A 44,167-nucleotide genomic window follows, 5' to 3' on the forward strand; every position below is an offset into this window, starting at 1 on the left:
ACACCGTGGGCTCGAACGAGTTCTACATGGGTTACGCCACCAGCCGCCAGACCGCGCTGTGTCTGGATGCCGGCCACTTCCACCCGACCGAGGTGATCTCCGACAAAATCTCCGCCGCCATGCTCTACGTGCCGCGCCTGCTGCTGCACGTCAGCCGTCCGGTACGCTGGGACAGCGATCACGTGGTGCTGCTGGATGACGAAACCCAGGCGATTGCCAGCGAAATCATCCGTCACGACCTCTTTGACCGCGTACACATCGGCCTCGACTTCTTCGATGCCTCCATCAACCGCATCGCAGCGTGGGTTATCGGCACCCGCAACATGAAGAAAGCCCTGCTGCGCGCGCTGCTGGAGCCTGTCGCCGCGCTGAAACAGCTGGAGGCTAACGGCGACTACACCGCCCGTCTGGCGCTGCTGGAAGAGCAGAAATCCCTGCCGTGGCAGGCGGTGTGGGAGATGTACTGTCAGCGTAACGACGCCCCGGCGGGCAGCCAGTGGCTGGACAACGTGCGGGCATACGAGAAAGACGTGTTGAGTCAGCGCGGGTAATTTTGCCCTCACCCTAACCCTCTCCCACAGGGAGAGGGAACTTTTACCCCCTCTCCCTGTGGGAGAGGGCCGGGGTGAGGGTTCAACCTCACCGCGATAACTGGAAAATGAAGACTATGCAGACCATCACCACTTCCTGGTTCGTCCAGGGCATGATCAAAGCCACCTCCGACGCCTGGCTGAAAGGCTGGGACGAGCGCAACGGCGGCAACCTGACGCTGCGCCTGGACGACGCGGATATTGAACCGTTCGCGGCCGATTTCCACCAGAAGCCGCGCTATATCGCGCTGAGCCAGCCGATGCCGCTGCTCGCCAACACGCCGTTTATCGTCACCGGTTCCGGCAAGTTCTTCCGTAACGTCCAGCTCGACCCGGAGGCCAACCTCGGCGTGGTGAAAGTGGACAGCGACGGCGCGGGCTACCACATTCTGTGGGGCCTGACCGACGAGGCGGTGCCCACCTCCGAACTGCCGGCGCACTTCCTCTCCCACTGCGAGCGCATCAGGGCAACGAACGGCAAAGACCGCGTGATCATGCACTGCCACGCCACCAACCTGATCGCCCTGACCTACGTGCTGGAAAACAGCGCCGACTTCATCACCCGCAAGCTGTGGGAAGGCAGTACCGAGTGTCTGGTGGTGTTCCCGGACGGCGTGGGCATTCTGCCGTGGATGGTGCCGGGTACCGACGAAATCGGCCAGGCAACCGCCGTTGATATGCAAAAACATGCTCTGGTGCTGTGGCCGTTCCACGGCGTGTTCGGCAGCGGCCCAACGCTGGATGAAACCTTTGGCCTGATCGACACCGCCGAGAAATCAGCGGAAGTGCTGGTGAAGGTGTACTCCATGGGCGGCATGAAGCAGACCATTTCCCGGGAAGAACTCATCGCCCTCGGCAAGCGCTTTGGCGTTAGCCCGCTGCAATCCGCGCTGGATTTGTACGCATAACGCCTTCGCAGGACAAACGTTGATCGTTAAGGAGAATTATCATGAGCTTTATGTTGGCACTTCCAAAAATCAGCCTTCACGGCGCGGGCGCAATCGGCGATATGGTTAACCTGGTTGCGAACAAGCAGTGGGGAAAAGCGCTGATTGTCACCGACGGCCAGCTGGTGAAGCTGGGCCTGCTCGACAGCCTGTTTACCGCGCTGGACGCCCATCAGATGTCGTATCACCTGTTCGATGAGGTGTTCCCGAACCCGACGGAAGCGCTGGTGCAGAAAGGCTATGCGGCATACCGGGACGCGGAGTGTGATTACGTGATTGCCTTCGGCGGCGGCAGCCCGATTGATACCGCCAAGGCGATCAAAATCCTCACCGCCAACCCCGGCCCGTCAACCGATTATTCCGGCGTCGGCAAGGTGAAAAATGCGGGCGTGCCGCTGGTGGCAATTAATACCACCGCAGGCACGGCGGCGGAGATGACCAGCAATGCAGTGATCGTCAACTCCGCGCGGCAGGTGAAAGAGGTGATTATCGACCCGAACATCATCCCGGACATCGCCGTAGACGATGCCAGCGTGATGCTCGATATTCCCGCCTCCGTGACCGCCGCAACCGGTATGGATGCCCTGACCCATGCCATTGAAGCCTACGTATCCGTTGGCGCGCACCCGCTCACCGACGCCAACGCGCTGGAAGCAATTCGCCTGATCAACCTGTGGCTGCCGGAAGCGGTCGAAGACGGTCATAACCTTGAGGCGCGCGAGCAGATGGCGTTTGGTCAGTATCTGGCGGGCATGGCGTTTAACAGTGCAGGTCTCGGCCTTGTGCATGCCCTGGCGCACCAGCCGGGCGCGACGCACAACCTGCCGCACGGCGTGTGCAACGCCATCCTGCTGCCGATCGTTGAAAGCTTTAACCGCCCGAACGCAATTGCGCGTTTTGCCCGCGTGGCGCAGGCGATGGGCGTCGATACCCGCGGCATGAGCGATGAAGCCGCCAGCATGTCCGCCATTCAGGCGATTCGCGACCTGAGCGCTCGCGTCGGCATCCCTGCGGGCTTTAGCCAGCTCGGCGTGACCAAAGCCGATATTGAAGGCTGGCTGGATAAAGCGCTCGCCGATCCGTGTGCGCCATGCAATCCGCGCGCCGCCAGCCGTGATGAGGTCCGCGAGCTGTACCTGGAGGCACTATGATCCGCAAAGCCTTTATGATGCAGGTCAACCCGGACGCGCACGAGGAGTACGCGCGTCGACACAATCCGATCTGGCCGGAGCTGGAAAAGGTGTTGAAAGACCACGGCGCACACCACTACGCCATTTATCTCGATAGGGCCCGCAGCCTGCTGTTTGCGACTGTAGAGATTGAATCGGAGGAGCGCTGGAGCGCGGTAGCCAATACCGACGTCTGCCAGCGCTGGTGGAAACATATGGGCGACGTCATGCCGTCGAACCCGGATAACAGCCCGGTGAGTACCGAGCTGAAAGAAGTCTTTTACCTGGACTGATGTGTTAACGCTGCTGCCCCCGCGGCGGCGGCGATCTCCTGCCTGCTGCTCAGCGTAAACGCCGACACCACCGTAATCGCCAGCACGAAACAGCCCAGCATCAGATACGTCTCCTGGAAGCCGATCCGGTCATACATATTCCCGGCAAAAGCGGAAAGGAAAATGGCCGCCGACTGCTTGGCGAACTGGAAGCCGATCAGATAGATAGTCGCTGACAGTCGGGTATCAAACACCCCGGTGATGTACTTAAATGCGCCCACCAGCAGGAACGGGACTTCCAGCGCGTGCAGCATCTTGAGGGCAATCACCTCCACGGCGGTGGTGGCGAACGATGAGCCGATAATGCGCGTCGCCATAATCACCCCGGCGATCAGCAGCGTGTTCTTCGCGCCGATGCGGTTAATGATCCACGGCGAGCAAAACATAATGATGGCGTTACAGATTTCCCCCGCAGTCGTTGCGAAACCAAAGGCGCGGGTCCCTTCCTGCGGTGTGGCGAAGAAGGTTTTAAAGAAGGTGGCAAACTGCTGGTCGAAAACGTCATACACGCAGGCCACGCCAATTACATAGAGGATAAACATCCACATTCTGCGCTGGCGGAACAGGTTGAACACGGTTTTGGCGGTGATTTGCGGCTGGTTCGCGCCCAGGGCATCCATGACCTGCGCCGTCTGGTTGGGCTTTGGCTTCGCCACCACCAGCAGCAGCATCAGCAGCAATGCCGCTCCCGATCCCATCCAGAAAACGTACGACGGATCGATGCCGAACAGGATGCCGCCCGTTGAGGCGCACAAGCCCCAGCCGAGGCAGCCAAACATCCGCGCCTTGCCGTACTCAAAGAAGCTGTTGCGGCTCACGCGCTCAATGTAGGCCTCAATCGCCCCCGATCCGGCCGAGAAGACAAAACCGATATACAGCCCGCCGCTCAGCGCGCCCAGCCAGATATTGGCTTTCAGCAGCGGCGCGAAGACGTACAGGAAGAACGGCGCGAACAGAAACAGCAGCACCGCGATGATCCACAGAAGGTGTTTTTTCAGCCCCAGCTTGTCCGAAATTACGCCCAGCACTGGCTGGAAGGCGATAGCCGACAGCGAGATGCAGGAGAAGACAATCCCGGTGTGGGTTTTATTCAGGCCGATGATGTCCGACAGCCAAATCGGCAGGAACGGAAAGCAGGTGGCCATGATGAAGAAGTAGAGAAAGAAGAACAGTCCAAAGATCCAGAAGTTAGGGTTGTCTTTGTGGGTACAGGTTGTTGTGTTCATTATTTTTATCCTCAACGGAGGGCCGGTTCCCCGGCCCGTCACCCTTACACGCGTTCGACGCCAATCAGAATGGCGGTTTCCGGTTCCAGAATCGGCAGCGCAATGCCCGCCTGCATCAGCCACTCGCCGCTCACCGTTTGCGGCGTTTCCATCCACACCGGCAGCTTGCGCATGGTGTGCCCTCCCTCGCCCGTAATCTGAATATTCGGGTGATCGAGCAGCGTGACGCGGTACCGCGCGCTGGCCTCCAGCCCCGCCATGCGCAGCGGCATCATCAGGCTGTAGTCCGGCATCGCGAGCTGGCTGACCATAAACAGCCCCTGCGCCTTATCTTCGCTAACAATACCCTGCGCCAGCGTGGTGGCGTCCGGCATATCAATTCGCCACTGGGTGCCGTGGTGAATGACCTCCCGCCACTGCTTGTGCAGCGCGGCGTAATGGCGATAGCCTTCGCGCTCCCGTGCGTCCACGGTGAGCGGATCCAGCTCCAGCCCCATATGGCCAAACAGAGCCGTCAGCCCGCGAAACTGGATGCTATGCTGGCGGAAGGTGGCGTGGCATTGATGATGACCGATATGCGCGCCCATCACCTCCGGCGGGAAGAAGTAGCTCATGCCGCGCTGGATGGTGCTGCGCTCCAGCGCGTCGTTGTTGTCGGACGCCCAGAAGCGGTGGCTGCGGGTCAGTACCTCATAATCAATGCGACCGCCGCCGGAGGAGCAGGATTCAAACTCAATATGCGGGAAGCGCTCGCCCAGCACGTCCAGCAGGCGGTAAAACTGACGGGTCTGGGCGTCGGCGGCGGCTTTACCGTTGTGTCCAGGCTGCACCAGCTCGCGGTTCATGTCCCACTTTACGTAGTCGACCGCATGCTCGCCCAGCAGCCAGCTCATGCGCTCTACCAGGTAATCAAAGGCCTCCGGGATGCTGAGATTGAGCACCAGCTGGTGTCGTCCGGTCGCCCGGGGATAGCCCGGCAGCGCCAGTACCCAGTCAGGATGCGCACGGTACAAATCTGAATCCGGGTTGATCATCTCCGGCTCAACCCAGATGCCAAACTCCATGCCGAGCCGTTTGACGTGGTCGATCACCGGCGTCAGGCCGTTCGGGTATTTTTTCTCGTCCAGATACCAGTCGCCCAGCGCGGCATGGTCGTCGTTACGGCCTTTGAACCAGCCGTCATCAATGATGAAACGCTCCACGCCCAGCGCGGCAGCCTCGTCGGCCATGCGCTTAATGTAGTCCGGATCGTGGTTGAAGTAGATCCCTTCCCAGGTATTGAGGTGCACCGGGCGCGGTTTGTTTTCCGGGAAGCGGATGACGTTGTTGCGCAGGTAGCGATGAAACGGCTGGCTCATGCCGTTCAGGCCCCGCGTGGAGTAGCTGGCGTACAGGCGCGGCGTCCAGAGCGTATCGCCCTCCTCAACCGCCATTTCACCCGGCAGGTAGAGCGCTTCGGCCTGAAGATAGCGACGACCGTCGGTTTTCGCTTCCGCGCGCAGGCGGTGATTACCGCTCCAGCCCAGATGCACGCCCCAGACGTCGCCCTGCATTTCGCTGAACGACGGCGTACCGGCAATCAGCGCCGGGAAGTGCTCGTGGGAGGTTTTACCCCGACGGTTTTCAATCACGAAGCTGTCGTGTTCAAGCTTTACGCGGTGCGGCTGAAACTCTCTGATCCAGCGTCCGTGGAAGGCCATCACCTCCTGCGCGCGCTCGGCCACCGGCAGCGTGACGGCGAAACGGTCCACCTGCCAGGGGATCGCTTTCAGGTTCGTTAAACCGTGACGAACCACCAGCACGCCGCTGGCATCCAGCACCAGCTCGCTGGTCAGGCGCAAGCCCGCATGCTCATCTTCGGCGGTAATGGTCAGGGTGTTTACGTCCTGATGCACCTGCGTGGTTTTGAACACCGGGGAACCGTCCAGCCCCTGGCGATGACCCTCAATGCCAGGCGAACCAAACAGACCATGCCCCAGCTCGGCCATCAGCGTGACCGGGGAGTCGACGTCAAGCCTGCCGTTGGCAACAGGACGTGCGAGCATAGCAACATCCTGAGGCGAAAAGTGCTGAAGGTGAGGCCCCCAGTAGAGAATTTCGGCGAACGGATGGGTTTTGATCACCACGTCTACCGTCGTGGTTTCGAGTCGTAAAACGGGATCTTGCATCAGACATCTCCTGTCATCGGGATGATCTGAGTGTTGATCCGAAACGTTTCGGATACAAACCAAAACGTTTCGGTTCTGTGATCGGGTTTAAAATTTTGCGGTATTTAGGCCGTCTGGCCCGGAGAGAATTCAGGCTGCCAGAGCACCTGAAGCTGTTCAATATCGTCGCCGTTAATCAGCTGACGCACCATATCGGCAATCTGTTTCCCGACGCCCTGACGGGTGGATTGGATCACCGACGCCACCTCAATATCAACGATGCTGTCCTGCGGCAGGCCGTCATAGACCACCAGCGAGACGGCGTTGTCGCCGGATAAACGCCCCAGCTGCGCCAGCGCCATCGCCGCGCCGTCACCGTGGGTGTTGCAGTCGGTGATGATGGCCGTTGGCGGCTGCGGCAGGGCAAGCAGTTCTTTCGTGGTGGCATACCCGACGCGGCGCGAAGGCGGCATGGCGCGCAGCCATTCGCTGGAAAGCCCGGCTTCCCGCAGGGCGTCGAGATAACCCTGACGGCGCTGGGTGATAAATGCCTGATTGTTGCTTTCGCCAAGTAGCGCGATACGCTTATGGCCTTTCTCGATCAGCCAGCGGGTCGCCTGCCAGGTACCGGCATAGTTGTCGAAGTCAAACCACGCATACGGCTGCGGGAGGTGGCTGCGCCCAAGCGCCAGGAAAGGAAAACCGGCGGCCTGAAGCTGCACAAGACGCGGATCGTGATCCAGCGTGTGCGCCACGATCAGCGCGTCGACGCGTCGGCTTTGTACCATGCGCATATAGCTGTGCTTATCCGCCAGATCGTCGTCGGCGATGAGCAATAAGTCGATCTCATGTCGCGCCAGTTCATGGCTAATTTCGCCGACCATGTCCATAAATACGCTGTTATTGAGTGGAACAGGATGTACGGGAAACACCAGCCCGACGGCGTCAATTTTGCCCATCTTCAGGCGGCGGGCGAAGGTGTTCGGTCGGTAACCACGGCGCTGAGCCTCAGCTTCCACGCGTGCGCGCGTCTCGGCGGAGACGTCGTCATATCCGTTGAGGGCGCGGCTGACGGTGGTGACTGACAGCCCCAGTTCTTTAGCAATGGCTTTAAGCGACATGAGTTTCCGTATCTCTGTTAATTTTGTTCCGCCACTAGCAGCGCGTGCGTATCCGGCTCCAGCGCCTTAAAGATATGCGGCAGATCGGCGGGATAACAGATGTAATCTCCCGGGCCGAGTTCTTCCGCCGCGTCGATCAGGCCGACTAACGCGCGCCCCTGCGTCACAATAATATGTTCAACGGACCCCGGCGGATGCGGCTGGGAAATGCGGTCTGCGCCCGGCTGGGTAAGCAGGAGGTATACGTCGCGTCGCGCGCCAGGCGGACATGCCGCCAGCAGTATCGCCTCGTAGTTGGCCTGTCCGGCAACGACCTTCGTACCTTCACCACGACGGATCACCTGAGTGGTAGGCTGCTGTGGTTCAAGCAGGCGGGCAAAAGGAATATCCAGCGCCACGCAAAGCGACCACAGCGTTTCGAGGCTAGGGTTACCGTTGCCTGACTCTAGCTGAGAAAGCGTGGATTTTGCGATCCCGGCACGGCGAGCGATTTCCGCCAGTGAAAGCCCGGTTCGCAGGCGTTCTCGCACCAGGCTTTTGGCGATTACGCTGATTGGCTGCGTCATAAAACGGCCTCTTTGTTCTTTAAATCGAACGAATCGTTCATCTTGAAAAACACTTCTGTTGCGTTCATTATAATGGATACCCGTTCGATATGGCTAAAAATGTATGAAGCATCATCTCTCTTGCCTGAAAGGCGACACCATAAAAGCAATCATCCTGGTCTGCCTCGCGGTCGGCGTGGTCGGGATGTCATACGGCTCCCTGGCGATGGCCTACGGTTTCCCGGTCTGGGTACCGTTTTTACTCTCCATCACCGTACTCGCGGGCGCGTCAGAGTTTATGTTTATTGGCATCGTGGCAAGCGGCGGTAACCCGCTGGCGGCCGCAGCCGCGGGGTTGCTGGTCAACGCGCGGCACGTGCCGTTTGGCGTGACGGTGCGTGAGCTGGTCGGCAAACGCGGCCTGAGCCTGTTGGGCTGCCACATCATGAATGACGAAAGCGTGGTGTTTGGCCTGTCGCAGAAAACGCCCGAACAGCGCAAAGCGGCGTACTGGCTATGTGGTTTAGGCGTGGCGATTGTCTGGCCGCTGGGGGCCCTGCTGGGCGCCATGGTCGGCAAGCTGCTGCCGGACCCGGAAACCATTGGCCTGGATGCGGTATTCCCGGCCATATTGCTGGCGCTGGTGGTTCCCGCGTTTAAAAACCGTACCACGCTGATCCGCGCCTGCAGCGGCGCCGCGCTGTCACTGGCCGCCGTGCCGTTTGCCCCGGTGGGATTACCGGTGCTGCTCTCCTTACTGGGTCTCGCTGCGAGGAAAAAATAATGGGAAATATGACGTTTTTTATTCTCGGCATCGCCATTTTGTCTGCGGGAACGTATCTGATGCGTCTTGGCGGGGCGAAACTGGGCAGCAGGCTGGCATTGTCAGAGCGTTCACAGGCGCTGCTGTCAGATGCGGCAACGGTATTGCTGTTTTCCGTGGCGCTGGCGACCACGTTTTATGAAGGTGACCACTTTGCCGGCATGGCGCGCGTGCTGGGCGTGGCGTTTGCGGTATTTCTGGCCTGGCGAAAGATGCCGTTAATTGTGGTGATCGTGGCGGCGGCAGTGGTAACCGCGCTCCTGCGCGTGGCGGGCATAAACTAAAAAAGCGCCCCGGGGGCGCTCTTTCGACGGTGTGACAGCTTATTTAGTCAGTTCAGCAGTCATGTGTACGCGGTTACCTGAGAACGCCTGGGTAATTTTGTAAGATGATGCGCCAGCATCCTGAGCCTGAGCCGCGATTTTAGCTTCTGCGCCATCAATGGTAGAGGCGGTAGCGGTCACGGTCTGTGCAGCGAAAGAACCGAAAGAAGTAGCCAGAGCGATTACAGCGACAAAAGTTTTGATGCTTTTCATGATATAAACCCTTTCATTAAGTTGTTTAGGTAAGGCACCGTGCCTTGATGAGATAAATACTAGGCCTCATCTCGAACAACTAAAAGCGGAAGGATTTGCTATTATCATTCAAAATTATTGATTAACAATTAATCGCTGCGGATGGGTATAAATCGTCGCCCTTCCCGGCTTGCAGAAGCCCACCAGCGTCAGGTTGCAGCGTTCCGCCACCTCCACCGCCAGCGTGGTCGCCGCCGACACCGCGAACAGAATTTCCACACCGCANCGTCAGGTTGCAGCGTTCCGCCACCTCCACCGCCAGCGTGGTCGCCGCCGACACCGCGAACAGAATTTCCACACCGCACATCGCCGATTTTTGCACCATCTCATAGCTGGCGCGGCTGGAAACGAGTGCCGCCCCCTGCATCCAGACAGCACTTTCACGCGCACGGCGACCGAGCAGCTTGTCCAGCGCCACGTGGCGGCCCACGTCCTCGTGGCCCCCGGCAATATCGCCCGACGGCAACACCCATGCCGCCGCATGCGTGCAGCCGCTCAGCTGGCCGATGGGCTGTACATCGTTCAGGTGCTCGAGCGCATGGTCGAGGTGAGCCAGATTAAAGGTCTGAGTAAACGGCAGTGGCGCAACGGGTTTGCCAATATCATTGAGCTGCTCAACGCCACACACGCCGCAGCCGGTACGCCCGGCCAGCGCGCGGCGGCGCTCTTTCAGCCCCATAAAGCGGCGGCTGGAGAGTTCGATTTGCACTTCAAGGCCGTTGCAAGCCTGCACCACGTCCATGCCGTAGATCTCCTGCGGATGGTCAATGATGCCTTCCGAGAGGGAAAAACCGATGGCGAACAGCTCGAGATCTTTCGGCGAGGCCATCATCACCACATGGGAGATACCGTTGTAAACGAGCGCAACGGGCACCTCTTCCGCCAGAAAATCCGGCGTGGCATGGGTAATGTGGGGCGGTCTGTGTACCGACAGTTCCACAATGCCCGCAGGCAGGGGGGACGAGTGGGGAGCACGGTTTTGTTTAGACACAGCGGTATTCCTGAACAACCACGGAGGTGAGCCTGCTATTGCATCACAAACAACAGGGCTTACGCATAGTATGGATCAACTTTTCAGCATCAAGTTTACCTACTCACTTGTGAGAGGTACAACAAAACGCATGCTACACCCCTTTAACATGCGGGGTTAATAATGTGATTAATATCACACTTTATAGTCAACAGGGTGATAATACGTTCACTTTGTATTAACGCCATTAGAACAGCTGTACCGACATTGTGGTATTCTGATGATATCCCTCGTGGAATTGAGGGATTAACGCAAATTTTTCTCCTTTGCGGTCAATTCTCAACCGCGAAGTTAAAACTACATATGTAAGCAATGTCGAAACAAGGAGTGACCCATGCAGGTCAGCAGAAGGCAGTTCTTTAAGATCTGCGCTGGCGGTATGGCAGGCACCACGGCAGCGGCACTGGGCTTTGCGCCCGGCGTAGCGCTGGCGGAAACGCGGCAGTATAAACTGCTGCGCACCCGTGAAACCCGTAATACCTGTACGTACTGCTCTGTCGGTTGCGGGCTGTTGATGTATAGCCTCGGCGACGGTGCTAAAAACGCCAAAGCGTCTATTTTCCATATCGAAGGCGACCCGGATCATCCGGTCAACCGCGGCGCATTGTGCCCGAAAGGGGCCGGTCTGGTGGACTTTATCCACTCCGAAAGCCGCCTCAAGTTCCCTGAATATCGCGCGCCTGGCTCCGATAAATGGCAGCAAATCAGCTGGGAAGAGGCGTTTGACCGCATCGCAAAACACATTAAAGAAGACCGCGATGCCAACTTTGTTGAGAAGAACGCCGACGGCGTCACGGTCAACCGCTGGCTCTCCACCGGGATGCTGTGTGCCTCTGCTTCCAGCAACGAAACCGGTTATTTAACCCAGAAATTTACGCGCGCACTCGGTATGCTCGCGGTCGACAACCAGGCGCGTGTCTGACACGGACCAACGGTAGCAAGTCTTGCTCCAACATTTGGTCGCGGTGCGATGACCAACCACTGGGTCGACATCAAGAACGCCAACCTCATTGTGGTGATGGGCGGTAACGCCGCTGAAGCGCACCCTGTCGGGTTCCGCTGGGCGATGGAAGCCAAAATCCACAACGGTGCGAAACTGATTGTGATCGATCCCCGCTTTACGCGAACTGCGTCAGTGGCGGATTTCTACACCCCTATTCGTTCAGGTACTGACATCACTTTCCTGTCAGGCGTATTGCTGTACCTGATGACCAATGAAAAATATAACCGCGAATACACCGAAGCCTATACCAACGCCAGCCTGATCGTGCGTGAGGATTACCACTTCGAAGATGGCCTGTTCAGCGGTTACGACGCCGAAAAACGCAAATACGACAAAACCAGCTGGAACTACGAGCTGGATGAGAAAGGCTTTGCGAAGCGCGATACCACCCTGCAACACCCGCGCTGCGTGTGGAACCTGCTGAAAGAGCACGTTTCCCGCTATACGCCGGAAGTGGTTGAGAATATCTGCGGTACGCCGAAGGCAGACTTCCTGAAGGTGTGCGAGCTGATCGCCGAAACCAGCGCGAAAGATAAAACCGCGTCGTTCCTCTACGCCCTCGGCTGGACGCAGCACTCCATCGGCGCGCAGAACATCCGTACCATGGCGATGGTTCAGCTCCTGCTCGGCAACATGGGAATGGCAGGCGGCGGCGTCAACGCCCTGCGCGGTCACTCCAACATTCAGGGTCTGACCGACCTCGGCCTGCTGTCTCAAAGCCTGCCGGGTTACATGAACCTGCCAAGCGAGAAACAGACCGATCTGCAAACCTACCTGACGGCCAGCACGCCTAAACCGCTGCTCGAAGGCCAGGTAAACTACTGGGGCAACTATCCGAAGTTCTTCGTCTCGATGATGAAAGCCTTCTTCGGCGACAAAGCGACGGCTGAAAACAGCTGGGGCTTTGACTGGCTGCCGAAGTGGGACAAAGGTTACGACGTTCTGCAGTATTTCGAGATGATGCACCAGGGCAAAGTGAACGGCTATCTGTGCCAGGGCTTTAACCCGGTTGCCTCGTTCCCGAACAAGAACAAGGTTGTTGAGTCTCTGTCGAAGCTGAAGTTCCTGGTGACGATTGACCCGCTCAATACCGAGACCTCAACCTTCTGGCAGAACCACGGTGAATCGAACGACGTCGATCCGTCGAAGATTCAGACCGAAGTGTTCCGTCTGCCGTCGACCTGCTTCGCGGAAGAGAACGGTTCTATCGTCAACTCCGGACGCTGGCTGCAGTGGCACTGGAAAGGCGCGGACGCCCCGGGCATCGCCATGAACGACGGCGAGATCCTGGCCGGTATCTTCTTACGCCTGCGTAAGATGTATGCGGAAGAAGGCGGCGCGAACCCGGAACCGGTGCTTAATATGAGCTGGAACTACTCGACGCCGGAAAACCCAGCGCCGGAAGAAGTGGCGATGGAGAGCAACGGTAAGGCGCTGGCGGACGTTATCGACCCGGCCACCGGTACCGTGCTGGCGAAGAAAGGCGATCAGCTCAGCACCTTCGCGCACCTGCGCGATGACGGTACCACGTCAAGCGGCTGCTGGATCTTCGCCGGTAGCTGGACGCCAAAAGGCAACCAGATGGCCAACCGCGACAACGCAGACCCGTCGGGCCTTGGCAATACGCTGGGCTGGGCATGGGCGTGGCCGCTCAACCGCCGTATCCTCTATAACCGCGCATCCGCTGACCCGCAGGGCAACCCGTGGGATCCGAAGCGTCAGCTTCTGAAGTGGGACGGCGCGAAATGGGGCGGCGTGGATATTCCGGACTACAGCACTGCCGCACCGGGCAGCGACGTTGGGCCGTTTATCATGCAGCCTGAAGGGATGGGGCGTCTGTTTGCTATCGATAAGATGGCGGAAGGTCCGTTCCCGGAACACTACGAGCCGTTTGAGACGCCGCTGGGTACCAACCCGCTGCACCCGAACGTGGTCTCTAACCCGGCAGCCCGTATCTTCAAGGGCGATTTCGAAGCGCTGGGTAAAAAGGACAAGTTCCCGTACGTGGGCACCACCTACCGTCTGACCGAGCACTTCCACTACTGGACCAAGCACGCGCTGCTTAACGCCATCGCGCAGCCGGAACAGTTTGTGGAGATCGGCGAGAAGCTGGCGGGCAAGCTCGGCATTGCCCATGGCGATACCGTGAAGGTCTCCTCTAACCGCGGCTATATCAAGGCCAAGGCGGTGGTGACCAAGCGTATCCGCACGCTGAACGTTCACGGTCAGCAGGTGGATACCATCGGTATTCCGATCCACTGGGGCTATGAGGGCGTGGCGAAGAAAGGGTTCATTGCGAACACCCTGACGCCGTTCGTCGGCGATGCGAACACGCAGACGCCGGAGTTTAAGGCCTTCCTCGTGAACGTGGAAAAGGTGTAACGGAGACGACTTATGGCTTATCAATCTCAAGACATTATCCGTCGTTCCGCGACAAACGGTTTCACGCCCGCGCCTCAGGCGCGGGACCACCAGCAGGAAGTGGCGAAGCTTATCGACGTCACCACCTGTATCGGCTGTAAAGCCTGTCAGGTGGCGTGCTCGGAGTGGAACGACCTGCGTGACGAAGTCGGTCACAACGTCGGGGTGTACGACAACCCGGCGGACCTGACCGCCAAGTCCTGGACGGTGATGCGTTTCTCGGAAGTTGAGCAGAACGACAAACTGGAATGGCTTATCCGCAAAGACGGCTGTATGCACTGTGCGGATCCGGGCTGTCTGAAGGCATGTCCGTCAGAAGGGGCTATCATTCAGTATGCCAACGGTATCGTCGACTTCCAGTCCGAACAGTGCATCGGCTGCGGCTACTGCATCGCGGGCTGTCCGTTCGACGTACCGCGCCTGAACCCGGAAGACAACCGCGTCTACAAATGCACGCTGTGCGTTGACCGCGTCACCGTCGGCCAGGAGCCAGCGTGCGTGAAGACCTGCCCAACCGGCGCAATCCACTTTGGCTCCAAAGAGGATATGAAAACGCTGGCGGCAGAGCGCGTGGGCGAGCTGAAAACCCGCGGTTACGACAACGCGGGCCTGTACGATCCGGCCGGAGTTGGCGGTACGCACGTCATGTACGTGCTGCACCACGCCGACAAGCCGAACCTGTATCACGGCCTGCCGGAGAACCCGGAAATCAGCGCCACCGTGAAGTTCTGGAAAGGCATCTGGAAACCGCTGGCAGCGGTCGGTTTTGCTGCCACCTTCGCAGCGAGCATCTTCCACTACGTCGGCGTTGGTCCGAACCGCGCGGAAGAGGAAGACGACAACCTGCATGAAGAGAAAGACGAGGTGCGCAAATGAGAAAACGTGACACCATCGTGCGCTACACCGCGCCGGAACGCATCAACCACTGGGTCACCGCCTTCTGCTTCATGCTGGCGGCGATAAGCGGGCTGGGGTTCTTCTTCCCGTCCTTCAACTGGCTGATGCAGGTACTGGGTACGCCGCAGCTGGCGCGCATCCTTCACCCGTTCGTGGGTGTGGTGATGTTTGCCTCGTTTATCATCATGTTTTTCCGCTACTGGCACCATAACCTAATCAATCGGGATGATATCTTTTGGGCGAAGAATATTCGTAAGATCGTCGTCAACGAGGAAGTGGGTGATACCGGGCGTTATAACTTCGGCCAGAAATGCGTATTCTGGGCGGCGATTATCTTCCTGGTCCTGTTGCTGGTGAGCGGCGTGATCATCTGGCGTCCGTACTTTGCGCCTGCTTTCTCAATCCCGGTGATCCGATTTGCGCTGATGCTGCATTCATTTGCCGCAGTGGCGTTAATTGTGGTTATCATGGTGCATATCTACGCCGCCCTTTGGGTGAAAGGCACCATTACCGCGATGGTGGAAGGATGGGTAACCAGTACGTGGGCGAAGAAACATCACCCGCGCTGGTACCGTGAAGTCCGCCAGAAACAGGAAAAGTCATCTGAATGAGTATTCGCATAATCCCGCAAGATGAGCTGGGGTCGAGCGAGAAACGCACGGCGGATTATATTCCGCCGTTGTTATTCCCCAGACTCAAGAACCTCTACAACCGCCGCGCAGAGCGTCTGCGCGAGCTGGCAGAGAACAACCCGCTGGGTGATTTTCTGCGCTTTGCCGCGCTGGTTGCCCACGCGCAGGAAGTGGTGCTGTACGACCACCCGCTGCAAATGGATCTAACCGCGCGCATCAAAGAAGCCAACGCGCAGGGCAAGCCACCGCTGGACATTCACGTCCTGCCGCGCGACAAGCACTGGCAAAAGCTGCTGCATTCGCTGATTGCCGAGCTGAAGCCGGAGATGAGCGGCACCGCGCTGGCGGTCATTGAGAATCTGGAAAAAGCCTCTGATCTGGAGCTGGAAGAGATGGCGAGCGCGCTGTTTGCCTCCGACTTCGCTCTGGTGAGCAGCGATAAAGCGCCATTTATCTGGGCTGCGCTGTCGCTCTACTGGGCGCAAATGGCAAGCCTGATCCCCGGTAAAGCGCGCGCCGAATACGGCGAGGCGCGCCAGTTCTGCCCGGTCTGCGGCTCCATGCCGGTATCGAGCATGGTGCAAATCGGCACCACTCAGGGGCTGCGCTACCTGCACTGCAACCTGTGTGAAACCGAGTGGCACGTGGTGCGCATCAAGTGCAGCAACTGCGAGCAGACCCGCGATCTGAACTACTGGTCGCTGGAAAATGAAGAAGCGGCGGTGAAAGCCGAAAGCTGCGGCGACTGCGGCACTTACCTGAAGATTCTTTATCAGGAAAAAGACCCGAAAGTCGAAGCCGTGGCCGACGATCTCGCCTCGCTGATTCTGGATGCGAAGATGGAGCAGGAGGGCTTTGCCCGCAGCTCGATCAACCCGTTCCTGTTCCCGGGCGAAGGGGAGTAATTCCCTCTGACAGTGCCGGGCGGCGTAAGCTTGCCCGGCCTATAGTTGGTAAGGTGAAACGACTCCAGTAATGCCCGAAAAGTCTTTCGTGTTTCGAGAAATCAACGGACAATTTCTGCTCTGAGCTGTGGCCAGAATGATAGCATCAGGCAGTTTCATTCCATGCTTCTCGCGCAGAATTACACTTCTTTCAGCGATATCTCGGGTGATATCAATAATCTCAAATACGCCCATCACTGTCGCAGTTTTCGCTTCGTGACCATGTTTGCGGGCCCCCACCATGACTTCCATCCATGTGATCAGACTAATGGCTCGATGAGAAGCTGTGCGATCAATTGCATCCGCAGCCTCAACGCGATTATTAAAAAGATCGATGAGTATATTGGTATCGAACACTGCCATGTGCTCCATGATTACCACTCCTCACGCAGCTTGCGTTCATACTCAAGCCCATCTTCCTGCTGGTTTCCCCACAAGCCAAGCGCATCGCGGATAACCGATGAACTCTGCTGGTCGAGATATTGCTCAATGGCTTCCCGAAGCAATTCGGCACGAGGACGGTTACGCAGCTGCTTCAGATTATCCAGTCGTTGAATTACGTCATCAGACAAATCGATCAGAATTCTGCCCATATCAAGATCCGCGGAAAGACTTATATATCACCTTAGTATATCACTATTGTCTATTTTCAAGGCAACATACGCTTTCATTCAGAAGGGTTAAAGCCCGTAGCTATAGTTTTCCTGCTATTTGCGAAGCGCTTTCCAGATTTTTAGTCCTCGACAATTTTCTTATTTTCTTTTGAATCAAACTAGGTTATAAAGCTGTATATCCATACAGTTAAAGGGAGTTTTCATGGCACTGGAACAGGGTATTGCGCAGCTGGTTCAGGGATTTATCGCTGCAGGCCGGCCTTCGTCACGTCGACAGACCATTGATGTACGACGAGCAGGGTACATTGCCAGCACGGGGCTTGCCGGGAAGACAGAAACGCGCGTTCAGGTAGAAGCGCTAGTGCTTGAGGGCCTTACCATTCGGGTATTTTCACCTCTTAATGCCCCTGAAATATTGCCTGCTGCCATCTACTATCACGGCGGATGCTTTATCAGCGGCGGCTTTGATACCCATGACAACCAACTCCGTCAGTTAGCCTGCTACGGCAATTGCCGGGTGATCGCGGTTCAGTACAGGTTGGCGCCGGAGCATACCTTCCCCGCCGCACATGACGATGCTGAAAGAGGTGCAGATCTGGTCTGGAAGTATGCGGACAAATTAGGCGTGGATAAGAACCGGCTCACCCTCTGTGGAGACAGCGCAGGAGGGCATCTGGCGCTGGTAACGGCGCTGAGGCTTAAGGTTAAAGGGCTGTGGCAACCTGTACAGCTTATTCTTATCTATCCCATGCTCGACGCCACCGCCAGTTTTGAAAGCTATGCTCTCAATGGCACGGATTATATTATCACCCGCGATACCCTGCTCAGCGGGTATGAAATGTATCTTGCAGAGACTGACCGCCAGCATCCGGAAGCCAGCCCGCTGTGGCGCGATGATTTTTACGGGCTTCCGCCAGTGCATATCATTACAGCAGAGTACGATCCGCTGTGCGATGAGGGAGAAATGTTGTATCAGCATCTGACTGAGCAGGGTGTGAAGTGTACCGCTCAGCGCTGGCTGGGCGTCATCCATGGCTTCTTTCAGCTTGGCGGCGTCAGCCAGTCAGCGCGAGACGTTATGCGGGATATCGCCGGGCGGATTAACCACGCCCGAGGAGAGTGAACAGAAGATTACTCCTCCTCGTTCCCACCCTCTTCATACGCGCCGAAGGGCTTCGCTGGAAGAACAATGTAGGTGCCTTCAAACACCGCACCCGGTGTTTTATCGCCAAACAGTTCAACCTGCATTTGTACGCGGGCTTTGCGGCCGCGCGCCAGGCGGTCCAGATCGCCGCCCAGTGACCCCAGATCGGCCACGGCGCTCGGCTTGCCGCTTATCGGTGCGCTATAGCGGATGTGAGCATCAGCAAGAATAATGGTGCCGCCCAGATGGCGCTCGCGAAGCATCAGCCAGATGAGCCCCCAGCCGGTGAGCGTCGCGAGGGAAAACAGACTTCCGGCAAACAGAGTGTGGTGCGGGTTTTGATTGCCGGTTTCCGGCATGGTGGTAATAAATTTTTGTCCGGTGTACTGCTGAATGCGCACGCCCATTTTTTCGCTGAGCGGAATGTGCTGATACCAGGCCTGCTGCAGCTGTCCACACCAGTCGGCGCGATGAAGAATATCATCCAGCGTGGCGATGGGTTTGATCATCAAAAAATGACGAATCGGCGTGGTTTGTGGGGTCGTGATTTCCCCCTGATTCACAAAGCCGAGCTTGGCGAAAAAATCTACGGCATCTTCGCGGGCGCTACAGGTAACGCGCTTAACGCCTTCCTGACGGGCGACGGACTCAAGGGTCATCGCCATTAGCGTTCCCAGACCTTTGTCCTGAACGGAGGGATGAACCGCCATAAAGCGAATCGACGCTTCGTTATCGGCGTTGATATACAAGCGCCCGACGGCGACGAGGTTACCCTCTTCGTCCATCACCATCTGATGGTGGGCCATCGCATCCCAGGCGTCGCGTTCCGATCCTTTTGGCTGATGCAGTGGCTTGCGCAGCATTTCCCAGCGGAACTGGTAATAAGCGTCTAACTCTTCTTCCGTTTGCGGTACTCGAAGGTGATACATAGCTGTACTCTCTCTTGTTACCCGCGGCCACGCCGCCAGTTGGCTCATACCTGGAGCCAGAATGTGACGGGGCCATCGTTCACCAGCGAAACCTGCATATCTGCAGCGAATCGTCCGGTTTGCGTATTCATTTCCTGCTGGCGACAACGCTCAACAAAGTACTCGTAAAGTGCTTCTGCACGATCCGGCGCGGCACCTTTGGAGAAGCTCGGGCGCATGCCGCGCTCGGTATCCGCAGCCAGCGTAAACTGGGAAACCACCAGCACGCTGCCGCCCGCCTGCTGGACGTTCAGGTTCATCTTGCCTTCCGCATCGCTGAAAATACGGTAGCCCAGCACTCGCTCACACAAGCGGTTGGCTTTTTGTTCGTCGTCATCCTTTTCGACACCTAACAACACCAAAAGTCCTGGGCCAATTTCACCCGTCACCTCTCCCTCCACGGTGACGCTGGCACGGGTTACGCGCTGTATCAATGCAATCATGGTTGGTCTGCTTCTAATTGTTTTTCAGCTTCTGCTGCTTTTTTAAGTTCGCGGTACACACCGAGAGTGACAGTTATTTCGGCACCAAGCAAGACGATACACCAGGTCCAGTAGACCCAGACAAACAAAATGGGGATCACCGCCAGCACGCCGTAAATCAGCTGATAGGACGGAAACATGGTGATGTAGAGGGCAAATCCTTTTTTACCGAGCTCAAAAAGCAACGCCGCCACCAGCGCTCCCACAACCGCATCGCGGTTAGGTACGCGCGTGGTCGGCACGACGCTATAGAGCAGCCAGAAAGAAAGCCACGACAGGATCAGCGGAAAGATGCGAAGCGCATTATCAATTACGCCGTTTAAATCACTCGCCCAGCGCAAGGAGAGAAGATACGAACTGATCGCCAGGCTCGCCCCGGCCAGCAGCGGCCCCAGCGTAAGAATCATCCAGTACACGGCAAAGGAATAGACCTTTGGCCGCGCTTTTTTACTCCGCCAGATAGTGTTCAGCGCATTATCAATGGCGTACATCAACAGCAGCGCGGTAACGATAAGACCGCACGCCCCCACTGCCGTCATCTTGCTGGAATTGGCAACAAACTGCTCAATGTAGTTCTGGATGACATCCCCGGTTGCAGGGATGAAATTCGCGAAGACAAAATGACGAAGCTGCAGGCTGACGTCCGCAAACATCGGAAAGGCGGAAAACAGGGCAAAGATGACCGCCACCAGCGGCACTAATGAGAGCAACGACACGTAGGCGAGGTTACCCGCCAGCGTGGTCATGTTGTCCTCATCAATACGGTGCCAGAGCAGTTTCAGCCAGGCCCTCAGGGGGCGAGTATGATGCGTGGCTTTTTGATGAACGGTTTTTAGCATAGCTGCTTCGCAAAGTAGTTTGGTATCGTCTCTTTTCCGGTCACCAGAATTGACGTTATACCCAACTGGTTAGCCCCCTCTATATTATCGGCGTTGTCGTCAAAAAAGACCGCATCGGCCGCGGTGAATCCTTCCGACTGGAGAACAGCCTGATAAATTCGCGCTTCAGGCTTACGCATCCCCATCTCTTGCGAAAGATAGATCTTATCGGCCGCCGCCTTAACTTCAGGGTATTCCTCAGGCCAGAACGTGGTGTGCAGACGGTTGGTATTTGACAGCACAACGACCCGATGGCCCTGCTTGCGGAGCTTATGCATGATGTCGATCGCTTCAGGCCGGATGGCGACAAATACTGCCTGCCAGCCGTGAGAAAACTGCTCGTAGCTTAACGGTAGGTCCATCTCCTGGCAGAAACGTTCAGCGAATTCTTCATCACCGATCTCGCCGCGTTCATGCTGATGGAAGGTCTCGCCCATCGCGAAATTCTGCTTCAGTGTCGCCAGCGGAACGCGGCTAAAGTCGCTCCATGCACCCAGCACGCGATTAAAATCGATATCGACGATTACGTTTCCTAAATCAAAGATATAAAGCATGTTTATCTCCTGCTCGCCGTGGAGAGATAACTGTAGCGGGAATAAAGAGATTTGACTATGCGTGCTGTCTAAGGTGTGCGATCGATTTCTACGGCGCGCTTTTACGACAGTAAAGTGAAGGGACGTTTGACGCGGCAAAAAGCCAGGCCCCCCGATACTCATCGATCATCAGGCTCAGCTCTCTTCCCGGCGTGCGATAAAAACCCGGCAGCGTGGCGTTGATATCAGCCTCATCCGCATTATCGGCGAAGGTTTTAACAATACGATCGTTATTTAATACGCGCGCGTTCTGATGATAGCTGTAGTGAAAATAGATGGTCCGGTTAACTTCAGAAACCGTCTGACCAAATAATTTACCGTTAATGACGGTGGATCCCTCCCGATGCTGCATCCGCCAGGAAACCGTACCCACAAATCGGTTTTTACCAATCGTCCATTCCACATCCCCCGTACAGCGTATCGGCGAACTCGAGAAATGCGAATACGCTAACCAGCCGCTGGTGATAGCGGCCCCCAGAAACGCCGCCAGAAAAATAATACGGTTCCGGAATGTCTTCATTGCTCATGCGCCCAAAAATAATGCGTGGTACATAATGCTGCCGCATCCCGTCGCGCATCGTTATTACAGACAAACGCAGCGATTCGCTCCGTTTTACTATAGCCGATCAGAAAAACGTATCTTTTTTCGGCGCACAGACCGGGATGATTTTTTAACAGGCGCAAGTAATGATCCTGAACAGGTTCATTAGGTGCATAAAAAAGCTGGCAGGCGTTGTTCGTACTGCCCGTTGAAAGTGGCAAGTAGTAGCTAAACGGCATGTTCTGGTAATGCTTATATAATATCCCCCCGTTGATAAGCGCGATGAGCAAAAACACAGCGGTGGTTATTATCAACCAGACCGGCATCTGCATCGCGGTATCATCAGCTATTTCCGCCTCGTTATTAACCATCATGGGCTCAGCGGTTGGGGTAAATACTTCAACCTGGGTGGCTTCGGAAAGCGTAAGTCCGCGGCGAGAAATCGTTTTTACCGTATCGCGCGGCAACCCCACCTCAGCAAGCGCGTTGCGTAATGTCAAAATGGCCTGGTAAAAGGTATTCGGTGTTGTGACGTCATTGCGCTCCCCCCATCCCACCACCATTAACTTATTTTGCGAAATTATTTTTCCAGGATGGGTGATGAGATAAAGAAAACAGAGATTGGCAGGAAGCTGCAATTGTATCGTTCGCCCGGTAATATGATTTACCAGGGTTTTGTTTTCTGGGTCATACTCGACCAACTTGTTAATGAGATACAATTTTCCTTTCCTCAGAAATAACAATACATAACTCTATACACCAAAAACATATACGTATATTTAACAACAGTATAGGTCAGATGGATTAGGACGCGATACCGCCCCATCTAAGATTAAAAACAACACATTATTTTTCAATTGGTTACAAGGCACTTTTCTTAGGTTTACCTCATCTAAAACGACATAATGAGATTTCATTACACTTCGCCAGCCCAAATAATTATATTGAGCTGCAACCAGAGAAAAGACTGACGTTGCGGCAGACTGAGGAAAGGAATCTTTAGCTATTAGTGCTATTTCGTGTACCTCCTTCCTGGATTTTTTTTGCCGAATAATCTTAAAGGAGTGACAAATATTCCTGGAGCACTTCTGCCAGGTGATATTTTTTCGCTATGACGACGGACTGACTGAATAGATAAGGCCAGGAATTTATTTCCCTGATACTCTTTTTCATAAACAAGACAGGATAACTGGATATGTTTCAAGATTGACACATTTGAACGGCAATGAAATATTGGCAATGAAAAAAGACAGGAGTGGACTGGATGATAACATCGTCGAAAACAGTTGCCCGCTGTATAAGCTGTGAATTGTCCTGTCAGTTATTTCCAGATAACGCAGTACGATCACAATATTGTGGTAATGCCTCGTTCGCATTTTGGCCGGTTGGTAATCATTTCCTGCAGATTGCAGTTGTAAATAAAATATTACGCAGGAACAAGAATCACCTGTCACGAGGGTTTATTTTTGTAGACTTTTCGATGTACAACCTGCGCGTACTGGCCGATCCGCAATGGATTGAACGTCTGGCGATAACTAACATGAACATCGTTATAATCTCGGACCGTAAACTAGAGGCATTGGCTAATTACTTACTCACTCACCACAGTGAAATAAAGGGAGTTATTTATTCAGACGATAATGACGTTATATTGCAGGATAAAATCAACCACCTTTTCTCCGGAAGACGGGTAAATAGCAGACGTGGAAGTAAGTTGAATGCTGTCGAATTTACTTTGCTTAACAGGTTTTTATCAGGAGCATGCCTCCAGGAGATTATAAAAACAGACAGCATTGATGTTAAAAAAATTTATGTTCATAAAATACGACTTGAGAGGAAGTTAGGTACCAGCATTCATAAAATTCTCGTTTCTATTTTGTAATTTCAACCTCTTAGCATACCCACGATTAATCGCGTGGAGGATGTTCTACGCCTGAAAGAAAGGGGGCAGTCATGCCATATTTAATGAAACACTCACCTGTCGCAGTTGCGATTTCACTGGCGTTATCGTCAGCGTTATTTACCGCGCATGCAGCGGTAATAGATTTTGCTAATTTACCTGCCTCCGGAGCAGTAACGGATTTGCCTGCAGAAATACAGGCGCTAATTCCTGCAACGGCAAACGCGAACTTTAGCAAAAATACCGGCGATCCTAACTATGTCTACCAGTACAGCCCGGGTAATATCCCAATCTACGGAGATGGGATCACCCTCGAAGGACCGGGGGCGGAAGCCTTTGAGCATTCAGTCACCGTTATTCAGAACTCCACGTCCGGCAGCCCGGGGGTAATATTTGGTGACGATCTGACTATTCGCACCCAGTCAAAAGTGGCTGCCAATAATGGTAAAGACGTCGACGGCATTCGTACCCATGGTATGAACACGCCGGACAACCCGGTGTTTATTATTACCGGAGACCGCACCCACATTTACGTTAATGGCCAAAGCGGTGACGGCATCAATGCCGGGTACAGCTCCTTCAGCCAGGGCTCTCTTGGCTCCGCCAATATTTATGTGGGTGACGATCTCTATATCGAAACCACCGGCAGTACCGGTCGCGGCATTAGCGCCTATGCATTGAATGATGCTTCAAAGGCCAAAAATAACGTTATCGTCGGCGATCGTGCGCATATTGTGACGCGTGGTACCTACGCAGAGGGGATTCGTACCAACCAGAGCGGCTCATATGTCCGTCTGGGGGATGAGGCCACCATCGAAACGTACGGCACATCGGCCTACGGCCTGTATGCGGGCTCTGCATCCAAAATTGAGCTGGGAAAAAAAGCGGCGATTACCACCGACGCGGCCAGCGCCTCCGGGGTTTATTCTACCGGCTCGTCAACCATCACCCTTGATGAAGGCGCGACCATCACCACCAACGGTGCCAGCGCGCATGGCGTCTATGCGTACACAGGCGCGGTGAATATTGGGGATAACGTCACCATTGCGGTCAACAGCAGCGAGAAAACCAGCAGCTCCGCGCAAGCGCCGCACGGGATGTATGCCTGGTCACGCGGCGTGATAACGCTCGGGGGTGGCGCAACCATTACCACCGCAGGCCAGCGCGACAGCGGTAGCTACGCCCTGAACGCCAGCAACGGTGGCGTGATTGATGCCTCCGCGGGCGGAAAATTCACCCTCAACGGTGACATCCTCTCCGCTGGCGGCGTCGCGGCAACCAGCACTGCCGCAGCGCAAAACAGCGCGATCGCGCTCACCATGCAGGACAACTCTCTCTGGAACGGGGCGTCTTACATTGAGAGCAACGCCAACGGTACCGGGACTATCGCGCTTACGATGAATGATGCCGTGTGGAATATGCGCGACAGCTCCACGCTGACCAGCCTGACGCTGAATGCGGGCGGTACGATTAATTTCCAGCATGCTGAGGATGCGGCGTGGCAAACCCTGACCATCAGTGACGATTTTATCGGCAACGGCGGCAAGCTGGTTTTCAATACCGTGCTGTTTGACGACACATCGGAAACGGACAAACTGATCGTTGAAGGCAACACCTCCGGTCATACCGGGGTGGAAGTGAACAACATTGGCGGTACTGGCGCACAAACCATTGAAGGGATTGAAATCGTCAGCGTTGGCGGCAACTCTGACGGGACGTTTGAGAAGGCCAGCCGTATCGTGGCGGGGGGTTATGACTATAACGTTGTGCAAAAAGGTAAAAACTGGTTTCTGACCAGCCTGGTTGAGCCCGTTGCCCCGCCGGTCGACCCGGTAGACCCACCTGTTGACCCTGTGGACCCGCCCGTCGACCCGGTGATTCCGCCGCAGGAACCGGTCCCCCCTGCTGCACCACCGAAAAGCGAGCATCAGTATCGCCCTGAATTTGGTAGCTATCAGGCGAACAGCTATGCGGCAAATACGCTGTTTATGACCCGCCTGCACGACCGTCTGGGTGAAACGCAGTACACCGACCTGCTCACCGGCGAGCAAAAAGTAACGAGCCTGTGGATGCGTAACGTCGGCGGCCATACGCGTTTCAGAGACGGCAGCAGCCAGTTAAAAACGACCGCCAACCGCTACGTGCTGCAGCTGGGTGGTGATGTCGCCCAGTGGAGCACCGACGGCCTGGATCGCTGGCATCTTGGCCTGATGGCGGGCTACGGCAACAGCCAGAGCCGGAGTGCTTCCAGTCTAACCGGATACCACTCGCGTGGCGAAGTGAATGGCTATAGCGTCGGTCTGTACGGTACCTGGTACGCAAACGACGCGGATAAAAGTGGAACCTACGTTGATAGCTGGATGCTGTATAACTGGTTCGACAATAAGGTGATGGGGCAGGATCAGGCGACTGAGAATTATCGCTCCAGCGGCGTAACCGCCTCTGTAGAAGCTGGCTATAGCGTTAAGATGGGCGAAAGCGGCCGCAACAGCTACTGGATCCAGCCGAAAGCGCAGGCCGTTTGGATGGACGTGAAGGCTGATGACCATCGCGAACGCAACGGCACGCGGGTGAAAGACGAGACTCAGGGGAATCTGATGACACGTCTCGGCGTGAAGGCCTATATCAGCGGACATAACGCGATTGACGACGGTAAATCCCGTACCTTCCAGCCGTTTATCGAGGCGAACTGGATCCACAATACCCAGACCACGCGCATCCGCATGGATGACGTCAGCAATGAACTGCGCGGTGCTCGCAATATCGGCGAGTTAAAGACGGGCGTAGAGGGGCAGATTACGCCGCAGCTTAGCGTTTGGGGCAATGTGGCTCAGCAGATAGGCGACAAAGGCTACAGCGATACCCAGGGGATGCTGGGGGTGAAATACAGCTTCAAATAACAATAAAAAAGCCGCTGAGAGATCAGCGGCTTTTTAGTTGCCGGGTGGCGCTCACGCTTACCCGGCCTACGGATTGACCGTATTACTCTTCTTTCGCACCGCGCATAGCACGTTTACGATCGTTCTCGGTCAGGTGACGTTTACGGATACGAATTGACTGTGGAGTCACTTCTACCAGTTCGTCATCATCGATGAATTCCAGAGCCTGCTCCAGAGTCATCTTGATCGGTGGAACCAGAACCGTTGCTTCGTCAGTACCGGACGCACGCATGTTGGTCAGTTTCTTACCGGTCAGGCAGTTTACGGTCAGGTCGTTAGAACGACTGTGAATACCGATGATCTGGCCTTCGTAAACTTCAGCACCGTGACCCAGGAACAGCTTGCCGCGATCCTGCAGACCGAACAGCGCAAACGCAACCGCTTTACCCTGACCGTTGGAGATCAGCACGCCGTTGTTACGCTGGCCCACTTCGCCCGGACGAACGTCGTCGTAGTGGCTGAAGGTGGAGTACAGCAGACCGGTACCGGAGGTCATGGTCATGAACTCTGAACGGAAGCCGATCAGACCACGGCTTGGGATCACGTAGTCGAGACGTACGCGGCCTTTGCCATCTGGATTCATGTTTTTCAGGTCGCCTTTACGCTCACCCAGAGCCTGCATCACAGAACCCTGGTGCTGCTCTTCAACGTCCAGCGTTACGTTTTCGAACGGCTCTTGTTTACGGCCGTCGATTTCGCGGAAGATTACTTTCGGACGGGAAACCGCCATTTCGAAACCTTCACGACGCATGTTTTCGATCAGAACAGACAGGTGCAGCTCACCACGACCAGAAACGCGGAATGCATCAGCATCCTGGGTTTCTTCAACGCGCAGCGCAACGTTGTGCACCAGCTCTTTGTTCAGGCGGTCAAGGATCTGACGAGAGGTAACGAATTTACCTTCTTTACCACAGAACGGAGAGGTGTTGACGTTGAAGAACATGGATACGGTTGGTTCATCAACGGACAGGGCTGGCAGCGCTTCGACGTTCTGCGGATCGCAGATGGTGTCGGAGATGTTCAGTTCACCCAGACCGGTGATAGCGATGATGTCGCCCGCTTCCGCAACGTCACTCTCGATACGCTCAAGACCCAGGTGAGTCAGTACTTTACCGACTTTACCGTTACGGGTTTTGCCTTCGCTATCGATGATAGTAACCTGCTGGTTAGGCTTCACTTTACCGCGCTTGATACGACCAATGCCGATTACGCCAACGTAGTTGTTGTAGTCGAGCTGAGAGATCTGCATCTGCAGGGTGCCGTCGAGATCGACATTTGGTGCAGGAACACGGTCAACAATCGCCTGATACAGCGGGGTCATGTCTTCAGCCATGTCTTCGTGGTCCAGACCTGCGATACCGTTCAGCGCAGAGGCGTAAACGATAGGGAAGTCCAGCTGCTCGTCGGTCGCGTCGAGGTTAACGAACAGGTCGAAGACCTGGTCAACAACCCAGTCAGGACGCGCGCCAGGGCGGTCAACTTTGTTGATAACAACGATTGGCTTCAGACCATGGGCAAAAGCTTTTTTGGTCACGAAGCGCGTCTGTGGCATTGGGCCATCCATTGCGTCAACGACCAGCAGAACGGAGTCTACCATGGACATTACACGTTCAACTTCACCACCGAAGTCGGCGTGCCCTGGGGTATCAACGATGTTGATACGGTAGTCATTCCATTTAATCGCGGTGTTTTTCGCGAGGATGGTAATCCCACGCTCTTTCTCCAAATCGTTGGAGTCCATCACGCGTTCTTGGGTTTCGGCACGCGCATCAAACGTACCGGATTGCTGCAGCAGCTTGTCGACCAGGGTAGTTTTACCATGGTCAACGTGCGCGATGATGGCGATGTTACGCAAATTTTCGATCACAACTTTGCCTCAGGCATTTAGAAATAGCGCGTTATTGTACACGGATTAATCGCACTACAAAACAGGATCACAAACATCCCCCGCAAACAAGTATTGCAGAGATGCTTTGTGATCGCTTTCACGGAGCGGTAAAAGGGCACCTTAACGTAAATTGCACCAATATGGTGCTCAATGTTCACATTGAAGCACTATACTGGTGCAACAAATCCATTGTGGTGCAGCCCTTTTGCACTATGGTGCGCATGATAACGCCTTTTTGGGGTGATTTAAAAGTTGGCACAGATTTCGCTTTATAAAAAATACATGGCACCAGCCAGTACAAACAGAAATTGAAGACCTCGTTACCACGACGACAATGACCAATCTGGAGAGTTAAGTATGTCCGCTGAACACGTTTTGACGATGCTGAACGAACATGAAGTGAAGTTTGTTGATCTGCGCTTCACCGATACCAAAGGTAAAGAACAGCACGTCACAATCCCTGCTCATCAGGTGAACGCCGAATTCTTTGAAGAAGGCAAAATGTTTGACGGCTCCTCCATTGGTGGCTGGAAAGGCATTAACGAATCCGACATGGTTCTGATGCCAGACGCGACCACTGCGGTCATTGATCCGTTCTTCGAAGAACCAACCCTGATCATCCGTTGCGACATCCTCGAGCCAGGCACGCTGCAGGGCTACGACCGCGACCCACGTTCTATCGCGAAACGCGCTGAAGAGTACCTGCGTTCTACCGGCATCGCAGACACCGTTCTGTTCGGGCCAGAGCCAGAATTCTTCCTGTTCGATGACATCCGTTTCGGTGCCTCTATTTCTGGCTCCCACGTGGCTATCGACGACATCGAAGGTGCATGGAACTCCTCCACCAAATACGAAGGCGGTAACAAAGGTCACCGTCCTGGCGTGAAAGGCGGTTACTTCCCGGTTCCTCCGGTCGACTCTGCACAGGACATTCGTTCCACTATGTGTCTGGTGATGGAAGAGATGGGCCTGGTTGTTGAAGCTCACCACCACGAAGTGGCGACTGCTGGTCAGAACGAAGTGGCAACCCGCTTCAACACCATGACCAAAAAAGCGGACGAAATTCAGATCTACAAATACGTTGTGCACAACGTTGCGCACCGTTTCGGTAAAACCGCGACCTTCATGCCAAAACCAATGTTTGGCGATAACGGTTCCGGTATGCACTGCCACATGTCTCTGTCCAAGAACGGTACCAACCTGTTCTCTGGCGACAAATATGCCGGTCTGTCCGAGCAGGCGCTGTATTACATCGGTGGTGTTATCAAACACGCTAAAGCGATCAACGCCCTGGCGAACCCAACCACGAACTCCTACAAGCGTCTGGTCCCGGGCTACGAAGCGCCAGTGATGCTGGCCTACTCTGCACGTAACCGTTCTGCTTCTATCCGTATCCCGGTGGTGGCTTCTCCTAAAGCACGTCGTATCGAAGTTCGCTTCCCGGACCCAGCGGCTAACCCATACCTGTGCTTCGCAGCACTGCTGATGGCCGGTCTGGACGGTATCAAGAACAAGATCCACCCGGGCGAAGCGATGGACAAAAACCTGTACGACCTGCCGCCAGAAGAAGCGAAAGAGATCCCACAGGTTGCTGGCTCTCTGGAAGAAGCCCTGCAGGCGCTGGACGCAGACCGCGAGTTCCTGACTGCAGGTGGCGTATTCACTGACGACGCTATCGATGCTTACATCGCCCTGCGTATGGAAGAGAACGACCGCGTGCGTATGACGCCACACCCGGTAGAGTTCGAGCTGTACTACAGCGTTTAATTAAAGTTGTTTTACCCGGCGTGATAAGCGCCGGGGGTAGTTGCCGTGGAAACTTTTAGCCCATCTCCGGATGGGCTTTTTTCTCCACCAACAACCTGATCTCACGCGCTTTTTACGCCGAAAACGCTATACTGCACTAAATTAGTGCAAACGACTCCAGGAGACTGCTGAATGGCAACTGGCACGCTGCCCGATGCTGGGCAGATCCTCAATTCTTTGATTAACAGCATATTGCTGGTCGATGACGAGCTGGCCGTTCATTACGCCAACCCGGCCGCGCAGCAGCTGCTCGCCCAAAGCGCACGTAAACTGTTCGGCACCCCGCTTCCTGAACTCCTGAGCTATTTTTCACTGAATATTGGCCTGATGCAGGAAAGTTTGCAGGCCGGCCAGGGGTTTACCGATAACGAAGTGACGCTGGTGATCGACGGGCGCTCGCACATTCTGTCGCTAACCGCGCAACGTCTTCCCGAAGGCCTGATCCTGCTGGAAATGGCGCCGATGGATAATCAGCGTCGACTGAGCCAGGAGCAGCTTCAGCACGCGCAGCAGATTGCCGCCCGTGACCTGGTGCGCGGTCTGGCGCATGAAATCAAAAACCCGCTGGGTGGATTACGCGGCGCGGCGCAGCTTCTGACCAAGGCGCTGCCCGATCCCGCGCTGGCGGAGTACACCAACGTCATCATTGAGCAGGCGGACCGTCTGCGGAATCTGGTAGACCGTCTTCTCGGTCCGCAGCAGCCGGGAATGCACGTTACTGAAAGCATCCATAAAGTGGCTGAGCGGGTGGTGAAGCTCGTCTCAATGGAGCTGCCGGAGAACGTCACGCTGGTACGTGATTACGATCCAAGCCTGCCGGAACTGGCCCATGACCCGGACCAGATTGAGCAGGTCCTGTTGAATATTGTGCGTAATGCCCTGCAGGCGCTTGGGCCTGAAGGCGGCGAGATTATTTTACGCACCCGCACCGCCTTCCAGCTCACGTTACACGGCGTGCGCTACCGGCTGGCGGCCCGAATCGACGTTGAGGATAACGGGCCCGGCATTCCATCGCATTTGCAGGACACCCTGTTCTACCCGATGGTAAGCGGTCGCGAAGGCGGAACCGGCCTGGGCTTATCCATTGCCCGCAGTTTGATCGATCAACACTCCGGGAAAATTGAATTTACCAGTTGGCCGGGACATACCGAGTTTTCAGTTTTCCTGCCGATTAAAAAATAAAGGTGACGTTTATGCAACGAGGGATAGTCTGGGTAGTCGATGACGATAGCTCCATCCGTTGGGTGCTTGAACGCGCGCTCACTGGGGCAGGATTAAGCTGCACGACGTTTGAGAGCGGCAGCGAAGTGCTCGACGCACTCACCACCAAAACGCCAGATGTTCTGCTTTCGGATATTCGTATGCCGGGCATGGACGGGCTGGCGCTGTTAAAGCAGATCAAACAACGCCACCCTATGCTTCCGGTCATCATAATGACTGCGCACTCCGATCTGGATGCCGCAGTGAGCGCCTATCAGCAAGGGGCGTTTGATTACCTGCCCAAACCCTTTGATATCGACGAAGCGGTGGCGCTGGTTGAGCGCGCGATTAGCCATTATCAGGAGCAGCAACAGCCGCGCCACGCACCCGATTTTGGGCCAACGACAGATATCATCGGTGAAGCGCCGGCGATGCAGGACGTGTTTCGCATTATCGGTCGTTTGTCCCGCTCGTCCATCAGCGTATTGATTAACGGTGAGTCGGGAACCGGTAAAGAACTTGTGGCGCATGCATTGCACCGCCACAGCCCGCGGGCAAAAGCGCCGTTCATCGCCCTGAATATGGCGGCGATCCCGAAGGATTTGATTGAGTCCGAACTGTTCGGCCATGAAAAAGGGGCATTTACCGGCGCCAATACCATTCGCCAGGGGCGGTTTGAACAGGCTGACGGCGGTACGCTGTTCCTGGATGAAATTGGCGATATGCCGCTGGATGTCCAGACCCGCCTGCTGCGCGTGCTGGCCGACGGGCAGTTTTATCGCGTGGGAGGCTATGCGCCGGTAAAGGTGGACGTGCGCATTATCGCCGCGACCCACCAGAATCTGGAGCAACGCGTGCAGGAAGGAAAGTTCCGTGAGGATTTATTCCACCGTCTGAACGTCATTCGCGTTCATCTGCCGCCGCTGCGAGAACGTCGGGAAGATATTCCCCGCCTGGCGCGTCATTTCCTGCAGGTAGCCGCTCGTGAGCTGGGCGTGGAAGCCAAGCAGCTTCACCCGGAAACCGATGCCGCTCTGACGCGTCTGGCGTGGCCGGGCAACGTACGCCAGCTGGAAAACACCTGCCGCTGGTTAACCGTGATGGCCGCCGGGCAGGAAGTGCTGATTCAGGATTTACCGGCCGAGCTGTTTGAAGCGACCGCGCCTGAAAGCAGTACCGGGCACGCGCTGCCGGACAGCTGGGCGACGCTGCTGGCGCAGTGGGCCGACCGCGCGCTGCGTTCCGGTCATCAAAACCTGCTGTCTGAAGCTCAGCCGGAGATGGAGCGTACGCTGTTAACTACCGCGCTTCGTCATACGCAGGGCCATAAGCAGGAAGCCGCTCGCCTGCTGGGATGGGGACGTAATACCCTGACGCGCAAGCTTAAAGAGCTGGGAATGGAGTGATCGCACGCCGCTGTGTAAAGGTTATTCATTGAGCGCAAATTGCCGTTATTTTGCGCTTTACTGTTCCGATGAGTTTTGTATGATCGTGCCCGGAAATTGGGGGTGAACATCATGCTGGAAACAATCGTGAATATGCTCTCTAGCGGAGCCGCTGAAAGCCACACGCCACAGACAGCCGTTGCGGCCATGTTGTGTGCGGCGTTGGTGGGGCTGTTTAGCTAGCGAGTTGAACGTAAAAGCCGGGTGGCGGCTTCGCCTTACCCGGCCTACGTTTTGTGCATTTTGCAATGCGCCTTAAATCACCCGCGAGAACTGCTGCAGTCGCGCTTTCTGACGTAGATACGCGTCAAAGCACATGCAGATATTACGGATCAACAGACGCCCTTTCGGCGTGACCTCAATCGCGCTCTCCGACACATCCACCAGCCCGTCTTTCGCCAGCGGTGCAATCAGCTTCAGGTCTTCCGCAAAATAATCGCTGAAGTGCAGATCCCACTGCGACTCAACGTCGCTGAAATCGAGACGGAAATTGCAGATTAGCGCCTTAATCACATCGCGTCGGATGCAGTCGTCGCGCGTTAACGCAATGCCGCGCCACAGCGCGTTGCCCGTTTCATCAACCTGCTGGTAGTAAAGCTTCAGCTCTTTCTGGTTCTGCGCGTAACAGTCGCCAATCATGCTGATAGCGGAGACGCCCATCCCCAGCAAATCGGTATCGCCCTGGGTTGTGTAGCCCTGGAAGTTGCGGTGCAGAACGCCTTCACGCTGCGCAATCGCCAGCTCGTCATCCGGACGGGCAAAGTGATCCATCCCGATAAACTGATAGCCGGTTTCGGTCAGCGAGGTAATGGTTTCCTGCAGGATATCCAGCTTCTGCTGGGCAGAAGGAAGATCGGCATCTTTGATTTTTCGCTGAGCGGCAAAGAGCGTCGGCAGATGCGCATAGTTAAAGACGCTCAGGCGGTCCGGGTTGAGTTCGGCCACGCGCTTCAGGGTGAAGGCGAAGCTTTCCGGCGTTTGCTTTGGCAGGCCGTAAATCAGGTCAATATTGGTCGAGGTGAAACCAATCTCGCGCGCGTGATTGAGTAAGGCAAAGATAAATTCTTCGTCCTGCTCGCGGTTCACCAGACGCTGAACCTCTTTATTGAAATCCTGCACGCCCATACTCAGACGATTGAAGCCTTCGGCGCGTAAGTGATCCAGTACATCCAGCTCAATTTCACGCGGATCGACTTCGATCGAGATTTCAGCGTCGGCGTTAAAACTGAAATTGCCGCGCAGCAGGGTCATCAGGCGGCTGATTTGCGCTTTATTCAGATAGGTTGGCGTCCCGCCGCCCCAGTGCAGCTGGCTGACGTGACGGCCAGCAAAAAGCGGCGCGCGATGGACAATTTCTTGTTCAAGCGCATCAAGATATTGGTCGGCTTTGTGCTGCTGACGGGTAACGATTTTATTGCAGCCGCAGAAGTAGCAAAGCTTGTGGCAGAACGGAATATGGACGTAGAGCGACAGCGGACGCTCAGGATAGCGCGCGACAGCCTGCTGGAAATCAGCCTCGCCGAAGGCATCGGAGAACTCCAGCGCGGTGGGGTATGACGTATAACGCGGCCCGGAATAGTTATATTTCTGGATTAGGGCCAAATCCCAGTCGATAGTTGGTGCTGACATGCTCACTCCTTCCGTTGGTGTCGCGTTCGTATACGGCGGCCCGTTCTGGCCCCATCGCGGGCCATCATTCGGGTGCGCAGCCACTTCTGTCGCCGCGACAACCGCCGTAGTTTAACGAATAACCACACCAGATAACATATAACCGGAAGGGTTATAAGCAGGACTATCGTGCCTGCCGGGTGCAAATGTTAGTTTCCACCCTTCAGAAGACGCATCATATCTTCCTGCTTCTCGTCTTCTTCTTCATTTTCGTCATCGTCGTATGACAGGCCCAGCTTCTGCATCAGTTCATCGATACGATCCAGTTTGGCATCCACCCATGACTGCTCTTCAGCGGTCAGGGTTTCACCCTCTTCAAGACGTTCCAGCAGCGCGTCCAGGCGCTCATCGTTCTCCAGCAAATCCAGCTCAGCCTGCGGTGAAAGCATAGGTTTCTCGCTCTTTGGTTTGTGCTGCTTAGTGACCGGGGTGTCTGTCACGCCCAGTGGAATGGGAGTTTTACTGCCGATACGAGGGTCTTTCTGCTGTTTGCCTTTTGCAGAAGCACCCGCTGCACCACCACCGTTGGCACGGCTACCCGCAGCGTGACCGCGATGTTTTTTGTCGCGTTTGCGATCGCGCGCTTCCTGGTTCAGTTCTTCGCGCGTTTTGCGGCGTGCTTTTGCAGGGCGTTTCGCGCCCGCAGCGGAGGTTGGTTTTTTCATGATGTTTTATCTTTAAGTCGTTTTCTTCAGTATAGAATTGCGGCGAAATCTAGCAGAAAGCAAGCAAAGAAAAAAGGCGACAGAGCAATCTGTCGCCTTTTTTCCTGACTCACAACCCTTAGCGGGTCAGACATTCCGTGTTTGCCAACAACAAACCCTGTTTATCCCTTGGCTAATACCGTCCGTGATACGGTTCCATTTCCTTTTAAAACGCCTCCAGGCGCTGGTCATCCTGACAATCCTGCGTCTTCGCCTCCTGGCGCTCCTGACCCTAATCCTTAAGTCGATTTCCTGTTGGCTTCCTCGCCCTGACGCACACTTTACCTTGTTCCGTTAAACTAACAAGCAACGAAACGGTACAAAAAGGTTTTTTCAGACAATTACCCGGAAATAAGCTTATGATTTAAAACAGTTTGGCTTTTTTGACGCCTGCGAATTCTCTGAAATCTCCCATAGCATCACTGGCCGATCTCTCACACCGGTTGGAGCATTCGCCTACAGCTCATAGCAATCAGAAAAGCCTTTTGGCTGCATTCGGGTATAATCCCCTTCAGATTACGATTTTGGAGACGACCACGTGACTACCTGGAACTACCAACAGACGCATTTTGTCACCAGTGCGCCCGATATTCGCCACCTTCCTTCTGATACCGGTATTGAAGTGGCATTTGCTGGCCGCTCCAATGCGGGGAAATCCAGCGCCCTGAATACGCTGACCAATCAGAAGAGCCTGGCGCGTACCTCAAAAACACCTGGCCGTACCCAGCTGATCAACCTGTTTGAAGTCGCAGAGGGCAAACGCCTGGTCGACTTACCGGGCTACGGTTACGCGCAGGTACCGGAAGAGATGAAAATCAAGTGGCAGCGTGCGCTGGGTGAATACCTGGAAAAACGCCTGTGCCTGAAAGGTCTGGTGGTGCTGATGGATATTCGCCATCCCCTGAAAGATCTGGATCAGCAGATGATCGACTGGGCTGTAGCAAGCGATATCGCCGTGCTGGTGCTGCTGACGAAAGCCGATAAGCTGGCGAGCGGCGCGCGTAAAGCGCAGGTGAATATGGTTCGCGAAGCGGTGCTGGCGTTCAACGGTGATGTGCAGGTTGAGCCGTTCTCCTCGCTGAAAAAGCTGGGCGTGGACAAGCTGCGTCAGAAGCTCGATACCTGGTTTAGCGAGCTGGAACCCGCGACGGAAGCGGAAGAAGCGTAATACCGAGCGCGGCGATAGCCGCGTTTTTTTTTGCCTGAATTTTTCTTTGCCGCAATAAAAAACGCCCCAGTCATTACTGACTGGGGCGGCTAAAATATTCAGCCAAATCCGATTACGTGAAGTAAAAGGTCTGAAAGATAGAACATCTTACCTCTGTACCCTACGCCGACAACTCTACCCCTTTTTGTGCTGCAGAAAAAGCACTTTTTGTAGTTTTTTTTCATTCTTTACATAGGGAATTCTAATGATTGTCACAAAACGCGCGTTGTTATGTTGCAAACTTACATAAAAAGCGCGTTATGCGAAGAACCGTTAGTGAGCCTGATCCCAGTTTTCGCCACTTCCCACTTCCACCAGCAACGGCACGTCAAGCGTCATGCTGCTTTCCATCAGTTCGTGGATCTTCTTCGACACGGCGTCGAGGTCGTCTTTGTGCACTTCAAATACCAGTTCATCGTGTACCTGCATGATCATCTTCACGCGAGGCTTCTCTTTTTCCAGCCAGGCATCAACGGCGATCATTGCACGCTTAATAATGTCCGCCGCGGTACCCTGCATCGGGGCGTTGATCGCCGCACGCTCTGCGCCAGCGCGACGCGCCGCGTTGCTGGATTTGATGTCCGGTAGGTAGAGGCGGCGGCCATCCAGGGTTTCGACGTAACCTTTTTCCTTCGCCTGCGCGCGGGTGCGTTCCATGTATTCCAGCACGCCCGGATAACGCTCGAAGTAGAGATCCATATACTTCTGCGACTCTTTGCGCGGAATATTGAGCTGGCGCGAAAGACCAAATGCACTCATGCCGTAAATCAGACCGAAGTTGATCGCCTTAGCACTGCGGCGCTGCTCGTTGGTCACGCTATCCAACGGCAAGCCGAAGACTTCCGCCGCAGTTGCCCGGTGGATATCCTTCCCTTCAGCAAACGCGGTCAGCAGGCCTTTGTCGCGGGACAGATGCGCCATAATGCGCAGCTCAATTTGCGAGTAGTCAGCAGAGACAATCAGATAATCCTCTGGTGCGATGAAAGCCTGTCGAATACGGCGGCCTTCTTCGTTACGTACCGGGATGTTCTGCAGGTTGGGATCGGTTGATGAGAGACGACCGGTCGCCGCGACAGCCTGATGGTACGACGTGTGCACACGACCCGTTTTCGGGTTGATCATCAGCGGGAGCTTGTCGGTGTAGGTAGACTTCAGCTTCGCGAGGCCACGGTACTGAAGAATCACTTTTGGCAGCGGGTAATCCAGCGCCAGCTCTTCCAGCACCTCTTCAGAGGTTGACGGCGCGCCGCCAGGAGTTTTCTTCAGCGGCTTGATGCCCTGCTTTTCAAACAGAATGGTTTGCAGCTGCTTCGGCGAAGAGAGGTTAAACGGCTCGCCTGCAAGCTCATGCGCTTTTTGCTCGAGCTCGGTCAGACGCTGCGCCAGCTCCCCGGAGTGGTTATGCAGCACCGTTGGGTCGATTTTCACGCCGTTGCGTTCAATGCGGGACAGCACGGGCACCAGCGGCATCTCGATATGCTGGAACACGTTCAGCGGACCTGCATGCTTCTGCAGTTTTGGCCACATCTTCAGGTGCAGCTGTAGCGTGACATCTGCGTCTTCCGCCGCGTAGCGCCCCGCTTCTTCCAGAGCAATCTGGTTAAAGGTGAGCTGATTTTTCCCTTTACCGGCAATCTCTTCAAAGGTGATCGTTTTGTGCTTGAGCCAGCGGTCAGATAAGGAATCCATATCATGGCGGCCCGCGACGCTGTCCAGAATGTAGGATTCAAGCATGGTGTCGAAGGCAATCCCGCGCAGTTCAATGCCGTAGTTTTGCAGAATGCCGCGGTCGTACTTGAGGTTTTGTCCAACCTTGAGCGCCTTTTCGTCTTCCAGGATCGGCTTCAGCAGCTCAAGCACGCGTTCACGGGAGATCTGCTCCGGCGCATCCAGGTAATCGTGCGCCACAGGGACGTAGGCGGCAATACCAGGCTCTGTCGCAAATGACAGACCAACCATATTGGCAGAGATGTTATCGAGGCTGTCGGTTTCGGTATCAAAGGCAAAGACGGGCGCCTTTTTCAGCTTATCGATCCAGGCGATTAGCTGTGACTCTTCAAGAATGGTTTCGTAGTTGTCGAAGGAAAGCGCCACGGCTTCTTCTTCCGCCTGCTCTTCTGCGTCAACGACGATCGTCTCCTTCGGCTTTGCAGCAGGTTTGGCCCCTTTCGCCTGCAGCCATTTACCGGCTTCCACGTCAGCCGTCCAGCGCTTGAATTCGTATTTCTTAAACAGGCTCAGCAGATCGTCAGCGGAAGGCTGTTGCACTTCAAGCTGCTCACAGCCCAGCTCCAGTTCGACATCGGTTTTGATTGTGGCCAGCTTATAGGAGAGATAAGCCACCTCTTTGTTCTCTTCCAGTTTTCCGGCCATGGTTTTTGCGCCACGGAAGGAGAGCCCGGCGATTTTGTCTGACTCCGCGTAGAGCGTATCCAGACCACCCAGCCCCTGAAGCAGCGCCTGCGCGGTTTTTTCACCGACGCCAGGGACACCCGGGATGTTATCCGAGGAGTCGCCCATCAACGCGAGGAAGTCGATAATCAGCTCAGGCGGCACGCCGTACTTTGTGACCACTTCTTCTGGCCCCAGAATGGTGTTGGTCATGGTGTTAATCAGGGTGATGCCTGGCGTCACCAGCTGCGCCATATCTTTATCACCGGTGCTGATCAGCACAGGACGCCCCATCTTTTCTGCTTCACGCGCCAGCGTACCGATGACGTCATCGGCTTCAACGCCAGAGACGGCCAGCAGCGGCAGCCCCATCGCTTTTACCATGGTGTGCAGCGGCTCAATCTGCGCGCGCAGATCGTCAGGCATTGGCGGACGGTGAGATTTGTAATGCTCAAACAGCTCGTCGCGGAAAGTTTTACCTTTCGCATCAAAGACCACAGCCGCATGGGTTGGCTGATACTGAAGGATCAGGCTGCGCAGCATGTTCAGCACGCCGTACATTGCGCCGGTGGGTTCCCCTGCGCTATTGGTCAGAGGAGGAAACGCATGATATGCCCGATACAGGTAAGAAGAGCCATCGACGAGAATAAGAGGGTTTTCTGGGATCTGAACCATAATGTCCGTGCCTTTAATCAATTTATGGGTAAAGGATGCCACAGAAGGATGAAAACATCAGGTATTAGCGCCAGATACAGGAAAAGATTTTGCGATCGTGAGGATCGCTCGCAAAAATCAAACTGTGGATAAGTTTGTGTATATTTTCACTTCATATGAATAACAGACGTAAAAAATACATATGCGTTAATTTTTAGATCTTAATTATCATACTGTTATAGCATTAGATCTTATCTATATGGTCAACTGATGGCAATTTAGTCTATGTGGATATAAGCCTTGTTAAGCGCGCAATCACAGAGAAATCGTCTGCGACAGGGTAAAAGCGGCCAAATCATCACGTCAAAGCGCCATTAATTTGTCTGTTTTCTGGTAAAATCAGCGCCCGGCGTTGCATAGCCGACCGCTCACTTACAGCTAACTACCTGAAAAAGCTCATCATGCCGAGATTGCTCGCAGCAATAACATTACTGTTAAGCATCATTTTAACTATCCTGGTGACTGTCGCCTGCTCTGTGCCGATCATCATCGCCGGGATCGTTAAACTGCTGCTGCCTGTTCCCATGGTGTGGCGAGCCGTGTCCGCATTTTGTAACTTCATGATGTACTGCTGGTGCGAAGGACTGGCGATACTGCTGTGCCTGAACTCGCATCTGAAGTGGGATATCAAAGGGCTGGAGAGTCTTAACAAGAAGAACTGGTATCTGCTGATCTGCAATCACCACAGCTGGGCGGACATCGTGGTGTTATGCGTACTTTTTCGCAAACACATCCCGATGAACAAATATTTTCTGAAACAGCAGCTCGCCTGGGTGCCTTTTATCGGGCTGGCCTGCTGGGCACTTGATATGCCGTTTATGAAACGCTATTCGCGCAGCTATTTGATTCGTCATCCCGAGCGTCGCGGCAAAGATGTGGATACCACGCGCCGTTCCTGCGAAAAGTTTCGCGCGCATCCTACGACCATCGTGAACTTTGTTGAAGGCTCCCGGTTTACGGAAGAGAAGCATCAACAAACTCGCTCCCCTTACCAGCACTTGCTGCCGCCAAAGGCTGCGGGTATTGCGATGGCGCTTAACGTGCTGGGATCACAGTTCGATAAACTCCTGAACGTCACACTCTGCTATCCGGAAAACAATAAGACGCCGTTCTACGATATGCTCAGCGGCAAACTGACGCGCATTGTTGTGCGTGTCGATCTGGTTCCGATAGATGCCGGGCTGCACGGTGATTACGTTAACGATAAGAATTTCAAGCGTCGTTTCCAGCAGTGGCTTAATACGCTCTGGAAAGAGAAAGACGAACAGATAGACAATATTAAATCTTCATACAAAAACGCCGGTCAGTGACCGGCGTTTTTACATCCGCGAAATTACTTCTTCTCAACCAGGTATTTCACGGTATCAGCATACTGCTGTACGAAGACATCCATGCTGCTGGTGTCCATGCCCTGCATGTTCAGCTGGTATTTGCCGTTAACAAACATCGCCGGAACGCCCTGAAGCTGGAGGTCAGCAGCCGCTTTTTCCTGCTGAGCAACCAGAGATTTCACCACAAAGCTGTTCCATGCTGCGTCATACTCTTCACCTTTCACGCCGGCATCAACGAACACTTTACGGATATCCGCAGTGGTCTGAACGGTTTGGGTTTTCTGTACGGCTTCAAACATTGGCGCAGTGATCTTATCTTCCACGCCCAGTGCCATCGCAACCGCCCACGCCTGGGTCAGGTCTTTACCCAATGGGCCCAGGAACTCGACGTGGTACTTGGTCATTTTGGTGCCTTCTGGCAGCTTTTTCTTCACGTTGTCAGAAACATGCAGAACCTGCTCGAACTGATAGCAGTGTGGGCAATAGAACGAGAAGAACTCCAGAACCTGTGGCTCGCCAGCGACCGGTTTGTCCAGCGTGATGAACTGTTTGCCGTCGGTAAACTGCGCAGCAGAAGCGCTAAATGCCAGAATCATACCTGCCAGCGCCAGCCAAATTTTTTTCATGATTAACTCTCTCCTGGGTGTGTCCAATTAATACATCGGCGTTAATTGCAGAGGGGGTTCCTGAAGAACCTTGACCTGCTCAGTAAATGTAGATATCTGGCTACGCCAGTAATCCTCTCCGGTAAGCCACGGGAAATTCCGGGGAAATGCGGGATCGTCCCAACGCCTGATTAACCATGCGAGATAATAAACAAAACGCATCGCACGTAAAGGCTCAATCAGGGCAATTTCGTCTGAATTAAACGGGCTAAATTCTTCATAAGCTTCAATAATGGTTTCAAGCTGCATGCGTTGCTCGGCTTTGTCGCCATTGAGCAGCATCCATAGGTCCTGAACCGCTGGCCCCATACGCGCATCATCGAGATCGACAAAAAGCGGGCCATCACGCCAGAGGATATTTCCGGCATGACAATCGCCATGCAGGCGCAGGACAGAAATATCGTCGCGCCAGCAGGTTTTAACAGCAGCAATGAGCTTATCGGTGGCGTTGAGGAAATCATCCTTTAACGCAGTGGGGATCATGGCAGACGTTTCGAATATTCCGCGCGGCTCAAGAAGGTATTCCTGAATCCCGATAGTCGGGCGGGCAGTAAAGGCTTTTTTGCGTCCCGTCTGGTGTATGCGCCCAAGATAGCGGGCAACCCACTCCATCTGATCGATATTATCCGCTTCAAACTGGCGGCCACCCAGGCTCGGGAATACAGCGTAGTAAAACCCTTCGTGCGTGAGGAGCGTTTGGTTATTGAATTTTAGCGGCGCGGCAACGGGAACATCGTCATCCAGCAGATCGTGAGCAAACTGATGCTCTTCCTGAATTTGTTCTGCGGACCAGCGTTCAGGACGATAGAATTTTACGACGAAGCGCTGACGATCCTCATCCTGAAACTGATAGACGCGGTTTTCGTAGCTGTTTAACGGTGTTAGCCCGGAATCCACCCGAATACCCTGTTCAAACAGGGCATCCATAATGGTGTCCGGGTGTAATGTCTGGAAAGTAAAAGCCTGGTCGTTCATCCGATCATCCGGAAATTATACGAATGATTCAGGATATCATCTTGTGGCGATTTCGGTGCCGCCGCTTACAAGCTTTTACTCTTTAATTACGCCTCGGGCGCGTAGTAATGCGGTCTTAAAATCTTCCTCATAATCTTTCTGAATACCAGGAATAACAGCATCTTTGGCAGAGTCACGCATTTTAAGGTGATAGATCAGGATGTCGTCAGAAAGGTCTGCCAGATCGCCGTCAAAACCTGACTCTTTCGCCAGTTTCTGTAAAAATTGCATCAGATTTAGCTCTGGCTCTTTTTGCCAGGCGGGCTGGAGGAGTTCAATAACTTCATTCAGACGTTTACATTTCATGGTGGTGCTCCTTTCATTTAGAGTGACACGTTAGCAGGGTCAATCCCACAATAAAAGAGGCGATATTCGTGAATCTTAGCCAGGAAATCATTGGGGTCGTTCTGGCAGGTGGCAGAGCGACGCGAATGGGGGGAAAAGATAAGGGGCTTCAACGCCTGAACGGCAAACCCTTATGGCAATGTGTCGCTGATACGCTCGCAGGCCAGGTGTCGACAATGGTCATCAGTGCTAACCGGCATATCGACACTTACCAGCTCAGCGGGTATGCCGTTTACCAGGATATCCTTGAGGATTACCCGGGACCGCTGGCCGGTATGCTTTCGGTCATGCAACAGTCTCACGGAGAGTGGTTTATCTTCTGTCCCTGCGATACCCCGTTTATTCCGTCCTGTCTTGTCGAACGTTTGTTGCTGCTTCGGGGTACGGCTCCTGTGGTTTGGGTACATGACGGCGAGCGTGATCATCCTGCTATCGCATTGATGCACCGATCCCTGGCGCCAGCCCTGCAGTACTATCTGGCTGCGGGAGAGCGCAGGGTGATGGCTTTTATGCGCGAGTCTGGTGGTCATCCCGTTGATTTTAGCGATTTAAAATCAGCTTTTGTGAATGTGAATACGCCTGAAGATTTGCAGATGATGCAGGAGAAAAGATGATACCTGTTGTCGCCATTTCTGCCTGGAGTGGGACCGGAAAAACCACTCTGCTGAAAAAGCTCATTCCTGCGCTTTGTGCCAGAGGTATCCGTCCAGGATTGATTAAACATACCCACCATAATATGGATGTCGATAAACCGGGCAAAGATAGCTATGCGTTGCGTAAAGCGGGTGCAGCGCAAACGATGGTGGCAAGTACTCTACGCTGGGCGCTGATGACAGAAACGCCGGATGAGGCACCGCTGGATCTCGCTTATCTGGTCAGCCGGATGGATCACGCTACGCTGGATCTGGTGCTGGTTGAGGGATTTAAGCATGAGGCCGTGCCTAAGATCCTACTGTTCAGAAGCGATGCCGGGCCTGATTTCAGCGAATTAACGCTGGATGAGCATGTGATTGCGGTGGCCAGTGATGTTGTATTGCCGCTTGAAGTTCCGATGCTGGATTTAAATGATGTGGATGGGATTGCGGAGTTTATTGTGGAGTGGAGTGCGATCTGACTTGCCGGGTGGCAGCTTTGCCTTATCCAGCCTACAAATCTCTGTGATGCTTAAACGCAAAAAGGCCATCCTTGCGGATGGCCTTTCTACTTAATTGATGCCTGGCAGTTCCCTACTCTCACATGGGGAGACCCCACACTACCATCGGCGCTACGGCGTTTCACTTCTGAGTTCGGCATGGGGTCAGGTGGGACCACCGCGCTAAAGCCGCCAG

At 54.9% G+C, this 44,167-nt stretch carries 41 protein-coding genes, 1 rRNA gene and 1 pseudogene (1 of these 43 running past the window's edge); 21 read left to right on the forward strand and 22 right to left on the reverse strand.

Annotation, left to right across the window (positions count from 1 at the left end; genetic code table 11):
- From rhaA to rhaM, 4 genes are all read left to right on the forward strand, one after another.
- Positions 1-551, forward strand: the 3' end of a protein-coding gene (gene rhaA, locus SPH27_RS20790; protein ID WP_182072189.1) for an L-rhamnose isomerase. The gene continues 709 nt to the left of window position 1, outside the view; 551 of the gene's 1,260 nt are visible here — the last part of the coding sequence; the start codon falls outside the window, past its left edge; it ends in the stop codon at positions 549-551.
- A 116-nt stretch (positions 552-667) separates the two neighbouring features.
- Entirely contained in the window at positions 668-1,498 is an 831-nt protein-coding gene (gene rhaD, locus SPH27_RS20795; RefSeq protein WP_047059155.1) for a rhamnulose-1-phosphate aldolase, read from the forward strand.
- Positions 1,499-1,539: 41 nt separating this feature from the next.
- A complete protein-coding gene (fucO, locus tag SPH27_RS20800) occupies positions 1,540-2,688 on the forward strand; it encodes a lactaldehyde reductase (protein WP_048976989.1) in 1,149 nt (382 codons plus the stop codon).
- A complete protein-coding gene (gene rhaM / locus SPH27_RS20805; protein ID WP_048976990.1) occupies positions 2,685-2,999 on the forward strand; it encodes an L-rhamnose mutarotase in 315 nt (104 codons plus the stop codon). Before fucO ends, rhaM begins: the two co-directional genes overlap by 4 nt.
- Here the strand turns inward: rhaM and SPH27_RS20810 are convergent.
- The 4 genes from SPH27_RS20810 to SPH27_RS20825 form a co-directional block, all read right to left on the reverse strand.
- A complete protein-coding gene (locus SPH27_RS20810) occupies positions 2,987-4,264 on the reverse strand; it encodes an MFS transporter (protein WP_045888507.1) in 1,278 nt (425 codons plus the stop codon). The genes rhaM and SPH27_RS20810 overlap by 13 nt on opposite strands.
- A 44-nt stretch (positions 4,265-4,308) precedes the next feature.
- Entirely contained in the window at positions 4,309-6,432 is a 2,124-nt protein-coding gene (locus SPH27_RS20815; protein WP_182072191.1) for an alpha-galactosidase, read from the reverse strand.
- Between the two features lie 104 nt (positions 6,433-6,536).
- The gene (locus SPH27_RS20820; protein ID WP_182072193.1) at positions 6,537-7,532 is read right to left on the reverse strand and encodes a LacI family DNA-binding transcriptional regulator; all 996 of its coding nucleotides are present in this window, start codon (positions 7,530-7,532) and stop codon (positions 6,537-6,539) included.
- 17 nt (positions 7,533-7,549) lie between these two features.
- Positions 7,550-8,098 carry a helix-turn-helix domain-containing protein gene (locus tag SPH27_RS20825; protein ID WP_033146956.1) on the reverse strand — a complete coding sequence of 183 codons (549 nt, stop codon included), beginning with the start codon at positions 8,096-8,098 and terminating at the stop codon, positions 7,550-7,552.
- A gap of 103 nt (positions 8,099-8,201) precedes the next feature.
- Between SPH27_RS20825 and SPH27_RS20830 the strand changes: the two genes are divergently transcribed.
- Both SPH27_RS20830 and SPH27_RS20835 read left to right on the forward strand, forming a co-directional pair.
- A complete protein-coding gene (locus SPH27_RS20830) occupies positions 8,202-8,861 on the forward strand; it encodes an AzlC family ABC transporter permease (protein ID WP_048981027.1) in 660 nt (219 codons plus the stop codon).
- A complete protein-coding gene (locus SPH27_RS20835) occupies positions 8,861-9,184 on the forward strand; it encodes an AzlD domain-containing protein (RefSeq protein ID WP_033146957.1) in 324 nt (107 codons plus the stop codon). Before SPH27_RS20830 ends, SPH27_RS20835 begins: the two co-directional genes overlap by 1 nt.
- Positions 9,185-9,223: 39 nt before the next feature.
- Here the strand turns inward: SPH27_RS20835 and SPH27_RS20840 are convergent, their stop codons facing one another.
- Entirely contained in the window at positions 9,224-9,436 is a 213-nt protein-coding gene (locus SPH27_RS20840; protein ID WP_033146958.1) for a DUF1471 domain-containing protein, read from the reverse strand.
- Positions 9,437-9,550: 114 nt separating this feature from the next.
- A pseudogene (fdhD, locus tag SPH27_RS20845) lies at positions 9,551-10,418 on the reverse strand (formate dehydrogenase accessory sulfurtransferase FdhD).
- Positions 10,419-10,839: 421 nt separating this feature from the next.
- On the opposite strand from fdhD, the gene fdnG reads away from it, so the two are divergent.
- Genes fdnG through fdhE form a run of 4 tightly spaced genes read left to right on the forward strand, consistent with a single transcriptional unit; the run spans position 10,840 to position 16,363 of the window.
- Entirely contained in the window at positions 10,840-13,890 is a 3,051-nt protein-coding gene (gene fdnG, locus SPH27_RS20850) for a formate dehydrogenase-N subunit alpha (RefSeq protein WP_087822910.1), read from the forward strand.
- 12 nt (positions 13,891-13,902) lie between these two features.
- The gene (gene fdxH, locus SPH27_RS20855; RefSeq protein WP_008501831.1) at positions 13,903-14,805 is read left to right on the forward strand and encodes a formate dehydrogenase subunit beta; all 903 of its coding nucleotides are present in this window, start codon (positions 13,903-13,905) and stop codon (positions 14,803-14,805) included.
- The gene (gene fdoI, locus SPH27_RS20860; protein WP_010436852.1) at positions 14,802-15,437 is read left to right on the forward strand and encodes a formate dehydrogenase cytochrome b556 subunit; all 636 of its coding nucleotides are present in this window, start codon (positions 14,802-14,804) and stop codon (positions 15,435-15,437) included. Before fdxH ends, fdoI begins: the two co-directional genes overlap by 4 nt.
- Positions 15,434-16,363: a formate dehydrogenase accessory protein FdhE gene (gene fdhE / locus SPH27_RS20865; RefSeq protein WP_023309751.1), complete on the forward strand. Its 930-nt coding sequence runs from the start codon at positions 15,434-15,436 to the stop codon at positions 16,361-16,363. The genes fdoI and fdhE overlap by 4 nt, the downstream gene beginning before the upstream one ends.
- 39 nt (positions 16,364-16,402) lie before the next feature.
- On the opposite strand, the gene SPH27_RS20870 is transcribed toward fdhE, so the two are convergent.
- Together SPH27_RS20870 and SPH27_RS20875 are read right to left on the reverse strand one after the other, a co-directional pair.
- Positions 16,403-16,774 carry a type II toxin-antitoxin system VapC family toxin gene (locus SPH27_RS20870; RefSeq protein WP_080298642.1) on the reverse strand — a complete coding sequence of 124 codons (372 nt, stop codon included), beginning with the start codon at positions 16,772-16,774 and terminating at the stop codon, positions 16,403-16,405.
- 2 nt (positions 16,775-16,776) lie between these two features.
- Entirely contained in the window at positions 16,777-16,995 is a 219-nt protein-coding gene (locus tag SPH27_RS20875; RefSeq protein WP_249425976.1) for a ribbon-helix-helix protein, CopG family, read from the reverse strand.
- A 223-nt stretch (positions 16,996-17,218) separates the two neighbouring features.
- Here SPH27_RS20875 and SPH27_RS20880 point away from each other — a divergent pair, with 223 nt between their 5' ends.
- On the forward strand, positions 17,219-18,139 hold the full coding sequence (locus tag SPH27_RS20880) for an alpha/beta hydrolase (RefSeq protein ID WP_182072195.1): 921 nt from the start codon (positions 17,219-17,221) through the stop codon (positions 18,137-18,139).
- Positions 18,140-18,147: 8 nt separating this feature from the next.
- Here SPH27_RS20880 and fabY read toward each other — a convergent pair whose 3' ends face one another.
- The 6 genes from fabY to SPH27_RS20910 form a co-directional block, all read right to left on the reverse strand.
- Positions 18,148-19,089, reverse strand: a complete 942-nt coding sequence (fabY, locus tag SPH27_RS20885) for a fatty acid biosynthesis protein FabY (RefSeq protein ID WP_039264191.1) — start codon at positions 19,087-19,089, stop codon at positions 18,148-18,150.
- Between the two features lie 44 nt (positions 19,090-19,133).
- Complete coding sequence (gene dtd, locus SPH27_RS20890; protein ID WP_008501836.1) at positions 19,134-19,571, reverse strand: D-aminoacyl-tRNA deacylase; 438 nt, start codon at positions 19,569-19,571, stop codon at positions 19,134-19,136.
- Entirely contained in the window at positions 19,568-20,449 is an 882-nt protein-coding gene (locus SPH27_RS20895; RefSeq protein ID WP_033146965.1) for a virulence factor BrkB family protein, read from the reverse strand. Before SPH27_RS20895 ends, dtd begins: the two co-directional genes overlap by 4 nt.
- The gene (gene yihX / locus SPH27_RS20900; RefSeq protein WP_039264189.1) at positions 20,443-21,042 is read right to left on the reverse strand and encodes a glucose-1-phosphatase; all 600 of its coding nucleotides are present in this window, start codon (positions 21,040-21,042) and stop codon (positions 20,443-20,445) included. The genes SPH27_RS20895 and yihX overlap by 7 nt, the downstream gene beginning before the upstream one ends.
- Positions 21,043-21,130: 88 nt before the next feature.
- Positions 21,131-21,601, reverse strand: a complete 471-nt coding sequence (locus tag SPH27_RS20905) for a hypothetical protein (protein WP_033146967.1) — start codon at positions 21,599-21,601, stop codon at positions 21,131-21,133.
- On the reverse strand, positions 21,598-22,341 hold the full coding sequence (locus SPH27_RS20910; protein WP_182072197.1) for a winged helix-turn-helix domain-containing protein: 744 nt from the start codon (positions 22,339-22,341) through the stop codon (positions 21,598-21,600). Before SPH27_RS20910 ends, SPH27_RS20905 begins: the two co-directional genes overlap by 4 nt.
- Before the next feature lie 545 nt (positions 22,342-22,886).
- Here SPH27_RS20910 and SPH27_RS20915 point away from each other — a divergent pair.
- Positions 22,887-23,504, forward strand: a complete 618-nt coding sequence (locus tag SPH27_RS20915; RefSeq protein ID WP_182072199.1) for a helix-turn-helix transcriptional regulator — start codon at positions 22,887-22,889, stop codon at positions 23,502-23,504.
- Positions 23,505-23,575: 71 nt separating this feature from the next.
- Complete coding sequence (locus tag SPH27_RS20920; protein WP_182072201.1) at positions 23,576-26,422, forward strand: autotransporter outer membrane beta-barrel domain-containing protein; 2,847 nt, start codon at positions 23,576-23,578, stop codon at positions 26,420-26,422.
- An 82-nt stretch (positions 26,423-26,504) separates the two neighbouring features.
- Here SPH27_RS20920 and typA read toward each other — a convergent pair whose 3' ends face one another.
- Positions 26,505-28,328 (reverse strand): ribosome-dependent GTPase TypA, encoded by a 1,824-nt coding sequence (gene typA / locus SPH27_RS20925; RefSeq protein WP_023333895.1) that lies wholly within the window; start codon positions 28,326-28,328, stop codon positions 26,505-26,507.
- A 378-nt stretch (positions 28,329-28,706) separates the two neighbouring features.
- Here typA and glnA point away from each other — a divergent pair, with 378 nt between their 5' ends.
- From glnA to SPH27_RS20945, 4 genes are all read left to right on the forward strand, one after another.
- On the forward strand, positions 28,707-30,116 hold the full coding sequence (glnA, locus tag SPH27_RS20930) for a glutamate--ammonia ligase (RefSeq protein WP_023309763.1): 1,410 nt from the start codon (positions 28,707-28,709) through the stop codon (positions 30,114-30,116).
- A gap of 171 nt (positions 30,117-30,287) precedes the next feature.
- Positions 30,288-31,337, forward strand: coding sequence for a nitrogen regulation protein NR(II) (gene glnL / locus SPH27_RS20935; RefSeq protein ID WP_008501857.1), 1,050 nt, complete (start codon positions 30,288-30,290; stop codon positions 31,335-31,337).
- 11 nt (positions 31,338-31,348) lie between these two features.
- Positions 31,349-32,761 (forward strand): nitrogen regulation protein NR(I), encoded by a 1,413-nt coding sequence (gene glnG, locus SPH27_RS20940; RefSeq protein WP_023309765.1) that lies wholly within the window; start codon positions 31,349-31,351, stop codon positions 32,759-32,761.
- 111 nt (positions 32,762-32,872) lie between these two features.
- On the forward strand, positions 32,873-32,983 hold the full coding sequence (locus SPH27_RS20945; protein ID WP_023333898.1) for a YshB family small membrane protein: 111 nt from the start codon (positions 32,873-32,875) through the stop codon (positions 32,981-32,983).
- 72 nt (positions 32,984-33,055) lie between these two features.
- Here the strand turns inward: SPH27_RS20945 and hemN are convergent, their stop codons facing one another.
- Together hemN and yihI are read right to left on the reverse strand one after the other, a co-directional pair.
- Complete coding sequence (gene hemN, locus SPH27_RS20950) at positions 33,056-34,429, reverse strand: oxygen-independent coproporphyrinogen III oxidase (protein ID WP_039264183.1); 1,374 nt, start codon at positions 34,427-34,429, stop codon at positions 33,056-33,058.
- A gap of 188 nt (positions 34,430-34,617) precedes the next feature.
- Complete coding sequence (yihI, locus tag SPH27_RS20955; RefSeq protein WP_039264182.1) at positions 34,618-35,133, reverse strand: Der GTPase-activating protein YihI; 516 nt, start codon at positions 35,131-35,133, stop codon at positions 34,618-34,620.
- Positions 35,134-35,710: 577 nt separating this feature from the next.
- On the opposite strand from yihI, the gene yihA reads away from it, so the two are divergent.
- Complete coding sequence (gene yihA / locus SPH27_RS20960; protein ID WP_087822903.1) at positions 35,711-36,340, forward strand: ribosome biogenesis GTP-binding protein YihA/YsxC; 630 nt, start codon at positions 35,711-35,713, stop codon at positions 36,338-36,340.
- 312 nt (positions 36,341-36,652) lie between these two features.
- On the opposite strand, the gene polA is transcribed toward yihA, so the two are convergent.
- On the reverse strand, positions 36,653-39,445 hold the full coding sequence (gene polA, locus SPH27_RS20965) for a DNA polymerase I (RefSeq protein ID WP_096151161.1): 2,793 nt from the start codon (positions 39,443-39,445) through the stop codon (positions 36,653-36,655).
- Between the two features lie 440 nt (positions 39,446-39,885).
- Here polA and SPH27_RS20970 point away from each other — a divergent pair, with 440 nt between their 5' ends.
- Entirely contained in the window at positions 39,886-40,794 is a 909-nt protein-coding gene (locus tag SPH27_RS20970) for an acyltransferase (RefSeq protein ID WP_048981039.1), read from the forward strand.
- A 23-nt stretch (positions 40,795-40,817) separates the two neighbouring features.
- On the opposite strand, the gene dsbA is transcribed toward SPH27_RS20970, so the two are convergent.
- The 3 genes from dsbA to SPH27_RS20985 all read right to left on the reverse strand — a co-directional run bounded on the left by dsbA (position 40,818) and on the right by SPH27_RS20985 (position 42,800).
- Positions 40,818-41,441: a thiol:disulfide interchange protein DsbA gene (gene dsbA, locus SPH27_RS20975; RefSeq protein WP_096151160.1), complete on the reverse strand. Its 624-nt coding sequence runs from the start codon at positions 41,439-41,441 to the stop codon at positions 40,818-40,820.
- A 27-nt stretch (positions 41,442-41,468) separates the two neighbouring features.
- Positions 41,469-42,455 (reverse strand): serine/threonine protein kinase, encoded by a 987-nt coding sequence (locus SPH27_RS20980; protein WP_048975668.1) that lies wholly within the window; start codon positions 42,453-42,455, stop codon positions 41,469-41,471.
- Between the two features lie 75 nt (positions 42,456-42,530).
- Positions 42,531-42,800: a YihD family protein gene (locus SPH27_RS20985; RefSeq protein WP_008501866.1), complete on the reverse strand. Its 270-nt coding sequence runs from the start codon at positions 42,798-42,800 to the stop codon at positions 42,531-42,533.
- Positions 42,801-42,868: 68 nt separating this feature from the next.
- Here SPH27_RS20985 and mobA point away from each other — a divergent pair, with 68 nt between their 5' ends.
- Together mobA and mobB are read left to right on the forward strand one after the other, a co-directional pair.
- Entirely contained in the window at positions 42,869-43,453 is a 585-nt protein-coding gene (mobA, locus tag SPH27_RS20990; protein WP_182072203.1) for a molybdenum cofactor guanylyltransferase MobA, read from the forward strand.
- Positions 43,450-43,953, forward strand: a complete 504-nt coding sequence (gene mobB, locus SPH27_RS20995) for a molybdopterin-guanine dinucleotide biosynthesis protein MobB (RefSeq protein ID WP_182072205.1) — start codon at positions 43,450-43,452, stop codon at positions 43,951-43,953. The genes mobA and mobB overlap by 4 nt, the downstream gene beginning before the upstream one ends.
- A gap of 99 nt (positions 43,954-44,052) precedes the next feature.
- On the opposite strand, the gene rrf is transcribed toward mobB, so the two are convergent.
- A 5S ribosomal RNA gene (gene rrf / locus SPH27_RS21000) occupies positions 44,053-44,167 on the reverse strand.

Origin of the sequence: Enterobacter sp. A103 (genome assembly GCF_034427535.1) — a bacterium.
GTDB classification, from domain to species: domain Bacteria; phylum Pseudomonadota; class Gammaproteobacteria; order Enterobacterales; family Enterobacteriaceae; genus Enterobacter; species Enterobacter asburiae_B.

Excerpts from the sequence above, each read along its gene's own strand:
- rhaD (WP_047059155.1), top strand. The coding sequence starts at position 668 with ATGCAGACCATCACCACTTCCTGGTTCGTCCAGGGCATGATCAAAGCC.
- fucO (WP_048976989.1), top strand. The coding sequence starts at position 1,540 with ATGAGCTTTATGTTGGCACTTCCAAAAATCAGCCTTCACGGCGCGGGC.
- rhaM (WP_048976990.1), top strand. The coding sequence starts at position 2,685 with ATGATCCGCAAAGCCTTTATGATGCAGGTCAACCCGGACGCGCACGAG.
- SPH27_RS20810 (WP_045888507.1), bottom strand. The coding sequence starts at position 4,264 with ATGAACACAACAACCTGTACCCACAAAGACAACCCTAACTTCTGGATC.
- SPH27_RS20815 (WP_182072191.1), bottom strand. The coding sequence starts at position 6,432 with ATGCAAGATCCCGTTTTACGACTCGAAACCACGACGGTAGACGTGGTG.
- SPH27_RS20820 (WP_182072193.1), bottom strand. The coding sequence starts at position 7,532 with ATGTCGCTTAAAGCCATTGCTAAAGAACTGGGGCTGTCAGTCACCACC.
- SPH27_RS20825 (WP_033146956.1), bottom strand. The coding sequence starts at position 8,098 with ATGACGCAGCCAATCAGCGTAATCGCCAAAAGCCTGGTGCGAGAACGC.
- SPH27_RS20830 (WP_048981027.1), top strand. The coding sequence starts at position 8,202 with ATGAAGCATCATCTCTCTTGCCTGAAAGGCGACACCATAAAAGCAATC.
- SPH27_RS20835 (WP_033146957.1), top strand. The coding sequence starts at position 8,861 with ATGGGAAATATGACGTTTTTTATTCTCGGCATCGCCATTTTGTCTGCG.
- SPH27_RS20840 (WP_033146958.1), bottom strand. The coding sequence starts at position 9,436 with ATGAAAAGCATCAAAACTTTTGTCGCTGTAATCGCTCTGGCTACTTCT.
- fdxH (WP_008501831.1), top strand. The coding sequence starts at position 13,903 with ATGGCTTATCAATCTCAAGACATTATCCGTCGTTCCGCGACAAACGGT.
- fdoI (WP_010436852.1), top strand. The coding sequence starts at position 14,802 with ATGAGAAAACGTGACACCATCGTGCGCTACACCGCGCCGGAACGCATC.
- fdhE (WP_023309751.1), top strand. The coding sequence starts at position 15,434 with ATGAGTATTCGCATAATCCCGCAAGATGAGCTGGGGTCGAGCGAGAAA.
- SPH27_RS20870 (WP_080298642.1), bottom strand. The coding sequence starts at position 16,774 with ATGGAGCACATGGCAGTGTTCGATACCAATATACTCATCGATCTTTTT.
- SPH27_RS20875 (WP_249425976.1), bottom strand. The coding sequence starts at position 16,995 with ATGGGCAGAATTCTGATCGATTTGTCTGATGACGTAATTCAACGACTG.
- SPH27_RS20880 (WP_182072195.1), top strand. The coding sequence starts at position 17,219 with ATGGCACTGGAACAGGGTATTGCGCAGCTGGTTCAGGGATTTATCGCT.
- fabY (WP_039264191.1), bottom strand. The coding sequence starts at position 19,089 with ATGTATCACCTTCGAGTACCGCAAACGGAAGAAGAGTTAGACGCTTAT.
- dtd (WP_008501836.1), bottom strand. The coding sequence starts at position 19,571 with ATGATTGCATTGATACAGCGCGTAACCCGTGCCAGCGTCACCGTGGAG.
- SPH27_RS20895 (WP_033146965.1), bottom strand. The coding sequence starts at position 20,449 with ATGCTAAAAACCGTTCATCAAAAAGCCACGCATCATACTCGCCCCCTG.
- yihX (WP_039264189.1), bottom strand. The coding sequence starts at position 21,042 with ATGCTTTATATCTTTGATTTAGGAAACGTAATCGTCGATATCGATTTT.
- SPH27_RS20905 (WP_033146967.1), bottom strand. The coding sequence starts at position 21,601 with ATGAAGACATTCCGGAACCGTATTATTTTTCTGGCGGCGTTTCTGGGG.
- SPH27_RS20915 (WP_182072199.1), top strand. The coding sequence starts at position 22,887 with ATGATAACATCGTCGAAAACAGTTGCCCGCTGTATAAGCTGTGAATTG.
- SPH27_RS20920 (WP_182072201.1), top strand. The coding sequence starts at position 23,576 with ATGCCATATTTAATGAAACACTCACCTGTCGCAGTTGCGATTTCACTG.
- glnA (WP_023309763.1), top strand. The coding sequence starts at position 28,707 with ATGTCCGCTGAACACGTTTTGACGATGCTGAACGAACATGAAGTGAAG.
- glnL (WP_008501857.1), top strand. The coding sequence starts at position 30,288 with ATGGCAACTGGCACGCTGCCCGATGCTGGGCAGATCCTCAATTCTTTG.
- glnG (WP_023309765.1), top strand. The coding sequence starts at position 31,349 with ATGCAACGAGGGATAGTCTGGGTAGTCGATGACGATAGCTCCATCCGT.
- SPH27_RS20945 (WP_023333898.1), top strand. The coding sequence starts at position 32,873 with ATGCTGGAAACAATCGTGAATATGCTCTCTAGCGGAGCCGCTGAAAGC.
- hemN (WP_039264183.1), bottom strand. The coding sequence starts at position 34,429 with ATGTCAGCACCAACTATCGACTGGGATTTGGCCCTAATCCAGAAATAT.
- yihI (WP_039264182.1), bottom strand. The coding sequence starts at position 35,133 with ATGAAAAAACCAACCTCCGCTGCGGGCGCGAAACGCCCTGCAAAAGCA.
- polA (WP_096151161.1), bottom strand. The coding sequence starts at position 39,445 with ATGGTTCAGATCCCAGAAAACCCTCTTATTCTCGTCGATGGCTCTTCT.
- SPH27_RS20970 (WP_048981039.1), top strand. The coding sequence starts at position 39,886 with ATGCCGAGATTGCTCGCAGCAATAACATTACTGTTAAGCATCATTTTA.
- dsbA (WP_096151160.1), bottom strand. The coding sequence starts at position 41,441 with ATGAAAAAAATTTGGCTGGCGCTGGCAGGTATGATTCTGGCATTTAGC.
- SPH27_RS20980 (WP_048975668.1), bottom strand. The coding sequence starts at position 42,455 with ATGAACGACCAGGCTTTTACTTTCCAGACATTACACCCGGACACCATT.
- SPH27_RS20985 (WP_008501866.1), bottom strand. The coding sequence starts at position 42,800 with ATGAAATGTAAACGTCTGAATGAAGTTATTGAACTCCTCCAGCCCGCC.
- mobB (WP_182072205.1), top strand. The coding sequence starts at position 43,450 with ATGATACCTGTTGTCGCCATTTCTGCCTGGAGTGGGACCGGAAAAACC.